Source organism: Methylophaga marina, assembly GCF_030296755.1.
GTDB classification, from domain to species: domain Bacteria; phylum Pseudomonadota; class Gammaproteobacteria; order Nitrosococcales; family Methylophagaceae; genus Methylophaga; species Methylophaga marina.
On record NZ_AP027741.1, the window covers coordinates 1,667,518 to 1,725,188 of the forward strand.

Here is a 57,671-nt window from a genome sequence, read left to right on the forward strand (position 1 = left end):
GTGAGTTTTTCTCGCAGACTAAATACCACAACAAAGAAGACAGGTATAAAGAATATCGCTAAAGCGGTAGCAGTGAAGACACCACCAAAAACACCGGTTCCTATAGCGTTCTGACTACCAGAACCTGCACCGGTGGCGATCATGAGGGGTAACACACCCAACATGAAAGCAAGTGATGTCATGATGATAGGACGCAGCCGCATTCTGACCGCTTCCATCGTGGCATCAATTAATGACATGCCGTCTTCGTACAGTGCTTTTGCAAACTCAACAATAAGAATCGCATTTTTGGATGCGAGACCAATCGTGGTTAGCAGGCCTACCTGAAAGTACACATCATTTGATAAGCCGCGCGCCATGGTGAATAGCACCGCTCCGATAATACCTAATGGTATAACCATCAGTACTGAGAACGGCACCGACCAACTCTCATAGAGGGCTGCCAGGCATAAGAACACAACCATAATAGAGATAGCATAGAGCAGCGGTGCCTGATCGCCGGATTCACGCTCCTGATAGGACTGTCCGGTCCATTCATACGCAAAGCCGGAGGGAAGCTTGGCGACTAACTCTTCCATGGCTTTCATCGCATCACCTGAACTGACACCTGGCGCGCCTTCACCTTGAATATTCACTGAAGAGACACCGTTGTAGCGCTCAAGTCTCGGTGAGCCATATATCCAACGCCCTTCAGACAGAGAACCCAGTGATACCATTTCATTATCATCATTACGAACATACCATTTTGAGACATCTTCAGGCATCATCCGATAAGGTGCATCGCCTTGTACATAGACTTTTTTGACACGACCATTATCAATAAAGTCGTTAACATAGGTAGATGCCCAAGCGGTATTAAAGGTTTGGTTAATTTGATTTAAGTCCACTCCAAATGCCGCGGCTTTGGTATGGTCCACATCAATCTTGAATTGCGGTGTATCTTCCTGACCATTCGGTCTGACACCGGTTAGGCGTGGATCCTGTGCGGCCATACCCAGTAGTTGATTTCTGGCATTCATCAACGCAGCATGGCCTTGGCCACCCACATCTTTTAGCTGTAAATCAAAACCACTGGCATTACCCAGTTCGGTGATAGATGGGGGAATGATGGGGAAAATCATGGCATTCTTAATGGACGCAAAATATTGAAAGGCGCGTCCAGCGACCCCTTGCACACTCAACTCCTGACCGGGACGTTCATCCCAAGGTTTCATATCGGTGAAGGCCATACCATTATTCTGGCCACGACCAGCAAAACTGAAGCCGATGATCGAGAAAACGGAGTTCACACTGTCTTTCTCTTGATCTAGGTAATAGTCTTCAATTTTATTCATCACTTCAGCTGAGCGTTGTTTTGATGCATTGGCTGGTAATGTCATTAAAGTAAACATCGTGCCCTGATCTTCTTCAGGTAAGAAAGAGGTCGGAAGCTTGGTGAATAAAACCGCCAATACACCTACGATCAATAAATAGATCACCATATATCTGCCAGTACGGTGAATCATGTGACCGACAGAACTTTGGTATTTATTTGTTGCCCGGTTGAAGTTGCGGTTAAACCAACCGAAGAACCCTTTTTTATCATTGTGTTCGTCATCGCCTGCTCTGAGTAATGTGGCACAGAGGGCTGGTGTCAGTGTTAGTGCGACGAGTACCGATAAGGCCATGGCAGAGACGATCGCTACCGAGAACTGTCGGTAAATAACACCGGTCGAACCACCAAAAAAGGCCATTGGTATAAATACTGCTGAGAGTACCAAGACAATACCGACTAAAGCACTGGTGATCTGATCCATCGACTTTCGGGTCGCTTCACGAGGGGATAGCCCATCCTCATGCATTACCCGTTCTACGTTTTCTACCACAACGATGGCGTCATCAACCAACAAACCAATCGCTAACACCATGGCAAACATCGTCAATGTATTGATACTGAAACCGAAGGCGAACAGCACAGCAAATGTACCTAACAAAACAATTGGCACGGCAATAGTCGGAATCAACGTGGCCCGGATATTCTGCAAGAATAAATACATCACCAGGAACACTAAAACGATCGCTTCGATTAAGGTGTGAATAACATTTTCTATAGAGATTCTGACCGAAGGTGTCGTATCGTAGGGATAAACCACTTGTAGGCTGTTTGGAAAATAAGGCGATAATTCGTCAATACGCTCACGAATTTTTTGGGCTGTTTCCAGCGCATTTGCGCCTGAAGCTAAGTTAATACCAATACCGGCAGCGGGTTGTCTATTATATTCAGTTTCAAATTGGTAATTCTCACCACCCAATTCAATACGAGCCACATCAGACAGTTTGATACGTGATCCATCCTCATTCACTCGCAAGATGATTTGGCCGAATTGTTCCGGTGTTTCCAGTTGAGTCTGCACAATAATACTGGCATTAAACTCTTGCCCTTTTACGGCAGGTGCACCGCCAAGTTCACCGGCGGCGATCTGCACATTTTGGGCACTGATTGCACTGGTTACATCAGTCGTCGTCAGTTTGTAATGTGCTAATTTATCGGGGTTAAGCCAGATGCGCATGGCATATTGTGATCCAAAGACCTGAATTTGACCCACACCATTTATACGACTCAATGGATCTTTAATATTAGCCGAAACATAGTCAGCAATATCGTATTTATCCATGCTGCCATCATCAGAATAAAAACCAAGCACCATCAAAAACGCCGCACTTGACTTAGTGACTTCAATACCCTGGTTTTGCACGGCTTGGGGCAGCAACGGCATGGCAGATTGGAGTTTGTTCTGAACCTGTACTTGGGCAATATCGGCATCGGTTCCGGGATTAAAGGTGACCGTTAAGGAGCCTGCACCTGAGGAGTCACTGGTGCCTGACATATAGAGAACGTTATCAATCCCCGTTAGGTTTTGTTCGATCACCTGAATAACGGTGTCCTCAACCGTTTTAGCAGAAGCACCAGGATAGGCAGTACTGATTTCTACTGAGGGTGGGGCGACCGTCGGATATTGGGATATCGGTAATTGAACAATGGAAATTATCCCTGCCAACATAATAATGATGGAGATTACCCAGGCAAAAACAGGGCGATCAATAAAAAATCTAGCCATGATTACGCTCCGTTACCTGCCGTTTGTAAGGTATTGTTATCAATCTTCACTGGTGCATCTGGTGCGACTTTTTGCAGGCCTTCAACAATGATTTGATCGCCGGCAATGAGTCCTGACTTCACAATCCAGTCGTCATCAATAGCCCTGTCCAGTTCCAGTTGACGTAGCTCTACTTTATTTTCTTTGTTGACCACCAAAGCCGTGGCATTACCTTCACGGTCAAACGTGATGCCTTTTTGTGGTGCCAGGATGACGTTGTCCAGCTTCCCTTCTTCAATCGTGGCTTTCACGAACATGCCGGGCAAGAGCAGCTTATCTGGGTTTGGCATAATGGCCCTCAATACCACATCACCTGTAGTTGGGTCTACATTGGCCTCGGCAAATTGTAAGGTGCCAGTTTCTGAGTAAGGACTGCCATCTTCCAGTGTCAGAGTGACTTTAGGGGCTTTCTCTTTGTTTATCTGACGGGCAATGATTCGCTTACGTAAATCCAGTAGGTGTTTCGATGGCTGTGAAATATCAATGTATATTGGGTCGAGCTGGTTGATGGTGGTCAATACAGCAGCTTGTTGTGCGGTTACCAAGGCACCTTCAGTGAAGTTAGACTTACCTATCTGACCTGATATGGGAGCATAGACATGAGTGTAGTTCAAATTGGTCTCTGCCGTCTTTAATGTGGCTTCCTGCACTTTGATATCCGCTTCTGTTTGCTGATAAGTGGCTAAGGCATCATCGTAATCTTGCTGACTGATGGCATTATCAGCAAGCAGATTTTTGTATCTGGCTTCTTTAGACTTCGCTGTCTGGAAAGCAGCCTTGGCTCGCATTAATTGTGCTTTAGCATTGGCCACCTCAGCTTGATATAAAGCGGCATCAATTTGATATAGCTGCTGACCTTCTTTTACTTGAGCGCCTTCTTCAAAAAGACGTTTCTCGATAATCCCATTCACCTGTGGGCGGACTTCAGCTTGTCTGAAAGCTGTAGTCCGAGCAGGTAATACACTGCGTAATGTTACTTTTTGTGGTGCCAGCGTGACCACATCCACATGACTGGTTTGCTTCTGGCCTGCCTGGCCAGCTTGCTGTTGTTGGTCAGACTGACATGCTGTTAATACAAGCAATACAGACAATGTTATGACACGAAGAAAAGAAGGTGAGATTTTCATTAATAACTCCATTATTGAGTCTCAATTTTTGACGTTGATATGGCATTCCATGAAGCATCCAACATGGTATTCAGATCATCCGGGGATATTTTGATAGTGCCTCGAAGCTGTTGCCCTGCAAGGTTGACATAGGGCTCTATACCAAAGCTGCTCAGTACGTCATTGGGTAAATTTTTCAAGATGCCTTGTTTACGACCTTGTTCATATAAGTCAGAAAGTGGCTGTAATTGACGCCAAGTGTCTTCATAAAGATCATCCAGTACGTTTTCAGGCAGGTGATCGAATTGAGGCTTACACAAAGTCATGCACTTATTATTTAGAAAAAATTGCCATAGCCGTATACATAGCTCCCGATACTGTTGCTCTAGTGGCAGAGTGGTATCGTGACTCTCAAAAATAGCGTCTGCGACTGTGCTAATGATGTTGCTGTGTAAACTGACGATTAACTCATCTTTGTCTTTGAAATACAGGTACACAGTACCTGCCGCAACCCCGGCTTCTGCGGCAAGCTGCTTTATAGAAAAACCATGGAATCCTTTTGTAGCTAATAGCTTTAGCGTTGCCGATAAGATGGCTTGATGTTTATCCTTTGATGAGGATGCACACATGAGTTTTACCCATAAAATGAATGAACGTTCATTCATTTTATGGGTAAAACCCTTTTTAGTAAAGTGTCATTTTGTGATGCTTATCTAACTATTCAGATTTGACCGCGTTACGGAGATTTTGTAAACGCGCAATATCAGCATCGAGCTCTAATGCTAATAGAGCACGTTGATAGGCCAGATCAGAGTGCTTTTCAACACACTCTGCAAAGCAGTCAGGGGAGATTTGTTTTAAAGCGAGTAATGATTTTTGTAGGCGTAGATGAATTTCCAGCATACCAGCACCATCTCTACTGATGGGGAGGAATATATCGTCAAATAAACTATCGAGTTTGACTTCCGGCATGCGTACATAAGGGTAGGCAATATTGTCATTTGAATCGTCAAGTTTTTTATGATCACACCAGAGTGATAGTACTCTCACAGCACGACTCAATATATCGATGGCTGTTCCAGGATCATTAACAGCAGGAGACAGGGCTCTTGATGCAATCTCAGCTAATACGGTGAATCCAAAGCGGGGGTCCTGATCAAATGATCTCAAGTCATTAATGGACAGGGCTTTGATGACGGTTTCATCAATTGAATCAGACTGTTTACCATCATAATAAGCGACAGCTTCACCGGGATGAACAAAATGCCCAGGCTCGATGTATAAACAAATTTCAGTTTCATTAGACTCGGCACAACGATTTAATCCGCCTAAATCGATGTGTTCAATATATCCCACCTTGTTAATATAAACTGCATTCTTGCCTTTCTTAGGTGGATTTTCTTTATCTAAGCGTTTTGCACCAAGACATGGATAGTCAATACGCTGTTTCATGGCTTGGGTGAGAGCATCTTCCACACGATTCGTGGTTTCACTCAACCGGCCTAACAATGATAGGTGTTCAATCCAACGTAGTATAGTGACAACGATGAGGATGATAACGCCGATAGTGACGGTGAAGAGAATCAAACGTCCATTTTCACCATATACATCAGTGCTTAACGCGATAATACCGACCAAACTATATAAAAAAGAACCAATGAAGGTGGCCAGCACATTTTGTGTGGTTGAGTCCTGCCTGACCAATTGCGTTGCTCGTGGTGTCGCACTTGAACTTGCAGCGGTATAGGCAGAGACCATGACACTGAGGGAAAAGGTGGTCACGGCAAGCATGCTGGAAGCCAGAATATTGAGAATGCCACGGACGGCTTCCGAACCAATTTCAAAGGGTAGTGGACTCTCAATTAAAGACTGCACAGGAATGGCAATGAGTGCCGTTACGATGGCGAGTACAGCGAATAGTGATGCCCTCAACCATAAAGTTCTCGTTAGTTGAGTTAACAACCATCGCCATTTCGAAATCATTGTTTGTCCTTATATCAGCTTCATTTCAGCATAATGAAGCAATTACCCTTAGGCAACTCTGCAGGCAAAAAAACCGATGTCTAAGCATCGGTTTTTTTCAGGGCTTAATTCGTTTCTATGGTGAGAAAGATGAACCACAACCACAAGTTGTTGTGGCATTGGGGTTACGTATAACAAATTGAGAGCCTTCAATACCGTCTGTGTAATCAATCTCTGCGCCAACCAAGTATTGATAACTGGCTGGATCAATAAGCAAAGTGACACCGCTTTTTTCAACTTGTGTATCACCATCGCTGACATCTTCTTCGAAGGTAAAACCATATTGAAAGCCTGAGCAACCGCCGCCAGTAATGAATACACGTAATTTGAGTTGTTCATTACCTTCTTCAGCAATAAGATCGCTGACTTTTGCTGCCGCTGCCTCAGTAAAGATAATTGGGCTGGGCATTTCGCTTGTCATGTCATCACTCCGATAAATGGTTAATTAATAGCCATTATCCAATTCTGACTAAATTAGTCAAGATTTAGCTTTTTTGCTCAAGATGGAATGACTCATTTTCATCAAATACTTCATGCTCAACGTTCAGTATGTCTTCTTCTTCGTCCTGAGCACGAATTAAGTGACCGTTCACTTCACTACCCATTGCCATCTCAATCATGCGGTAATAAAGGTTGCCATTGATACGCGCCTTTGGTGCAAGCTCAACATGTTCGGAGGCAAAAACATTGCCATTTATTTCGCCATTGATAATCAGATTAGGCACGCGAACCTCGCCTTCAATCTTACCTTGGTCACTGATGGTGAGTAGTGAGGAATCTTCGTTGGCGATAATCGAACCTTGAATACTGCCGTCAATGCGTAAACCACCACTGAAATGAATATCACCTTTTATGTGAGTATCACGACCAATTAATGTATCGATACGTGTGGTTGTTTTTTTCTTTTTTGGTTTATCTTTTTTAAACATGATCAACCTCGTTTATGGCAGGGGCGGCGTGACTTCCCAGTTAAAAGTACGTGTAGTGAGTGTTTTTTTACCTTGTTTTAACTCAATTTTCAGGCTTTTGGGTTGTTCATTCTGTTCTATGTTCAATGTGCCTTCAAGCACTTGCACGTGTTTTAACTTTAACCCATGTGTGTTGATTAAGCGGGGGGGCTTTATCGTCATTGAATTGAAGCGCTACCAAGACATCACCCTTAATGGCTTTGGAAATTTTTTTCCCTTGAGTAATCACAATTCGGTAGAAATACTGGCTTGGATTATCCGGATTTGGCCTCAGGTGAAGTTCACGAATCTGAAGTTCACTACTGGCATTACCCTGGGTAATATTCTGGTAGAACAATAATTCTTTATTCAACTCGATAACTTGATTTTGTAGTTTTTCCAAGTTCGATTGAAGCTGCGAATCAGTGGCATCCTGCATAGCCTGCATTCTTGAAATGTCATTGACCTGAGCGGTGAGCAACTTATTTTGTTCGAGTAAATTCTGGTTTTCTGCGTGTAGCTGTTCGTTTTGTTCTTTCAATGCAGTGATTTGAGCATTTTGCTCATTCTGCCATTGCGTGGTCCAGTACCACAGTAATGCTGCTGATATTGCCAAAGTTATTAGCAATATCAACAAGGTACGATAAGGACGTCTATGATGAATTACATAGGGTTTATCAATCATCAGGGCATCATCGCAATAACATTAATCCCTGTTTTTTCATCAAGGCCAAACATGATATTCATATTATGGATTGCCTGGCCTGAAGCACCTTTCACCAGGTTGTCGATGACTGAAAGTACCACCACCGTATCACTATTTTGTGGCTGGTGAACGGCGATACGACACACATTACTACCTTGTACACTACGTGTTTCCGGCATTGAGCCGTGAGGCATGACATCAACGAATGGTTCATTCGCGTAACGATCTTCAAATATTTTTTGTATATCCACATCCTGTGTCGTTAGACGACCATATAACGTGGCATGAATACCTCTGACCATTGGCGCTAGATGAGGAATAAACGTCAAATCCACTTTACGCTGACAATGCTCTGACAATACCTCGCGAATTTCAGGTAAGTGACGATGGCCATTGACACCATAAGCCTTAAAGCTGCCACTGGTTTCTGCCATTAACATGGGAATGGCTGCTTTTCTGCCAGCACCACTGACACCGGTTTTGGCATCGGCAATTAAATGCATCGGGTCAATTAACCCTGCTTCCAGTAATGGTAAAAAGCCTAGTTCAGTAGCAGTAGGATAGCAGCCGGGCACAGCGACTAATTGTGCATTTCTAATCTTGTCACGATTTAACTCTGGTAAACCATAAACAGCCTGTTCAAATAACTCAGGACAAGTGTGCTTGGTGTTGTACCACTGTTCCCAAACAGCCACATCATTTAATCTGAAGTCTGCAGACAGGTCGATAACTCGGGTATGTCGTTTGATTAGTTCGGGTACCAGAGCCATTGCCACTGTATGTGGTGTAGCAAAAAACACGACATCGCATTGAGCAAGAATATCAGGATCCGGTTCTGAAAAAGCGATATCAACGTGACCACGTAAGTTAGGAAAGAGATCGCTGACCGGCATGCCCGCTTCACTTCGCGAGGTGATAACCTCAAGTGATACGTCCGGGTGATTCGCAAGTAATCTGAGTAGTTCAACACCTGTATATCCGGTGCCACCAACAATGCCGACTTTGATCATAAGTTACTCTGTCGTCCGATAATAAAGACCAACATGATAAAAGAGCCCAAGCCAAAGCGAAAGTCTGTATCACCGATTATTGATTGAAAAGTTGTTCCAGACGGCTCTTTTGTTGGATGTATATAGCCGTTGGGTACGGATGGTTATCAGTAAATTGCAGCTGATTGATATAAACAGGATAGTTCTGGTTATTTTTTCTTAAGCTTTGAATAAATTGGCGTACTTGATCAAATAATGCCTCATCGTCTGCAAGCCCTTCGAACCATTTTTTACCACACATGATAGTGCAGGCAGCATCTAAAGCTGGGCTGGCCATATTCACTTGTACCGGTAAAAATCCTTGTGATGTCGATTGTTGGGCGATGGCATTGATTTTCCAGCCTTGCTGACTGTGACTCAGCAAATAGAAGCGGATATGTTCAAATTTATTCACGGTTTTAATGTGTGAGATAAACACATTGAGGTGACTCATAAGTGTGGATTCACTGAGATGCTGAACCTGTTGTCGAATAAGGTTGGCATATTCATCTATGAGGTAATACACCACGGTATTTTGTTTAAGATAGAGAAAAATACTGACCTGTTTTGTTGACTGATACTTTAACAGGGTATTGAGAAGTTGATCCTTATCGAGATAGCTATCCAAAGCCTGAGCAGTGAAGATTGTTGTATTATCAGCAAGGTGTTGCCAAAAACTCTGTGATAACGGACGTCTGACATATTCAACTTGCTCATCGTGCCATTGAAGTTGATAGGGACGGTCAGCCAGGTTAAGCAAAAACTTACCCTGATCCGGGTGCTGTTGATAATGTCGGCAGACTTGAGTCAGTAAAGCTTCCAAGCGCTGGTTTATGGCTTTTTCAAATCCAGGTGTTGGGCACCAGCTACTGATCTTCGGTGTCTTTGCTGGCCGCCACAATAATAGACTGGTTAACAAATCAAGAATGGCTGTTTGGCCCTGATAGAAGCCACTATAGATTTGACCATGGCTGGAAATGAATAAACAATCAACACTTAATATTAAACTCTCTTTAAAAGAGCTGTAGTTGAGCGGATCATTCTGTTTGCTGGAAAGCTGAAGCCCTTGTTGCGAGAGCTTATTACTTGGTTGCTGCTCCAAGTTAGGAAAGACGAGTACCTGTTCAATGCTTTCTATTTCAGTCACCGTAGTACGAACTGTTGGAATATCTAAATCCGACATACCCTGACTGATTAGGTGCTTGCTCATTTCGATAACGGCAGAGGTCGTATACTTTTGATGTTGATCTGTCACACTCAGCCAATTGGTTTTAGCAAGCAACTGGTGATTAATAGCCCAGCTTATGACATCGATGAGTTGAGGATGCTGATATAAACCTGTTCTGGCATTGTCAGAGAGTGGCGACTGACTGAGTAACCAGTCCTGCTGCTCTTTGAACCGGTATAAAAATAACCTGTTCTCACTCGGTTCTGGACGCAAAGCTCGTGGCAACATGGGGATTTGATTGCCTGTCGGTTGAAAACGTAAACGGTATAACTGATTTAAATACGCCGTCTCATTATGGGTATCCAATTGCTCAGATTGGCAATAATGCTGCAAAGCCTGTAGCAAGGATTGAACAACAGTAGCTAAGTTTTCAAACCAGGCCTGACTATTGTTGATATTCAGGCGACGAGTATCCAGCTTTTGTAATTGTGTCGCTGGCCATTGCCACTGGCTGGTCAATTGTTTTACACATTCTCTACGCCAAAGGTGTGGAGGATGTTTGACCTCTATGGAGAGTGCTTCCTGACTTTCTATGTAAACTATTTCTCTAGCTATTTGTTTATTGGCGTCAGTAGCATAGATCTCAATCAGTGCCAATTTCAGGGCTTGGATATCAAGTGCGGTGAAAGCCTGCTCACCACGGTAAATCGTCTGTTTTAACAGGTGAGATAACGTCGGCAATGATCTGCCTGGTTCTAGCAATAGAGCAATATAGAGTAGATCAAGTGTCGCATGACCTATCAGTAGAAATTGCTGACATGCTTCGAAAGATTTTTTAAATACGGCATTTTTATCAATAGATTCAGCTGGGCCAAAATCAACGAGATTATATTGTTTAAATTTAGCCTGGGTTTTGAACTCATCAACAATGAGATGATGATCAGTCTGTTCTTCATGCGTTAACAACCACCAGTATGGTTCACAACCTGCCAGCACTATACCTTGCGTATAGAATTCTTCCTTTTGCCAGTCCGTTAGCGCAGTATCGTTGGTCAATGCTTTCTCGGTGATTAATTGCGCATTCAGTATCAATCCGTTCTCTGCACACCACTCAGTGATGGCGTCTAACTTTTTTGCAGTTGATGTCGTTGTTCGATACTTAATAAATCAGAGCAAAGTAACCATAATTCGAATTCGGTTTTGTCTGAGTAGCTGAAGTAGTGATGAGGATGGAGAAGATAAAGACCACGCAATGGATAACGACGCAGAGCGCGTGCACGATGACTAAAGCTACGGTTCAGTTGTTGTGCTTGGCTTATCGTATCCTGAGAAGGACGGTAATCAAGTAAGCCGGCTGGCACATCATCACTAATATACCCTGGCAATAGCTTGGAGTTGATATGTAGAAATAATGGCAGTAATTGGAAAATTAACGCCTGCCGAGCAGGCGCCAATTCGATTAAGTGTTGGAAGCGCTGATAATTTAGCGATTGGAATAAACGATAAGCCTCAACGCGATCCACAAAAAGTCCACGTGTATTTAGTGTCTAAAATGACGCATGCCAGTAAATACCATGGCAATACCATGTTCATTGGCAGCGGCAATGACTTCGTCATCACGCATTGAGCCGCCCGGTTGAATCACCGCTTTAATACCGGCAGCAGCGGCGGCATCAAGCCCGTCTCTAAACGGGAAGAATGCGTCAGACGCCATCACGGCACCCGGCACAGTCAGACCTGCATCTTCCGCTTTAATACCCGCAATGCGGCTGCTGACAACACGGCTCATTTGACCGGCGCCGATGCCCACTGTTTGCTGGTTTTTAACATAAACAATCGCATTTGATTTCACAAACTTAGCCACACGCCAAGCAAATAATAAGTCGGCCATTTGCTCTTCGGTTGGCGCCTGTTCTGTGACTACTTTCAGGTCAGCTTTTTGTACTAGCGCTTCATCACGATCCTGAACTAATAAACCGCCATTAACCCGTTTGTAATCCAGACCCGTTTCAGTATTGCTGACAAACTCACCACACGCTAATAAACGCACATTGGCTTTTTGCGCCACAATGGCTTGTGCTTCATCCGTGATAGATGGTGCAATGATGACCTCAACAAACTGACGGTCAATAATGGCTTTTGCTGTATCGGCATCTAATGGACGGTTAAATGCAATGATGCCACCGAATGCTGAAGTAGGATCTGTTTCGTAGGCTAAATCATAAGCTTTAAGTAAGCTATCAGATACCGCCACACCGCAAGGGTTGGCATGTTTAACAATCACACAGGCCGGTGCTTCTGGGAATGCTTTGACACATTCAAGCGCAGCATCAGTGTCGGCAATGTTGTTATATGACAGTTCTTTACCCTGCAACTGTGTGGCTGCACTGATGGTGCCTGAAGCAGGATTTGCTTCAGTGTAGAAAGCGGCATTTTGATGCGGGTTTTCACCGTAACGCATATCTTGTTTTTTCACGAACTGGCTATTAAAGGTGCGTGAGAAAGTGGCTTTTTCATCACCCGTTAATTTACCCAGATAGTTAGCGATAGCACCATCATAATGGGCTGTGTGTTCGAATGTTTTAACCGCTAAATCGAAACGGGTTGCATCATCTACTCCACCATTGGTTTCGATTTGTGCCACAACGTTGGCGTAATCTGCAGGATCAATCAATACCGTCACATCAGCATGGTTTTTAGCGGCTGCACGTAACATGGTTGGGCCACCGATATCGATATTTTCAATGGCCATCGGTAAGGTACAGTCATCACGCGCAATGGTGGCTTCAAACGGATAAAGATTGACCACAACCAGATCAATCGGCGCGATATCATGCTCTGTCATGATGGCATCATCTTTGCCACGACGACCGAGTAATCCCCCATGAATTTTAGGGTGTAATGTTTTGATGCGGCCATCCATCATTTCAGGAAAGCCAGTATGTGAAGACACTTCTTTTACAGGCAGACCTGCTTCAGCTAATAATTTTGCTGTACCGCCAGTAGATAGCAGTTCTACACCTAACTTGTTTAATTGCTGGGCAAGTTCAAGCACACCTGTTTTGTCAGATACGCTCAATAAAGCACGTTTGATTTGATTCATTGAAAATCACTTCCAGGAGATAAAAAATCGATTTATAAGCCGTATTGCTTGAGTTTTTTACGTAATGTGCCACGGTTAATACCGAGAATTTCCGCTGCACGGCTTTGGTTACCATTGGTATGTTCTAGTGTTGCTTTAAGCAGAGGCACTTCGACTTCCGTCATTAACATTTCATACAAATTGGCCGCAGGATGGCCTTCGAGTTGCTCAAAATAATCGGCCAGAGCACGTGATACACACACACTAAGTGGCGCCGTTGTCTGCTCAGCCGCGACAGCTAGCTCTGCGCATGTTGTTTTATCTTTGGCTAGCGGTTGAGTCATGCGGCTTGTATATCCTGTTGTTCTTGTAGTTGATCAAAAAACTGACGTGTAAAGTCTACTTGTTGCTGCGGCGATTCGAGTAAATTCATTTCCTGACGGAAGGCATTTCCATTACGTAAACCTTTGCTATACCAAGCAATATGTTTGCGTGCCATTCTCACACCTGAATAATCACCATAAAATTCGTACAGGTTTTCTAGATGCTCAATCAAGATCTGACGAATCTCTGCAAGAGAAGGAGATGATAACAGTTTGTTATGCTCAAGGTAATGGAGAATTTGTCTAAAAATCCATGGGTTACCCTGTGCCGCCCGGCCAATCATTAAACCATCGACACCTGTTTTATTGAGGACTTCAGCGGCTTTAAGTGGGGAATCGATATCACCGTTGGCAATAATGGGGATTGAAGTGATCGAGGCTTTTATTTCTGCAATCGTGTCGTATTCGGCTTCGCCTTTGTAGGCATCAGCCCGTGTTCTGCCATGAATGGCTAAGGCTTGTATGCCTGATTGTTCCGCAATTCGAGCAATGGTTAATCCATTGCGGTTATCTCTGTCCCAGCCGGTGCGAATTTTTAGTGTGACAGGGACATCTACGGCATTCACTACTGACTCAAGAATGTTGGCAACGAGGGATTCATCTTGTAACAAGGCCGAGCCCGCCATGACATTACAGACTTTTTTGCAGGGCAACCCATATTGATATCGATAATATGCGCACCTTGATCCACATTATGCTTTGCAGCTTCAGCCATCATGACCGGATCGGCACCAGCGATCTGCACACTTCGGGGTTCAGGCTCACCAGCATGATTCGCTCTTAATAAGGATTTTTTACTGGCCCACAAGGCTTTGTTAGCTGTAATCATTTCTGATACAGCCATGCCAGCGCCCAAGCGACGACAAAGCTGGCGGAAGGGACGATCTGTTACACCTGCCATGGGAGCCAGAAATAAATTATTGGGTAAGAGATATGGCCCGATGGCGATGGTTTTACCGAGCATGACGTGTGCCGTTTAATCGAATCCAATCTTCTTTGATAACTGCTGGCTGCATATCAAACCAGGCTTGATAGCTTTCAGATACTTCCTCTGCTTGTACTTGTAAGATGCCTGACAAGACAATCTCTGCATTGGGCTTGGTGAGGTTAGCAAACAGTGGTGCCAGGGTTTGCAAGGGACCAGCAAGAATGTTGGCCAGCAATAAATCACACGGTTCATCCGGACAATCGCCGGGTAAATAGGCTTCGATTTCGACGCCATTTCGCGCCGCATTGGCACGTGTCGCTTCAAGCGCCTGAGGATCGGTATCGACACCAATGACTCGCTCAGCACCCAGCAGTGCTGCCGCAATCGCTAAAATGCCACTACCACAACCATAATCAATGACGTATTTACCTTTAAGATCGGCCTGATCTAACCAGTTCAAACATAAAGCGGTAGTGGGGTGTGTACCTGTACCGAACGCCAAACCAGGATCGAGCATAATATTAACCGCATCAGCTGCGGGGGGTATGCCAGCTAGGACATATCCACAAACGCTCGCCAAACTGGATAGGATGAAAGTTATCCATCCACTCTCTTTCCCAGTCTTTGTCTTCAACAGCTTCTACCCGATAAGACGGCGGATCGGTTATCAGTGTTGATAACATATTGCCGACGTCATCTGGATTCGTTTCAGCGTCAAATAACGCCACAATCCGAGTGGCTGTCCACAGTGGGGTCGTCCCTAGATCTGGTTCATAGATAGGTTGATCCGCATCATCTTCAAATGTGACAGCGACTGCACCACACTCTGAAAATGCATCAGACAAGGCATCTGCCTTGTCTGATGTGGTGTTACAAATAAACTGAATCCAGGCCATAGTGATTACAGACCCAGTTTCTTTTCGAGGTAATGAATATTGGTACCACCCGTTTGGAAGTGGGTGTCATCCATGATGTCACGTTGTAATTCAACGTTGGTTTTAATGCCTTCAATACCAATTTCTTTTAACGCTGTTTGCATACGGGCAATCGCGATATCACGCGTTTTACCATAGGCGATCATTTTACCAATCAGCGAGTCATAATTAGGTGGAACACGATAACCACTGTAAATATGAGAGTCCATACGGATGCCGGCACCGCCTGGTGCATGATACGAGGTTATTTGTCCCGGGCTAGGCATAAATGTACGAGGATCTTCTGCATTGATACGACATTCAATGGCATGACCGCGCATGACAATGTCTTCTTGTTTAATAGAGAGTGGCTCACCTGCCGCAATACGGATTTGCTGTACCAGTAAGTCAACATCCGTTACGCGTTCAGTGACCGGATGTTCTACCTGGATGCGGGTATTCATCTCGATGAAATAGAATTCACCATCCTGGTAGAGAAACTCAAAGGTACCTGCACCACGGTAACCAATACGTACACAGGCTTCCGCACAGATCTTACCCATGCGGTCACGCATTTCTGGGGTGATACCAGGAGCAGGTGCTTCCTCGACCACTTTTTGATGGCGACGTTGCATTGAGCAGTCACGTTCACCTAAGTGGATAGCATTACCATGTTGATCGGCAAGTACCTGAAATTCAATATGGCGAGGGTTTTCCAGGAATTTCTCCATATAAACCATACCATTACCAAAGGCCGCTTTCGCTTCACTACGAGTTAATGCAATGGCGTTAAGTAAATGTGCTTCGCTGTGAACTTCACGCATACCGCGACCACCGCCACCGCCAGCGGCTTTGATTATGATGGGATAGCCTATTTCACGAGCCAGACGTAAGTTGGTTTCATCGTCATTGCCAAGCGGACCATCAGAGCCTGGTACACAAGGCACGCCAGCTTCTTTCATGGCTTTGATTGCTGACACTTTATCGCCCATTAAACGGATAGTTTCAGCACGTGGACCAATAAAAATAAAGCCGCTTTCTTCAACACGCTCTGCAAAGTCAGCATTTTCAGATAAGAAGCCATAACCTGGATGGATAGCGGTGGCATCAGTGATTTCTGCAGCACTAATTAAAGCTGGAATGTTCAGGTAGCTTTCATTCGACGGGGCAGGGCCAATACATACTGTTTCATCAGCCAGTAAAACGTGTTTTAGGTCACGGTCAACAGTTGAGTGAACCGCCACTGTTTTAATGCCGAGTTCCCAACAGGCCCGCAAAATACGCAAGGCGATCTCGCCTCGGTTAGCAATAACAATTTTATCGATCATAATTTGGTTTAATCCACAATTCAGAGTGAGCAATAGCTATTTAACGAATAGCCCGCGTTACTGTTATTCGATAATGACTAGTGGCTCATCAAACTCAACAGGATCACCATTTTCAACCAGAATAGCTTTTACTGTGCCACTGCGATCAGCTTCGATTTGATTGAACATTTTCATCGCTTCAATAATGCAGATGACATCGCCAGCCGAAACGGATTGTCCAACTTCAACAAAAGGCGCAGCTTCCGGAGAAGATGAGCGATAAAATGTACCAACCATAGGTGAACGCACGGCATTGGCTTCATTTACAGCGCTGCTTGTTTCTGCAACAGCTGGCGCGGCTGCAGGTGCTGCTGGTGCGGGAGCCGGAGCGGCATAGTGTGTCGGTGCTGGCGTGCTGTAAGAAATAGCAGCTGAATGTTGATTACGACTAATGCGTACAGACTCTTCACCTTCTGAAATTTCAATTTCAGATACGTCAGATTCCTGAATCAAATCAATCAGTTTTTTAATTTTACGAATGTCCATGCTAAAACCTTATATTTAGTCGTTATGAGTTTAGTTGTTTGATTGCGGCAGCCAAAGCTAATTCATAGCCTTGAGTGCCGAGCCCGCAAATCACACCGACTGCTATATCTGACAGGTAGGAGTGATGGCGGAATGTCTCGCGCGCGTGAATATTAGAAATGTGTACTTCGATGAAAGGAATTTTGACCGCAGATAAAGCATCACGTAAAGCCACGCTGGTGTGTGTGAATGCCGCTGGATTAATGATGATAAAGTCAGCCTTCCCTTGAACTGCATGAATTTTATTAATCAGTTCGTGTTCTGCATTGGATTGAAAAAAATCGAGTTGATGTGAAGCTGTTTTTGCGATGACATCCAGGCGTTGGTGAACATCGGCCAGCGTATCTGCACCATAATGTTCGGGCTCGCGTGTCCCAAGCAGATTGAGATTGGGGCCGTTAAGCACAACAATATTCGCCATTACGATCCTTCAATTAAGGGTCAAAGATAATAGGCGGAATTGTGCACCAGCAGACTGATGATGTCCAGTTTGTCGAAATAAAAAGCGGCTTTTTGTTGCTATTTTCGCCGAAAAGACGGCTTTCTGAGCATTTCTATGGTTGACTCGCCATTTGGCGAATATGGTCTAAAAAGGTGTCGGCTTTCACAAAGCCAACAAGTCGGTGTTGTGACAGTTCTTGGCCTGTTTTATCGAAAAACAGCATGGTGGGAGGTCCAAACACACGCAGTGCTTTGAGCATTTCTTGATGCACTTGTGTATTTTCTGTCATATCCAGTTGCAGTAATGTGTAGCCTTTCATTGCTGCAAGCACGTCAGGATCTTGGAATGTTGTTCTTTCCATGGTTTTGCATTCCGTACACCAGTCAGCATAAAAGTCCAGCATTATGGGTTGTGTTGTGGATGCGAGACGTTGGTTAAGCTCGTCGAGATCAGCAATTTGAGTAAAAGCAAGGTGCTGAGTTTCTGCTGATTTGCCTGAGCTACTGACTATGCCGTGGAGAGGTTGCCAAACGTTTTGACTACCACTTGCACCGCCTACCATAAGCAATGTGCCATATATAAAGAGTATTAAGCCCAGTCCTTTATTAAGCTTGTTGAAATCTGTTGCATCGATATCAAGTCGGTTAAATGCACCAAGATAGACAGCTGAAACGATCAATAAGCCTCCCCATAAGCTCATGGTCAGCCAGCCGGGAATGATCCGTTCCAGCATCCAGATAGCTAAACCGAGCAGCAGTACACCAAAAATTGATTTGATAAAAAGCATCCAGTTACCGGCTTTGGGTAGGAGCTTACCGGCAGAGGTACCAATAATCAGAAGCGGTATACCCATGCCGATACTGAGCGAGAACAAGGCGAGACCGCCGAGAACAGGATCAGCATGCTGTCCGATAAAAATTAAGGTTCCGGCCAACGGTGGAGCCAGGCAGGGACCAACAATCAAGCCTGACAATAAACCCATTATGGCCACGCCCATCAATTTGCCACCTTGTTGTTTGTGACTGAGTTGATGTAAGCGATGCTGTACTGAGTGAGGAAGTTGCAGTTCGTATAAACCAAACATGGATAAAGCGAGGATAACGAATAGCGCACTAAAGGCGCTGATAATCCATGGGTTTTGGAACATCGCTTGTAAATTTTCACCCAACAAGCCTGTCACGACACCAGCGATTGTATAAGTGACAGACATGGCCAACACATACACTAATGATAAGGTGAAGGCTCTGCGTGTAGTGATATGCTCTCCCTCACCGACAATGATGCTGGATAAGATTGGGATCATTGGGAAAATGCAGGGTGTAAATGCCAGTAGCAGACCCAGACCGATAAAACCAAGGATGATTTGCCCCAGATTTTCCTGCTCGAGTTTTTGAGCGATACGGTCTTGCTCGGTAAGTTGGCTGGCAGCAGGCGGGTTGATACCTTGAATATCTTGTTCTACAGCGCCACTTATGGCGGGTAAAGCCAGGTCAATTTGTTGTTCGGAAGGCGGATAACAGATGCCAAATTTTTCAGAGCACCCCTGGAAAAGGGCCTTCAAGGTGAAGGTCACGGCTTCCTCAGGTCGTTGCTTTATCGGAATAATGACAGATAGGGCGTCATGATAAACTTCGACCAGACCAAAGGTCTCATCCTGTTTGTTTTCTCCTGCAGGAAAACTGATGTTGCCAAGCTTTATCTTGTCATTGCCGATGACATCAAACTGTAGTTTATCGCGGTATAGGTAGTTACCTTCCAGCACCTTCCAATGCGCCAAAATACTGTTGGCATCATTCACTTCTGCTCGAAATTGAAACGCCTCTTCTACAAGCGGTGGTACATCGTCGTTGTTACTTAAACCTAGACCATCAAAAAGGCTGCTGCGCGCATGTGCATTAAAAACAGTTAACAGAAGTATAAAAAATAAAAATTTTTTCATCAGTCTCAAATGCTTGTCAGAAGGTTGTATAACTAGACAATCATAGCAGGCAATAGTTACATCAGTCTTGTTTGGGGTATGCCTTGTGTCACATTGCTGTAATAATTGCGCCGTTTTGGGTCGTTAAAAACGGAATCATCGTGGAAATCAAAGACATCCATAAAATTGAAAAACAGGCTTATAAAAAGAGTCATGGCGAATTAACCAGAATCGGCATGGCCCTTTTTTTATGGTGGCCGTATTAGGGTATAGCTTCATCACCAGTGGTGGTGTGCCTAATAATCTTTTTCTGGCGATAGCCACTGTTTTTGGCGCCTATATGGCCATGAATATTGGTGCTAATGACGTAGCCAATAATGTGGGCCCTGCGGTTGGTTCCAAAGCATTGACGATGACCGGCGCTATCATTATCGCGATGATCTTCGAGGCGAGTGGTGCCATCATTGCTGGTGGTGATGTGGTTTCTACGATTAAAAACGGCATCATCGATATCGATAAGTTTGGTCAGCAGAGTGACACCTTTATCTGGGCCATGATGGCAGCCTTATTAGCGGCTGCACTTTGGTTGAATATGGCGACTTTTGCTCGGGCACCCGTCTCCACCACACATTCCATTGTCGGTGGGGTAATGGGGGCCGGTATAGCTGCCGCTGGATTTGAGATAGTGAACTGGGGCACGATGGGCGCCATTGTAGGATCGTGGATCATATCCCCTGTGATCGGTGGTGTCGTTGCTGCTGCCTTCTTATTTGCCATCAAAAAAACCATTATTTTTCAAGAAAATAAAATAGCTGCATCACTGAAATGGGTGCCCGTTTATGTCTCGATAATGGCATGGGCTTTTGTGACGTATTTGGTGTTAAAAGGGCTGAAGCATATATGGCCGAAATTCTTAACCCTAATCAATGACTGGTTCTTCACCGTAGAAATCGTTGACAAACCAACTATGCTGCAAGCATCAACCATCGGCTTGATTGTGGCGATTATTTCATTTTTTCTAGTCAAAGCCTCGTTGCGCCGTCGTTTGCCGAAATTAAACAATGATCGTGAAAGCATCAATATCCTGTTTACTATTCCGCTGATTTTTGCCGCAGCCTTATTGAGCTTTGCGCATGGTGCGAATGACGTTGCGAATGCGATTGGCCCGCTTGCGGCTATCCATGATGCCGTAATGACAGGAGGCATTAATGCTAAAGCCGGTATACCTTTTTGGGTAATGGCCGTAGGTGCTTTTGGTATTGCACTTGGCTTGGGACTCTATGGCCCGAGATTGATTCGCACAGTAGGCGGCGAAATCACTGAGCTCGATCAAATGCGTGCCTTTTCAATCGCCATGGCTGCTGCCATCACAGTGATTATTGCCAGCCAGCTTGGCTTACCGGTCAGCTCTACACATATTGCTATTGGTGGTGTGTTTGGGGTCGGTTTTTTACGAGAATGGATGGACAAATCGAGTAGTTTAAAGCAGGAAATTGAGCGAGATAAACAAGAAATACAGGAAGAGAAGCGTTTATTGAGTGCCTTACGTAGCGAGCTCAATATGCTTTTGGATAAAAAACAAAAATCAGCCGCAGACTACCAGCGCATTACGCAGTTATACAGCTCGATTGATCGTGAAAAAGATACGCTGAAAAAAGCGAAGAAAGTGCTGAAGAAAGAAAAGAAAAGCTTATATGTCAAACGTGACATTGTCAGAAAAATTATTACAGCTTGGTTAATTACGGTGCCAGCGGCAGCTGTTTTATCGGCGTCATTATTTTATATGATCAAAGGAATTATGAATTAAAACAGGGATGTATGTTCTGACATAAAACTGTCATATAGCCACAGCTTCTGTTAAGAATCTGTGGCTTTTTTTGTTTTTTGATGGGTTTAATCCGTTGTTATGACAATAAAAATCACGCTTGTTACTAAAATGTCATAATTCAGCGGTAAGATAGTTATTAATTATCGAAGCAAATAGTTGGACGAATATTATGGCTACAAGCGTATTAGTGGTTGAAGATGATGCTGCCATCAGAGATATGTTGTCGTTTACCCTTAAGCAAGCAGGTCTGAGCTGTGTCTCAGTAGGTGATGCCGAGTCAGGTCTGGATGTCTTAAAAAATGATCAACCGGACATGATTTTATTGGATTGGATGTTACCCGGCATTGATGGCATAGAATTTATTCGTCGATTGCGTGCAAATGAGTTCCTGGCGAATATTCCAGTCATTATGCTTACCGCTAAAGGTGAAAGTGAAGATATGGTCAAAGGCCTGGCGGTAGGGGCTGATGATTACGTCAACAAACCTTTTTCTCCCCTGAGTTGATTGCTCGCATCAAAGCGGTCTTGCGTCGTTGCCTGCCACCTGAAAATGAAGATGCTCAGAAGTTACAGTTTGCGAATTTGGTACTGGATACAAAAAGTCACCGGGTGACGGTAGATGATGTGCGTGTTGAGTTAGGCCCAACTGAGTTTCGTTTACTGCACTTTTTTATGAAAAACCCTGAACGCGCGTATGGCCGATCACAGTTACTCGATTACGTTTGGGGCGATACGGTATACATTGAAGAACGCACAGTCGATGTCCATATTCGCCGGTTACGTAAAGCGCTGGAACCAACGGGGCATGACCAGTTTATCCAGACTGTCAGAGGTGTTGGCTATCGTTTTTCAGTCGATTAAGCGACCTGAATCATGCAATGGGATAATTGGCGACTGCTAACGCTTGTCAGTCTGGCAGGTTTTGTTGGACTTTTGTTTGGTCAAATGATGGCTTTTATGTTTGTGGCCTCTTTGGCTTATGCTTTGTGGCTGCAACATAATTGGTACAAGCTCTGGTATTGGTTGCAAAAACCTAAAAAGCGGCGCTCCCCCAGCGCGGAAGGCGTAATTGATGATGTGTGTCGTCAAATAGAACAAATGCGCCAACAAAACAGCAATCGTAAGAAAAAAATGACCGACTACCTCAAGCGGTTTCAGTCGGCTACCGCTGCCTTACCAGATGGTATTGTTGTGTTGGGAGAGTATGGCGAGGTGGATTGGGCTAATCAGGCCGCCCGGGAATTGTTGGGTGTGCGCTGGCCGCGCGATAATCATGTCAGGATTAATAATCTGATTCGCGAGCCTGCTTTTCAACAGCTTCTGGAAAATCATATTCATCTGGGCGGCACAGCAACAGTCAAATCACCCCTAAACGAAGATATTCAACTAGAGGTGAAATTAGTCAACTACATGGGATCAGGCCGATTATTGATTGCTCGTGATATCACCCAAACAATCAAGCTACAGCGAATGCGGCGTGACTTTGTTGCCAATGTATCGCATGAACTAAAAACCCCGTTAACCGTATTGCGTGGATACCTAGAAGCATTCACAGAGGACACGGATTCGGAGCAGTGGAAGATGGCCCTCCCTGCTATGCGCCAGCAAAGTGAGCGCATGCATATGATGATCAAAGATTTATTGGTCTTATCGCAACTGGAAACAGGGGAGAAGTCCTTACGTAGAGTGCCAACGGATGTAGAAAAATTACTGCATTCAATTATCGAAGATGCCAAAGCATTGGAACACTTTCATGACCATCAATTTAGCCTCAACCTAGAAACAGATAAATGGCTTGTATGTGATTTAGGCGAAGTACGCAGCGCAGTATCAAATCTGGTCTTCAATGCTGTGAAATACACGCCAGCAGGATGCGCAGTGACACTGAGTTGGTGTGAAACTGACAATGGCGTGTGCATTGAGGTGGCTGATGAAGGTGAAGGGATTGCTGCGCATCATCTGGAGCGATTAACAGAACGATTCTATCGTGTTGATAAAGGTCGAAGTAGTGACGCCGGTGGCACAGGACTTGGGCTTGCCATAGTAAAACATGTGCTTCAGCGGCACGGTGCGAAGCTCATCATCAACAGCGAGCTAGGTAAGGGGAGCAGTTTTAAGTGCTGTTTTCCTGAAACATCTGCGGTGGAGAAAATTCCGGTCTAAGTCACTGGCAAGCAAACAATATTGCCGTTGTAACACAGTTGTCATATTACTTTCATATGCTTGTCACACGAAAAACTCATACTACCTAGCGCTTACGTTAATAACGTTGCTTTTTTCTTTTAATCTTTGGGAGTTGAACACTATGTTCAAGAAAAACCTTGCTCTGCTAGGTGCTGCAATGACAATGGCTTTCTCGCCGCTGACATTTGCGGGCGATGTCGATCCTGCTTTACCTGACTATGAAAAAGTGAGTGGTATATCAGGCAGCTTGTCGAGTGTTGGTTCAGACACGTTAGCGAATCTGATGACCATGTGGGCTGAAGAGTTCAAACGTGAATATCCAAATGTCAGTATTCAAATTCAGGCTGCGGGTTCTTCAACTGCGCCTCCTGCATTGACTGAAGGCACATCTAACTTTGGTCCTATGAGCCGCAAAATGAAAGACAAAGAAGACGCGGCTTTTGAAGCAAAATATGGTTATAAAGCAACGCCAATTCGTGTGGCTATTGACGCGCTGGCTGTGTATGTACACAAAGATAACCCAATCGATGGTCTGACTATTCCTCAAGTGGATGCGATTTTCTCTGCAACACGTACATGTGGTTATTCAGAAGATATCACTAACTGGAGTCAGTTAGGTCAGGATTTAGGTAATATTCAGCTATATGGTCGTAACTCAGTTTCTGGTACTTACGGTTACTTTAAAGATAACGCCCTTTGTAAAGGTGACTACAAAAACAGTGTGAATGAACAACCAGGTTCGGCTTCTGTTGTTCAAGGCGTGACTAAATCACTGAACGGTATCGGTTACTCTGGTATCGGTTATAAAACGTCTGGCGTTAAAGCATTGGCATTAGCGAAAAAAGAAGGCGGTGAAATGATTCCGGCTACATTAGATAACGCAGCGAATGGTTCATACCCGCTTTCACGTTACCTGTATGTTTACATCAATAAAGCGCCTAACAAACCATTAGCGCCGATTGATCGTGAATTCGTTAAAATGATTCTGTCTAAAGTGGGTCAAAAAGTGGTCGTCAAAGATGGCTATATTCCACTTCCAGATGCTGTTGTTGAAAAAGAATTGCAAAAGCTGCAATAAAAACAAGCATTTGCTAAGACGAGAGAAGCGCCCCGTTTTTACGGGGCGTTTTTTCTAAATTTATCGCTAAATACACTCCAAATCAGTATGTTTAGCAATGAAGAAAGCAAAAAATAAACTTAAGTGGTATGGCTAGATGCAAGAACAAACCGTCGAGAATAGTGTATTACCAGCGCCTGGCTCCAAAGTAGCAAAGCGCCGCCGTGCCTGGCGTGAAACCAAAGACCGCGTAGCTAAATATGGCGTGGCGGTAGGTGGTATTTCGGTCATCCTCGCTATTGTGCTGATTTTCTTCTATCTACTTTATGTTGTGATGCCGTTATTCCAAGGTGCTAGCCTCAACACCGAAGCCACCTATCACAGCGATACTAAGCCGCCCGTGTTTTTATCTTTGAATGAATACAACACAGTCGCCATGGCAGTTAATGATGATGGTGGTGTCCGTTTTTTTGAAGCACAAAACGGCAATACGATGAACGAGGTCACCTTACCTCTGCAAGGAAAAGTAATCAGTAGTGTCAGTGCTGGTGCAGCCACTACCGGAGTGTTTAGTTATGGCTTTGCTGATGGCCATGCTTTAGTGTTCAAAGAGCGTTATAAGGTCACGTATCCAACCGGAACCCAGCGAGTGATTGTGCCTGAAATCACTTTTCCGCTCGGTGAAAAACATCTCCTCATAGATGATCAAGGTCAGGCAATTGATTTACTTTCCGTTCAGAGTTACGAAGATAAAACGACTTTTGCAGCTTACACTGAAGACAAACGCTTAGTTTTAAAACGTTTCGAAAAAGAAGCTAATTTTCTTGATGACACACAGTTCACTATCACGGAGAAAAAGCACGAGATTGTCGTAGAAGGCGCTAGTCAGTTGACTAACGTTAAGCTCGATATAGATCAACGTGAACTTTATTTGGTGGATGATAGAGGGTTTGTTTATTACTACGACGTACAAAACCTGGATAAGCCCCGATTGATTCAGAAAATCAAAGCCGTACCGACCGGGGTTGATATCACTAGCTTTGAATTTCTGACAGGTGGCATTTCAGTATTGATAGGACGTAGTGACGGTCAGATTGATCAATGGTTTCCTGTCAGGGATAAAGACAATAACTACACCTTACACAATGTGCGGAGTTTTGCTGAACAAAACAGTCCGATTATTGCCATCGCACCGGAACAGGCCCGAAAAGGTTTTGTCACGCTGGATGAAAGCGGCCACTTAGGCATTTACCACACCACGGCTCATCGTACGCTATTGGTTGAGCCATACGTTAATAATAATGCCGTTATTGCTTTATCACCACGGGCCAATGGGCTTATCAGCTTCACTGATAACGGTGATGTAAGGTTGCTGGATATTGATAACGAACACCCTGATATTTCATGGCATTCCTTATGGGAGAAAGTCTGGTATGAAAGCCGTGATAAACCAGAATATATTTGGCAATCCTCTTCGGCCAGTAATGACTTCGAACCTAAATTCAGTTTAACGCCGTTAACCTTTGGCACCATTAAGGCTGCTTTCTACGCGATGCTGGTGGCAGTGCCTCTCGCTATCATGGGCGCTATTTTCACTGCCTATTTCATGTCGCCCCGGATGCGCAGCTTTGTGAAACCTACCATTGAAATTATGGAGGCATTGCCAACCGTTATTTTAGGGTTTTTGGCGGGGCTCTGGTTGGCACCATTGGTTGAAGAACAATTACCGGGTGTCTTTACGTTACTGTTTATGTTGCCCGTCATGATTATTCTCACCGCCTGGGGCTGGACGAAACTTCCCAAGCGCTGGCGTGAGCGTATCCCGGATGGTTGGGAGCCTGCGATCTTAATTCCTATCGTGCTGCTGGTGGGGTATGTCTCGATGGCATCGAGTGGCGCAATTGAATTGTGGTTATTTGATGGCAATATGCCGCAGTTCCTGAATGAGATGGGCATTGATTATGACCAACGAAATTCATTAGTAGTGGGCCTCGTGATGGGGTTTGCAGTGATTCCAACCATCTTTTCGATTACAGAAGACGCTATTTTTGGCGTGCCGAAACATCTGACCATTGGTTCCTTAGCCTTGGGCGCCACGCCATGGCAAACCATGACGCGTGTGGTGCTGCTGACCGCCAGCCCTGGTATTTTCTCAGCGGTGATGATCGGTCTGGGGCGTGCTGTAGGTGAAACCATGATTGTGTTGATGGCCACCGGTAACACACCGATTATGGACTTTAATATTTTCGAGGGTTTCAGAGCGCTATCAGCCAATATTGCTGTAGAAATGCCCGAAGCAGAAGTCGCCAGCTCGCATTACCGGGTTCTGTTCCTGGCGGCATTAGTGTTGTTTTTAGCAACGTTTATTCTTAATACCGTTGCTGAAATTGTGCGTCAGCGTTTACGTAATAAATACAGTTCGCTGTAGTAGGAAATAGAATGAAACAACGTTCTTCAATGAAAATCTGGTTTGATAGCGGTAAGCCCTGGGTTTGGTTAAACGCCGGTGCTGTCAGTATCAGTCTGGTTATGGTAGTGGGGTTAATTGGCCTTATCGCCGTACGTGGATTAAGTCATTTCTGGCCTGCAGATATTGTTGAGCTGACTTATGTGGAACCCGGTGAAGAAAAAGTCATGCTGGTAGGGGAGCGGGTTGATCATGAAACTGTGCCTGCAGCGCGGTTAGCACTATCTGGTGTGCATTTACCCGAAGGCCAGGAAACCGCTAATCGTACTTTATTAAAAATCGGTAACCGTGACTTTTTTGGGCTCGACTTTCGCTGGATTAACGATCCCTGGATAGCTGATACACAAAAACCTGCGGGACTGATGTCGATAGAACGCCGCGAGTGGGGTAATTTCTATGGCTACCTTGTGAATGTAAAGCAACAAGGTGAGGTCGTCGCGGAGGGGGAACAAGCGTGGGATGAGTTTCAGACCCGACTGGCACGCAGCAATGCTTTATTTAGCAAGATAAAAGAGATTGAAAAATCGGAGATTGGCAAAATCAATCATGGTCTTGAAGAGCTACGGATTGATGAACGACGTCTGGAACTGAATGAGGTTGAAAAAGGTAGCGCGCCTTATTTAGAGATAGAAGAAGAGCGCCAACAGCTCAATGCACGCTATGCAAAAATCCGTGTGGAGCTGGATGAACTCTATTCAGGACTGAACCGGGATCAGATTACCGTCAGGATTGCTGATGGTCGTGAAGCAGACATTCCCATGGCAAAAATTGTTCAGGCCTATAAACCCAACGCCATGACAACACTGCAAAAATTGGGACAATATTTCCATAATGCCTGGGAGTTTGTGTCTGGTGAACCTCGTGAGGCTAATACGGAAGGTGGTATTTTTCCGGCTATTTTTGGCACCGTCATGATGGTGATGATTATGTCGGTATTAGTCACACCGTTTGGCGTCGTTGCCGCTGTTTATCTGAAGGAATATGCCAGACAGGGCGCAGTGGTTCGACTCATTCGTATTGCTGTGAATAATCTCGCCGGCGTGCCCTCCATTGTTTACGGTGTATTTGGTTTAGGCTTTTTTGTCTATTTTATCGGTGGCAGCGTGGATGAGCTTTTCTTCCAGGCAAAACTGCCTTCCCCCACATTTGGCTCGCCTGGCTTATTATGGGCGTCACTGACTTTAGCCATCTTGACTGTACCCGTGGTGATTGTGGCGACAGAAGAAGGCTTGTCACGTATTCCTAGAGCAATTCGTGAAGGCAGTCTGGCACTCGGTGCGACCAAAGCTGAGACCTTATGGCGAACGGTATTACCTATGGCTGCACCAGCCATGATGACAGGATTGATTTTAGCCGTAGCGCGAGCAGCAGGTGAAGTGGCACCATTAATGATGGTGGGCGTAGTCAAACTGGCGCCGTCATTAGCGATTGATAATATTGCGCCCTACCTGCATTTAGATCGTCAGTTCATGCATTTGGGGTTCCATATTTACGATGTGGGTTTCCAAAGCCCCAACGTTGAGGCCGCCAGACCGTTGGTGTATGCCACCGCCTTTTTATTGGTACTGATAATTGTTGTGCTGAACCTGGCAGCGATTGGCATTCGCAATCGTCTGCGAGAAACTTATAAAGCAAGTGAGAGTTAAACGATGGAAGCAGTGAAAGAACAGAAAAACGTATCACGAGGTATTGATATTGAATCGATGCAACGCGGTCCTCGTGTGACCTTGGACAATGAAACACTGTGCCTGGAAGTGAAAGATTTCAATCTGTTTTATGGTGATAAGCAGGCATTGCATAACATTAATATGCAGATTCCAAAGAACCGTGTCACCGCGTTTATCGGACCTAGTGGTTGTGGTAAGTCTACCTTGTTACGCTGTTTTAACCGTATGAATGACTTGATTGAATCTGTACGGATGGAGGGTAAGTTATTACTGGATGATATGGAAATTAATTCACCCTCAGTCAATGTCGCAGATTTGCGTCGTCAGGTAGGTATGGTGTTTCAAAAACCCAATCCATTCCCTAAATCGATTTATGAAAATGTGGCGTATGGCCTCAGACTGCAAGGCGTCAATGATCGCTCTACCCTGGATAAGGTAGTGGAAAAATCATTAAAAGGGGCAGCGCTTTGGGACGAAGTCAAAGATCGTCTGCATGAGTCAGCAATGGGCATGTCTGGTGGTCAGCAACAACGTTTGGTTATAGCCCGCGCGATTGCCATTGAGCCCGAGGTTTTATTATTGGACGAACCTGCGTCGGCACTGGATCCACTCTCCACCTTGAAGATCGAAGAGTTGATATACGAGCTCAAGGAGAAGTATACGATTGTGATCGTGACTCATAATATGCAGCAGGCAGCACGTGTTTCAGATTACACCGCATTTATGTATATGGGCGAATTAATTGAGTTTGGTGCCACGGATGAGCTCTTTACCAACCCAAGTAAAAAACAAACAGAAGATTATATTACCGGCCGTTATGGTTAATCGGCGCTGAGGAGAGAAGACATGGTTACAACTACTTCCCAACATATTTCGCAACAGTTCGAGAATGAGTTACAGGATATCCGTTCTCGCGTGTTAGCGATGGGCGGTCTAGTCGAGCAGCAAGTTCATAGTGCAATGGAAGCATTAATTAAAGGTGATGCCGATATCGCTCGTGAAGTGATTGCCAATGACGAAGACGTCAATTTAATGGAAGTGAGCATTGATGAAGAGTGCATTCAGATTATTGCACTTCGTCAGCCAACGGCAGGGGATTTACGCCTGGTATCAGGCATATTAAAAACCATTACCGATTTAGAACGTATTGGGGATGAGTCTGTACGTATTGCCAAAATGGCACTGAATCTGTCTGAAAAGGATCGTCCGAAACATAATTACCGCGAGCTGCAAGCGATGGGTAACCATGTGCGTGGCATGCTGCGTGATGCATTAGATGCCTTTGCGCGATTTGATGTCGATATGGCTTTGCGTGTCGCCAAAGAAGATCGCGAGGTCGATGCGGAATACGAGGCGATTCTTCGTCAGCTCATGACCTATATGATGGAAGATAATCGTGCCGTGACGCGTGTGATTGATATGATGTGGTCTGCGCGCTCGTTGGAGCGTATTGGCGATCACGCGAATAACATCTGTGAACACATCATTTATTTGGTAGAAGGTAAAGATGTACGTCACTTGAGTATTGAAAAAGCCGAACAAGTGATTAAAGGCCAAGTTATTGAATAAAAATCGATGGTTTTTATCGCTTTTTCAAAAGGCCCGGCTGCATTTGAGACCGGGCTTTTTTATGAAAAAAACGATTTAACATTGTCCACCAGCAATCAGCTAGTGCAGAATAAACCTAAAAATGAACTGACAGGTGCTATGCAAGAAACAAATCAAGATGTGCTGGCGGCCGTTGATCTGGGCTCCAACAGCTTTCATATGATCATTGCCCGAATGCGTGATGGTCACTTTCAAGTGGTGGATAGACTCCGGGAAATGGTTCAGCTTCGTGCTGGACTGGATAAACATCATTACCTTTCGCTCGAGGCACAGGAACGTGCCATCGCTTGTTTAGAACGCTTTGGTGAACGCATTAGAGACCTACCCTATGGCAGTGTCAGGGTCGTGGGTACCAACACCTTACGCATCGCTCACAATTCACGCCGCTTTTTACGTCAGGCGCGTCTCGCTCTGGGCCATCCCATAGAAATTATCACTGGTGAAGAAGAAGCGCGTCTGATTTATCTTGGCGTGGCTCATTCGCTGGCTTTTGATGATAGTCGCCGCTTAGTGATGGATATTGGTGGAGGAAGCACGGAGTTTATCATCGGTGATGGGTTTAAAGGCCTGATGCGAGAAAGTCTGGAAATGGGCTGTGTCAGCTTTTCACAAAAGTTTTTTGCTGATGGTAAAACCACAGCAACGCAAATGCAGCATGCCATGCTCGCGGCAGCGAGACGCATTCGCTACATTCAGCGCCCTTATCGTCAAGCAGGTTGGCAAGAAGCGATTGGTGCATCCGGTACGATTCGCACAGTCGCTAATATTTGTAAGGAACAAGGCTGGGCGGACGATGGCATCATTACATCCAAGGCTTTGGAAAAGATGGTGAATCATCTTATCGAAGCTGGCAGTGTTGAAGAGGCGAAATTACAAGGATTATCAGAAGAACGAAATAATGTGATTGCCGGCGGCTTATGTGTGTTGGCTGCAGCTTTTGAGCGGCTTGGTATTGAAAAAATGATCGTATCGGATGGCGCTCTCAGAGAAGGGCTATTATATGACTTGCTCGGTCGTATTCAGCATGATGATGAGCGTGACCGCACGGTGTTGGCATTGATGCGACGTTATCATGTCGATGAAGCCCATGCAGAACGCGTTGCGGTCATGGCAACACAGCTTTATGAACAAGTCGCCCATGACTGGGAACTGGATCATGATGAGTTATTGCACCGCCTACAATGGGCCTGCAAATTACATGAAGTCGGCTTAGCCATCTCTCACAATCAGTTTCATAAGCATTCGGCGTATCTAGTTGAGCATTCTGATTTACCTGGCTTCTCTCGTGAAGAGCAACATGCTTTATCCGTGATGGTAAGAGGACAGCGCCGCTCGTTTCCGAAGAAACATATCAATAAATTACCGGATGAAATGCAACTGACTACGCAACGCCTAACGGTGTTGTTGCGTTTGGCGATGGTGTTTAATCGTGGTCGATCAGAGCGAGCTGATACTTATATTAAATTGAAGCTGGATGGTAAAAAAATGGAACTGGTCTTGCCTGATGGCTGGTTGAAAGAGCATCCACTCACAGAAGCGGATTTAGAGCATGAAGTGGAACAGCTTAGAAAGGTTGATCTGAAATTAAGTGTGATAGCTTGAATTGAGTAAAAAAGGCGTCTCTGCTTAATGAGTTCAGAGACGCCTTATATAGCCTAGCTATTAAAAAGAGTAACTAAGTGCTGTATAGAACGAGCGGCCCATACCTGGAACAGTCACGCCCCACGCAACGCCGTCTGGAGACATGGTTCTGCCTTGGCCAGTATAAGCACCTGATAAAGGTTCGCTGTAGCCCTTATCCAGAACATTATCGATACCAAAATCAACACGTGCTTGCTTCCATTGGTAGCTAGTGCGCAGATTTAATAAGCCATAACCAGACGTTTCTTGCTCATTACGTTCATCATTCACACGATCCTTAGCGGCAACCACTTGCCATTCTGCCGAGTTGTGCCAAGCACCTTTTGCATGCTGCAGTGTGAATGTCGCATTGAGAGGCATGATGTTATAGAGATTATCACCGGTATCCCGGTTTTTACCCCTGACATAACTGAACACCGCTTGCCCGCTGATATGGCCAATCTTGTCATCGTGATAAAGATGTTTAGCTAAAGATAAATCAGCGCCATATAACTTAGCAGAGACATTGTCATACTGCAGGTAAACGAAGTCATCGCTAGTGCTCAGGTTTGATGCTGTACATACAGCCATCATCCCTGTTTGACCGCTACAGCGTTTAGCATCGATAAAGTCATCTACATAGCTGATGTAGGGGGTGAAAGTGATATTCCAGTCTTGCTTCTCAGCGTCATGCCAGTCCGCTGTGAAACTAATGGTATGTGCGACTTCGGGATCCAAGTCTAGATTACCGACATAACCATTGCCATCACCGGCTAAATTCACCATACGCATTGCCATACCGTTGGTTGACCAGGCGTAACGCTCGTAAAGATTCGGAGAACGTGTTTTCTGTGCATAACCAAATTCATAACTGGCGTTATCAGATGGGGTAAAGCGGCCTATCAATGTCAGATCGATATTGTTGTCAGTTTGGCTTTTATCTGCATTGTTGAAAGCAGTAGGGTCATAATTTGTCGAGTTATAACCTTGTACATCGTCGGCATCCATTTTCACTGTTTCATGACGTATGCCTGCTAATGTTGTCCATTTCGATGTCCAGTCCGCTTCCCATTCAGCAAAGACACCATAACGATCACGTTGACCATTGTTAATATTGATAAATGTGTTTGGGGACATCATCATGCCACCTGAAGCTTCCCAGTAGTCATCGAGACGGTAACGTTGGATATCAGCACCAATTCGGTAAAGATCACGCTCATTGGCATTGATCTCAGCTTTAACACTGAAGCCTCGGTTATCACCTTCCGTTTCCATTGGCATACCATAAGCTGGCGGTGCCATCCCTGATTGATATAGAAATTGTTTATCATCACCGAAATCCATTTTGTGATGGGTTTTTTCTCGGTAAAGTGAGGTTTCCAATGAACCCCAGTCAAATAAGCCGTTGTAAATGAAATTAATACTATTACTGCGGTTTTCCAGCATATCCATACGTTGATTAGGGAAACCTTGGTATGGGATATCCTGATGTGTGAGTTTGACTTGTAATAAGTGATTGTCGAGTTTAAAACCAAGGTTCAAAGCATGGTTACGTGTTTCATAAGCGGTTGAGCCGACTTCATCGCCGTCCAACCAACCTCTATCTGAGGCTGCCGGTCCAGCGGCCTTGAAGTTATTCGCCGCATCGTAATTATTGGCTTTGCTGGTTGAGCCAGTATAGTTCAGACTAAAATTATCCGTCGCCAAAGTGGCTGACAAGTTAGCACCCCGTGCATCACCGTTACTACGGTAGAAGGCGCCAATTTCTCCTTTTGACAAAACACTGTCAGCATCTTTAGCAAACTCCGGTTGTTTGCTTTTCGCAATGATGATGCCGCCAATACTATCACCACCAGCACTGACAGGAGTGATGCCTGAATAGACTTTTAACTCAGATAAATTGGTGGGTGAAATATAGGAAAGGGGGGATTCATGTGGTTAGCACAGGCCGAGATTAGGTCCATGCCATCCACTTTAATGCGAAGCCTGTCATCTGCTAAACCACGAATCACCGGCAGACTTGATACACCCCCAGCACCATAGAGTGATACGCCGGGAATACCTTTCAGTAGTGAGGCCGTATCACTTGACTGAGCACGTTTTGATTTAAGTGCTTCCAGATCAAGCCCTGCGCTCTCTTGAGGTAAGGGTTGAATAGCTTGCCCAGAAACGGTGACTTTTTCTAGTTCTTCAACATCATGGCTATGCTCAGCATAGGCAATCGAGGGTAGGACAAAACTCAGCATAATGCTAAGTGACAGGCTGGTACGTTTCATTTATCTTCTCTCTCAGACAACTCAACTTGAAATTGTATGAATTTAGCCCCGTTAAAAAGTGTGGTTTTTCAATGTGCGGTGTGTGAAATGACACAATTTAATGCGAAAACGACGTGATAATGTGAAAATGAATCAAAAATTTAAGAGACAGTTGTAAGCATGGCGGCCATTACTAGTTCCTATATCACGGCTTTTTTACTCGGGTTATTCAGCACCGTTCATTGTATTGCGATGTGTGGTTCGGTGATTGGCGCATTAACGTTGAGTTTGCCTAAAGAGGTCAGAGAGAGTCAGAGGCGAATGTTACCGTTCGTATTTAACTATAACCTTGGTCGAATCCTGAGCTACAGCTTTGCAGGTGTGATCGTCGGCTTATTGAGCTCACCTCTGACACAAATCAATGCACACTGGGTTCTGAGAGTGCTATCTGTCATTGTCATGATTTCAATGGGCTTGTATCTGGCCGGATGGTTTCCTAAGTTTGCCCGTGCTGAGCGTATGGGTGCGCCCTTATGGCGCAGGTTGCAACCAATAGGTCAAAAGCTATTGCCTGTACGCAAAGTCAGTCAAGCATTTTTCCTCGGCATGGTCTGGGGCTGGCTACCATGTGGTCTGGTCTACGCGGCATTAGCTGTAGCGGCAACAGCAGGTGATCCGGTGAAAGGGGGCTTGGTCATGTTGGCATTTGGGGCTGGCACATTGCCCGCGGTGATGGGCGCTGGATTATTTACCGGTATGTTAGCTGCCTTAGGACGTTCAGCAAACTTACGTAAAGCGGCAGGTTTACTGATCATTTTGATGGCAGTTGCGACGCTTTTCTGGCCAATGGAAAGTTTACATGAACACCATGCCATGCCCGACCATCAACATCAGATGCAGGGGTAAGCGTAATGAATGAAATTTTAGGCCAATCGCCTGATTTAACTCACATCTTGCGTACATTACCCATGATTGCTCTAAGTGATGCCAGTGTGTTAATCAGTGGTGAAACAGGCACCGGTAAAGAGTTAATCGCCTTGAGTCTGCATGAGCAAAGTCGTCGTAAAGATAATGCGCTTGTGACCATCAATTGTGCTGCACTACCTACAGAAGATATTGAGCTGGATTTGTTTGGTCGCAGTAATGAACAAGGTGAAGTCACGTTTCGTGGCCGTTTGCTCGCAGCAGAGGGCGGTACCGTTTTTCTCGATGAAGTAGATGCATTGCCACTATCAGTACAGGCAAAAGTCTTACGTTTTCTGGAAGCCGGTGAGTGTCAGTTACAGGGAAGCCATCGTTTGCACGTAGCTGACGTGCGTATACTCGCCGCGACCAGTGCCGATTTGCCAGCTGAAGTGAAGGCGGGCAGGTTCCGGGCTGACTTGTTTTATCGTTTACAGGTGGTACCGATTGAATTACCCGCCTTACGTGAGCGTTCAGAAGATATTCCTCTGCTGATGAAGCATTACCTGAAAGCTTATGCGGGTAATAATGCTGTGGTGCGTTTATCGAAAGAAGCCGAACAAAGTTTTTTACATTATCACTGGCCTGGTAATATCAGAGAGCTACAAAACCTGTGTCAGCGTCTTGCCTTATTGCATGCAGGCGAGTTGTTACAGCCGGGTGATTTACCCAGAGAGATGCGCCCTGAAGTGACCATACAACAGCATCAGTTTCAATTACCGCCCAGCGGCATTGATCTCGCCAAAGTGGAACTGGATTTAATTGAACAAGCGCTTGAGATGGCGGCTGGAAATCGTTCTAAAGCGGCCCGTTTACTAGGAATAAGTCGCGATACCCTATTATATCGGATGCAAAAATATAACCTGTCGCCTTAATGAGGTTGTTTGTCGGAACAAGCAATGCCAAAATCATCAGCAATTTGCAGTGAGAATTGGAGCCTTCTGAGTGAGACAGTATCTGGATTTATGCCAACGTATTATTGACGAAGGCGAGTGGGTGGAAAATGAGCGGACAGGTAAGCGTTGTCTGACCATCATTAATGCTGACCTGGAATATGATGTCGCTAATAACCAATTTCCACTCATCACTACCCGAAAAAGTTACTGGAAAGCGGCTATTGCAGAAATGCTGGGATACCTGCGCGGCTATGATAATGCAGCAGACTTCCGTGCCATTGGATGTCGTACATGGGATGCTAATGCCAACGATAATAAAGACTGGCTAAATAATCCTCACCGCAAAGGTGAAGATGATATGGGGCGGGTTTATGGCGTTCAGGGTCGTCGCTGGCAAAAGCCTGATGGGTCCACCTTAGATCAGTTACAAAAAATCGCCGATGATCTGAAACGCGGTATTGATGATCGAGGTGAAATCCTGACCTTTTATAATCCGGGTGAGTTTGATATGGGGTGTCTCAGACCGTGCATGCATACCCATACCTTTTCTATTTTAGGTGATACGCTGTATTTAACCTCTTACCAGCGTTCTTGTGATGTGCCGCTAGGGTTAAATTTTAATCAGGTGCAAGTGTTCTTTTTACTCAAAATTATGGCGCAGATTTCTGGTCTCAAGCCCGGCAAGGCCTATCATAAGATTGTGAATGCTCACATCTATGAAGATCAGCTGGAGTTAATGCGTGATGTGCAATTAAAACGTGAGCCTTATCCTTCGCCCAGCTTACACATTAACCCTGAGATTCGATCATTAAAGGATCTGGAAACGTGGGTGACCTTGGATGATTTTGAGGTAAAAGACTACCGCTATCATGAGGCTATTAAATATCCGTTTTCAGTTTAAAATAGCTGTGAAATAGGCTTAGGAGATGGGCATGAACAGACCATTGTTGCTCGTATGGCAAGATGAGTTTAGTCAGCAGGTGCCTATTATTGATGAGCAGCATCGTGCCATTCTAGCGACTATCAATTCATTACATTATTTTCTACAGCAAGGGCTGGAGTTTGAGTCCTTATTACCCACTGTTAAGCTTTTGATAAGTTATATCCTGTTTCATTATAAAACAGAAGAGGGCATATTAAATTCAACGGAATACCCAGAACTCAAAAACTATCAACAAGCTATGGATAATCTGATCACTGAATTTAAGGTTGAGTGTCATCACGCTAAACAGCAAAAGCAGCCAGAGCAAGTCCTTATTTTTCTAAAGAATTGGTGGAAAAACCATCTTGAAGAGCATAAAACGATCACACCCTATCTCCATGACTGGAGCGGTGAATATTGTCGTGTCGATAAACAAGAAGAGAGAGAGAAATGAAAAAACAAATGGCTAGGACATTAACGGAATACCCGGTATGGGATCGCATGGTCCGTTGGTTTCATTGGGTAAATGTATTGTCGGTGATTGCATTGATTGCAATCGGGGTCGCTATCTTGAACAGTAAAGCCCTTGGTGTAAGTACAGATGGCAAAATTCTGTTAAAGACGTGGCATGTCTATATTGGTTATGTGTTTGTAATTAATTTAGCTGTGCGTTTGTTTTGGACGTTTATCGGGAACCGGTTTAGTCGTTGGGCAGCCATTTTGCCAGTAGGGAAAAAGTATAAACAACAGCGGCAAATATACCTGGAGAGCATCAACGAGGGTAAGCCGGTGGGGTTTGCAGGACATAATCCTCTGGCACGTTTGATGGTGACCTTGTTATTTATCTTATTAACGGTCCAGGCGGTAACCGGTTTGGTACTGGGTGGCACTGATGTCTATATGCCGCCATTTGGAGAGAGTTTTAAGGCCTGGGTAGCAGAGAGTCCACAGACTGAAGCTTTGGTTGAGCCCTATTCAAAAGAAGGTGTTAACGAAGCCGCTTATCAACAAATGCGAGATTTCCGTTCACCCTTCAAAGAAATACATGAAATCGTATTCTGGTTACTGAGCCTGGCCATCATCTTACATATTCTGGGCGTCGTATATAGCGAGCTTCGGGAACGTAATGGTCTGGTTTCTGCGATGTTTACGGGCAAAAAAGTCTTTAAAGACACGCCAGTAGATTGGGACGAGGATTAGACATGACGAGAAGCGGTGCGTTGTTTGGCGCGCCGCTTTTGCTGCCAGCGTAATAAGCCAGTAATAAATAATATTAACGGCACAAAGCCACTGATAAAGACAATAATCCGCCCAGTCAGTCCAAAGACTTCACCGTTATGTAAAGGGTGTAACCAATTCAGGATTTTATCTCCGGCTTTATCAGCCAACCCATCACGGCTGGCGACAATCTGACCATTGTATGCATTCACCCAAACCTGAGTTCTCGGGAAGCGACGACTGGGTTCGCCCTGTTGATAGAAAACGACGCGCCAACTATTTTTTTGACTACCCGGCGACTCTACCCAGCGTAACTCAGCGTCGGGGAAAACTGTAAACGCTGACTTTACAGCGGCATCTGCTGAGATAACAGGCTTGTTCGCTTTTTCGTGAAGTGAACGAGTCAGATCGGGGCTTGAGGCTAATGGTGAAAAGGTGCGAATAATGTCATGTGTTTGTGTGGGTAGCGCCAACGCCGCTCCCGTTAAGCTCAGCATTAACAGCACAATAAAACCATAACTGCCTGACAAAATATGGAGATCAAACACTTTTTTGGCATAGCTGGAGCGCAGACGCCAAGCCAACACCTGGCGTAATTTTAGCCAGCCTGGCCACCATAGGACCATGCCAGAAATGAGTGATATCAGACTAATCAGGCCGATGGTGCCAATAAAGGTTTTGCCGTTTTTATCTAGTAACAGGGTGTAATGCAGATTGTAGATCCAGGTCATCGCAAACTCGCCCCAGAAGCGTTCACTGGTGACGTCTCGTGTGACAGGATCAAGGGTCACCATTAAAGGTGCAAACATCGAGTCGCGAGTTTCAACTGGTGTGTAATAACGCGCCATGATGGGCCAGCCTGGATGCAATGGTTGTTCAATACGCCAGGAATCCGTTCGTGTTGGAAATTGTTGATGTAACCGATCAAAGACAGCTTGTTGCTGACGGACAGGGGCTGTCGACACCGCTTCGATATCTGGGTTTAACCAGATATCGAATTGCAGATAAAACACCAAAATACTGCCTGTTAGACCTAATAAGACCAGTAATAAACCTATACTCAGTCCAAGATAGGTGTGAATGTCCAGCCACAGCTGTCGGGCTTTTCTCATGCGTAATTAAAAGTCATATTGAATAGAACCATATATTGAACGGCCATCACCGGGCGAATGCATTGATTCTGAGTTCATCCAAACATACTCATAATAGCGGTCAAAAATATTTTTAAGTTCGAGATCGAGTCTGACTTTTTCTGTCAGTGCATAGCTAGCTGATGCATTAACCAAAACGTATTGACCATACTTATTAGTATTGTTTTCCTGATTTAAATAAGCATCATCCTGCGCACTGACCCAAGAAGATAATTTAAGCTTTGGTGTGGCTTGATAGTCTGCGCCGGCATCAATCAAATAGTGTGGTACATGATCAATCTCATTGCCTTTATTAAGTGGTTTATCTGCACCCGCTTTAAGGATTTCAGAGTCTTGGAATGAGGCAGCGAACCAGAGGCCAAGCTTATTAGTGGCTTGTGCATTAAATTGAAAATCTATGCCTCGACGTTGCGTTTTACCGATATTCTCACTGTCATTGTTCGCGTCACCTAACTTGGTTTTAAACTCACCATCAGCGACTTGCTGCCAGACTGCAACGCGTCCATTCAGCCAGTCTGTAGGAGTGAATTTAAGTCCGACTTCCCAACCTTCGTTAATCGATGCATCGAGATCGTTTGATAATGTGTTTTGTTTATAGCTGGCGGCACCAGAAGCGACCTGAAAGGTTTTGCCCCAGTTGGTGTATACAGCATATTGATCATTAAAAGAATAAACGGCGCTCAGCTTAGGTTGATTGATATTACCGTAATCGTTGATATCGCGATGTGTGCCGTTGTCATTTAAGCTGCCACGCACCCTATCAACACGGAAAGCAGGGACAATTTTCAGTTTTTCAGTGGGTTTATAAATGGCCTGGATAAAGCCGCCATAAATATCAAAATCGAAATTCTGGTTACGTGTCTCTGATGTTCGGTTTCGGTCCAGGTCGACGATATAACGACGACTTTCATTATTTTGCCATTCAGCACTCAGGCCGCCCATCAGGCTGAACTCATGCGCCCAGCTCACATCCGGTCGCCAGGTTAAAGTCGTTAAAGCGCCTTTATGTTCTTCTTCGGTTAATCGTTCGTTATGGTTGCCGCCTGCTGCAAAGGTGACATAACGATCTTCATCTAACTCATTTAGATAGGCCTTGCTGGTCCAGAAAAGATTATCCGTGATATCAATATCCAGATGAGCGCTGAATTGGTTCATCATGCGATCACCACCATCTGCCTTGTTATGTGGTCGAGATTGTTCAGGATCATCATGTGCCTCAGCCCGTGTCAGGTAACCCGCTTCTTCACCTTCAGCTTTACCATGTCGCACAATCAAGCCAACTTGGGCACGCCCACTATTGGGTGTGTAAAACCATTTTCCGGAAAAAGTACTTTTTTCAATATCACTATGATGGCGGTAGCGGTTTGAGTTGAGATAACTGATCGCGTAATTCTGCGAGAAGCCATTGTTTTCTATACCACTGACAAACTGTACATTTCGTGTCGCATAGCTGCCATAAGTGACGCGGGCTTTATTATAGTTACCGCCTTGATGCGTATAGATGCCAGCATTACCAGCAATATTATGCAAACCGTAGCGTGGGTCATTCGTGCCTCGTACGACTTCGATACTTTCGATTTCTAGAGGTGTCAGCAATTCCAGATAAGGCATATTGCCGGAGTTCTGATTACTGGGAATACCATCGATGAGGAGTTTTACTGCATTAACTTCACCTTCACCATTAAAGCCACGAAAGGAAATTTTGCCAGACTCATTACCCATACCGAACTGCGTTAACATCACACCTGGCATTTGGTCAAAAAGCTGCCATGTGTAATTGACATTTTGATCTTCAATACGGTCTTGGTTCAGCACATCAACAGATGTCGACAGATTGCGCGAGGTCAATGGCCCCGTGCTATCTGATGATACAACCAGACTGCCCAAGCTCAGACTGGCATCATCAATTAACCTGTTTTCAGCAGCATAGACATTAATGGTTTGACTCAGTAATAAGCCTAGACCGGCTACTTTTATAGACTTCATGATAACTCTCTCATCCGGTTTAACGTAAACCTATCAATCATAGAGAGCCTGAGTTTATTCTAATTAGGTCATTTCACTTGTTAATGAGGCAATTGACATAGTTAGACATGGCCAAGCTGTGCAAGTGAGGTTACATCAGCATCGCCGACGATGATGTGGTCCAGTACTCGGATATCCACAAGGTCAAGTGCAGACTGGATGCGTTTCGTTATGTGAATATCAGCCTGGCTGGGCTCAGCAATACCTGAGGGATGATTATGAGCAAGAATAACCGCTGCAGCATTATGTTGGAGTGCTGACTTGACGACTTCACGTGGATACACACTGGCCCCATCAATCGTGCCACGAAATAATTCGTCAAACTGTAGAAAACGATGCTGATTATCCAGGTAGAGGCAGGCAAAAACCTCATGCGGGTAGGCACGTAAACGCTGTTTTATATAACGCATGGTAGTGTCTGCATCGGTAAATGCATCGCCATGTTTCAGGCTGGATTCTAAATGACGACGGCCCATCTCCAGAACGGCTTGTAATTGCACATATTTTGCCTGGCCAAGTCCATGGCCCTGACAAAACTCTTGCTGATCCGCTTCCAGTAAGCGCCGCAACGATCCAAATTCATGGATGAGTTTGCGGGCTAAGTCGACAGCGGAAAATCCTTTTACACCCGTGCGCAGAAAAATCGCCAGCAGCTCTGCATCAGACAATGCCTTAGCACCTGATAATAAAAGCTTTTCTCGAGGGCGATCATCGGCAGGCCAATCCTTGATTGCCATGATTCACTTCCTTGTTGTTGTTCCTTCCCACACTATATTTGCAGTTATTAGTAAAAACAATCACTTGTATGTACTAATCAGCTAAAAAATAGTATCCTGTGCGCCCTTTGACTTTAGCAGAAACTATGGCTGGCAAACTTTATATCAGAACATTCGGCTGTCAGATGAATGAGTACGATTCATCAAAAATGGCAGAAGTCCTGGCGGCATCTCATCAATTAGAACCCACAGATATCCCTGAAGAAGCGGATGTATTGTTACTCAATACCTGTTCGATTCGCGAAAAAGCACAGGAAAAAGTGTTTCACCAACTCGGTCGCTGGAAACGCTGGAAAGACTCGCGTCCTAATCTGGTTATCGGTGTGGGTGGCTGTGTGGCCAGTCAGGAAGGTGAAGCCATTCGTCAACGCGCGCCGTATGTGGATTTGATTTTTGGACCGCAAACATTGCACCGTCTTCCGGCGATGCTGGAAGAAGTCAAAATCAGCCGCAAACCTAGCATTGATATCTCATTTCCTGAGATTGAGAAGTTCGATAACTTACCCGCCCCGAAAGCAGAAGGACCGACCGCCTTTGTTTCGGTGATGGAAGGCTGCAGTAAATACTGCACATTCTGCGTGGTGCCTTATACCCGTGGTGAAGAAGTCAGTCGTCCGGTTGGTCCTATTCTGCGTGAAATTCGTCAGTTGGCAGCGCAAGGTGTACGCGAAGTCAATCTGTTAGGCCAGAATGTTAACGCTTATCAAGGTGTTATCGAAGGTGATGAAACTGCGGATTTAGCGTTACTGATTCATTACGTGGCAGCCATTGATGGTATTGAACGGATTCGTTTTACCACGTCTCATCCTGTTGAATTTTCTGACAGCTTGATTGAAGCGTTTGCCGAAGTACCTGAGTTGGTGAATCACCTGCATTTACCCGTGCAATCTGGCTCCGATCGTATTCTGACGATGATGAAGCGCGGTCATACTGCATTGGAATATAAAAGTAAGATTCGCCGATTACTGGAAGTCAGACCGAACTTAAGTATGTCGAGTGACTTTATTGTCGGTTTCCCCAATGAAACAGAAGAAGACTTTCAGGCGACCATGGATTTAATCAACGAGATTAAATTCGACCACTCATTCAGCTTTGTTTATAGCGCTCGCCCTGGGACACCGGCTGCGGCATTTGTGGACTCTGTCTCTGAAGAAGAAAAGAAACGCCGTTTGCAAATTATGCAGGATCGTTTGCGTGAGCTGGAAGATGAACATGCGAAAGCGATGGTGGGCACAACACAACGTATTCTAGTCGAGCGCGAAGCACATCGTGGTGGTGGCGATATGGCAGGTCGTACCGAGAATAACCGAGTGGTAAATTTCCCCGGTGACAGCAGTCTTATCGGTCAGTTTGTCGATGTGTATATCGAAGAAGCCTTCTCGAACTCCTTGCGCGGCGAATTAGTCGCTGATAGCGTTGCACTTTAAGCTCATCGGAATTATATAGTGACTCAAACCTCTCAAGCGCTCGATAGCATCAGCTTCGAGCTAAGCCCAGCAGATAATCCTCGCCTTGCCAACCTCTGTGGTCATTTGGATGAACATATTCGAATGATGGAGCGTGGCTTTGGGGTGGAAATCAATAATCGTGGTGTTAACTTTCAGATTATCGGTCCGGCAGACACGCTGACCTTAATTCAGGAAGTGATTCACGACTTGTACGCCGAAACCGCACAGTCAGTGTTAGCGCCTGAACAAATTCACATGGCGATTCGTAAAAGCGGTGGTGAAGATATATCCGCGGCGACAGAACCAGACAAAGAAGTGGTGATTAAAACAAAACGAGGCTTGATTAAAGCCCGTGGCGAAAATCAGCAAGCGTATTTACGCCGGGTCATGACCCACGATATAAACTTTGGTGTGGGGCCCGCTGGTACGGGTAAAACCTACCTTGCTGTGGCTTGTGCCGTGGAGGCTTTGGAGCGTGATTTTTGTCGTCGGATTGTACTGGTCAGACCCGCAGTAGAAGCGGGCGAGCGTCTCGGTTTTTTACCGGGTGATCTAGCGCAGAAAGTCGATCCTTATCTCAGACCATTGTTTGATGCTTTATATGAAATGCTTGGGTTTGAGCGCGTGGCTAAATTAATGGAACGTAATGTCATTGAAGTGGCACCACTGGCTTATATGCGTGGTAGAACACTGAATGAATCTTTCATTATTCTGGATGAAGCGCAAAATACCACCACCGAACAAATGAAGATGTTCCTGACTCGTATGGGCTATAACTCTACTGCCGTTATTACAGGTGATATCACTCAGGTAGATTTACCCGGTTCAACACGCTCTGGTTTACGTCATGCTATTGAAGTATTGAAGGATGTGGACGGCATCGGCTTTACTTTCTTCCAGGCAAAAGACGTTGTTCGACATTCGCTGGTACAAAAAGTCATCTTGGCATACGATAAGGCTGATAAAAAAGCATGAGCGTTGTCGTGGATTTTCAGTGTGTTTATGAAGGCGAAAAGCCAGATGAATCACTGTTTACTCAATGGGCTGAAGCGGCACTATCCGGAGTCAATGAAGACTGTGAGTTGAGTATACGCTTAGTCGATGAATCAGAAAGTGCTGAACTGAACAGTCAGTATCGTGGCAAAAATGGGCCAACCAATGTCTTGTCTTTTCCTTTTGATGCACCCATTAAGTTAGAGCCTCGTTTATTGGGTGATTTAGTGATTTGCGTACCTGTAGTCAGAAAAGAAGCGCAGGAACAAGGCAAGGCAGAGTTACATCACTGGGCACACATGGTGATCCATGGATGTTTACATTTATTAGGTTATGATCATATTGAATCGGATGAAGCGGAACAGATGGAAACATTGGAAATAAATATTCTGCATCAATTAGATATAGCTAATCCCTATGAATGGCAGGGAGTGGATTTATGAGTGAAGGACGACCGAGTCGCTTAGCAAATCAATCCTGGGTGCGAAAGCTCAGTAATTTATTTCTGGAGCCACAAGATCAGGAACAACTGATTGAATTAATTCGTTCAGCATCTGAACGACATATTCTGGACTCAGAAGCGCTATCCATTGTTGAAGGCGCACTAAGCGTGTCACAAATGCAAGCTCGCGATATAATGATTCCTCGCTCACAGGTAGTCATGGTGTCACGTGATGCACCGCCTGAAGAAACCCTGAAACTGGTCACCGAAACGGCGCATTCTCGCTTTCCTGTGATGGATGATGACCGTGATGACGTGATTGGTATCTTGCTTGCCAAAGACCTATTAACCGCTGTGGTGAACAGCGGTGATTTCAATTTTGACCTGCGAGAGATATTACGTCCCGCTGTATTTATTCCTGAAAGCAAACGTTTGAATGTGTTGTTACGTGAGTTTAGGGCTCGCCGTAATCATATGGCCATTGTTGTAGATGAGTATGGTGGTGTGGCAGGTATCGTCACGATTGAGAATGTACTGGAACAAATCGTCGGTGAAATCGAAGATGAGCATGATATCGATGATGATGCGCCGATTCTGCAAAGAAATGAAAACACCTACACCATCAAAGCGTTAACGATGGTCGAAGATTTCAACGAGTTTTTGAAACCGATTGGAGTGATGAAGATTTTGATACCGTTGGCGGTTATGTCGTTAATCAGTTCGGTCACCTGCCTGAACGAGGGGAAGAAATCACGATTGATCGCTTCCAGTTCACCATTTTGCGTGCCGACAATCGTCGTTTATATCTGATGAAAATGGTGATTTTACCACCTGAAGAAGAGCCAGAAGCTGATACCGAATAATGCAAAAAAGTAATAGGCTGACAATGCAGGGTTGGAAAGGAAATATCGTTGCATTCATGGGTGGCGCTATTTTGCCGCTGGCTTTTTCCCCTTTTAACCTATATCCCATTGCCATTCTCAGCCTGATTTTGCTTTTCGCCAGTTGGGATAATACGACACCGAAACAAGCCGCATGGCGCGGATGGTTATTTGGTCTTGGTATGTTTGGTGTGGGTGTGTCCTGGGTGTATGTCGCCATTCATGTTTTTGGCCATACCAGCTGGATTTTAGCAGGCATGCTGACTTTTCTGTTTGTCGCTATCCTGGCTTCTTATCTGGCGTTATTTGGCTGGCTAGTCAAAAAATGCACTTCTCATACATTCACTCTCTTTGATATCGCACTGCTGTTACCCACCATATGGTTTGGCTTTGAATTATTTAAAGCCTGGTTTTTGAGTGGTTTTCCCTGGTTAGAGCTTGGCGTGAGCCAGATCGAAGGGCCATTAGCAGGTTGGGTACCGGTCGTGGGAGTGAATGCTGTGTCTTTCCTGGTGGCCCTGACGGCGAGCAGTTTGTTTATTGTGTTTAAACATAAAAAGCCATTATTCATTATGCCTGTTATCGTCATCTGGGTGGGAGGACAAGGGCTACAGTCTGTTGATTGGACTCAGCCTTCAGGCGAAGCTATTAACACTACGATCGTGCAGGGTAATGTGCCACAGGATGTAAAGTGGAGTCCTGAACAACTTGTCAGCACGCTTGCGCTCTATCAGAAGTTAACTGAGCAACATTGGGACAGCCAACTGGTGGTCTGGCCTGAAAATGCCGTTCCCGCTTTTTATCATCAGCTGAAAGATTTTTATATCGTCCCACTCATTAAGGAAGCGAAACAACATAATACGGATATTTTATTAGGCTTGCCTTTTGAAGATGAAAACGGGCAAGACTATTACAACAGTATGATGGTGGCTGGTGAGGATGCTGGTTTCTACCATAAGCGTCATTTGGTGCCGTTTGGAGATTATGTGCCTTTTGCCTGGTTGAGAGGCTTGATTGCTTTCTTTGATTTGCCGATGTCTGGCTTTGTACCAGGACCAGAGCAACAAAGCTTGTTAAAAGCCTCTGGGCAGCAAGTTGGCATCTCTATTTGTTATGAAGATGTATTTTCACTTGAAGTTTTGGATGCCTTGCCGGAAGCTTCTATTCTGGTGAATGCGACTAATAATGCCTGGTATGGGGATTCATTTGCGCCGCATCAGCATTTACAAATTTCACGAAGTCGTGCCCTGGAGACTGAGAGACCGTTGGTCCGAGCCACGACGAACGGTATTTCAGCATTTGTTGATTATAAAGGCCGTATTCAGTCACAAACGCCTCAGTTTGAGCAGGCAACGCTGACGACAAACATTCAACCAAGGCAGGGAGCAACGCCGTATGTCACTGCGAAGCGTTGGCCAATATTTATTCTGATAGTGCTTATCCTGGCTATTTGGTTTTATTATCGTCGTCAAGCGAGTTTGAGCTAAATATTATGCAGTTACTGACGATTCAGCGCATTCTAGGAATTTTACTGTCACTGTTCAGTATTACCATGCTGCCGCCGGTTTTGGTGTCCTGGTATTACCAGGATGGAGCCAGTAGTGCGTTTTTAACGGCGTTTGTTTTGCTGTTAATCATTGGATTATTGTTCTGGTTACCTGTTAGACACCATCGTAAAGAGCTAAAAATACGTGATGGTTTTATCGTGGTGGTGATGTTCTGGATTGCATTGGGCTTATCTGGGTCACTGCCTTTCTTTTTGACTGAAGTCCCAAAAATGTCGTTTACCGATGCTGTATTTGAGTCGATGTCTGGCTTAACTACAACTGGGGCAACAGTGCTAACAGGACTCGATACACTGCCCAAAGCCGTATTATTTTATCGTCAGTTTTTACAATGGCTAGGCGGCATGGGGATTGTCGTCTTGGCTGTCGCTATTTTGCCCTTATTGGGTGTGGGTGGTATGCAGCTCTATCGTGCTGAGACTCCGGGGCCGATGAAAGATGCGAAACTGACACCTCGCATCACCGAAACAGCCAAGGCGCTCTGGTATATCTATTTATCATTAACCATTGCTTGCGCCATTGCTTTCCGTTTAGGTGGCATGACTTGGTTTGACGCCATTTGTCATAGTTTCTCAACAGTGGCGATAGGTGGTTTCTCCACACATGATGCCAGTATTGGTTTCTTTGATAGCGCCACGATTGAAATGATTACCGTCGTTTTTATGTTGATCTCTGGTATGAACTTCTCGCTACATTTTCTGGCTTGGCGTCATCGTAGTATCAAACATTATTGGAAAGACTCAGAGTTACGAACTTATTTGGCCATTCTCGGTGTTATCTCGGTCGTGACATCCAGTTATCTGTATTTCAGTGGTACCTTTGATAATTTGTGGACTGCGGTCCATCAAGGTGTTTTCCAGACAGTATCTATTGGCACGACTGCTGGTTATACCACTACAGATTATTACCTATGGCCTGGTTTCTTACCTATCCTGTTATTGATGGCAAGTTATATCGGTGGCTGTGCTTTTTCTACGGGTGGCGGCATCAAAGTCATCCGTATTATGTTGCTGTTTAAGCAGGGCTACCGTGAAGTATTACGTCTGATTCACCCTAATGCGGTCTTTGCCATTAAGGTGAATGGTAAAGCCCTACCTGCGAAAGTGGTTGGCGCGGTATGGGGCTTTTTTGCTATGTATGTGTTCTGTTTCAGTATCATGCATTTGTTTTTAATGTCGACCGGACTCGATGTGGTCACGTCATTCTCGGCAGTAACTGCCTGTCTAAATAATCTGGGACCTGGTCTGGGTGAAGTTGGTGCCAACTTTGGTGATATCAATGCTCCATCTAAATGGGTTCTGGCCATGGCTATGTTATTGGGACGCCTGGAAATATTTACATTACTTGTCGTATTAACCCCTGCATTTTGGCGCCGTTAGCTTTGGATGTGCAGAAAAAATGGGATGCCATATATTCAAAGCAGGATGCTGAACTTGCAGCGTCAACGGTTTCACTGGTATTAGAGCAAAATCAACATTTATTGCCGATAACCGGGCTGGCACTGGATCTGGCTTGTGGCCTTGGGGCGAATAGTCTTTTTCTGAGTGAAAAAGGCTTGAAGGTTCACAGTTGGGATATCTCAGCCGTTGCTATTTATCAACTAGATAAAATGGCCTTAAAAAGAAATGCTGACATTCACACCCAACAGCGTGATGTTATCGCTAATCCGCCTGAAGCCAATCTTTATGATGTCATTGTGGTGTCTCATTTTTTGGACAGGGACCTGACGGCAAAGATCATATCGGCGCTCAAACCTGGAGGCATATTGTTTTACCAGACTTTCTGCCTTGATAAGGTCAATGATAGCGGACCTAGCAATCCCGCTTTTTTATTGGCAGATAATGAGTTGCTTAGACTATTTAACGCGCTTAAAGTAAGAGTTTACCGTGAGGAAGCCTTGATTGGACAATGTGATTTAGGTTGGCGAAATCAAGCCATGCTGGTGGCTGAGAAAGTATAAACATAATTTATTATAAATAAACTTGCCTGAAGTCGGGTTGATCTATAAAATAACGCGGTTCTAAAGCTCGTAACCTTATGGTTACAGCAAGATTTTTGCAAACACACATTAACGAGTACAGATATGAAAGCGGATATCCATCCAGATTACACCGAGATCAATGTTACCTGTAGCTGCGGTAACACCTTTAAAACTCGCTCTACACGCACTTCAGACTTGACTCTGGATGTGTGTTCAGAATGCCACCCGTTCTACACTGGCAAACAAAAAATGTTAGACACGGCGGGTCGTGTTGATAAATTCCGTCAGAAATACGGTAAATAATCTGTCGGAACCACAGAATGGTTTGAATTATGATTGACGTATTAGTAAAAGCTAGTACAAGTCACGACAGAATACGAAGCCTCTGCTTAATCGCAGGGGCTTTGTTGTTTCTGGGGCTTGGTGGTTGTGCAACAAACCCGGTAACCGGGGATCAAAACTTCGTCATGTTTGGCGAAGATTCTGAACTGCAAATGGGCAGAGAAAACCATCCCAAAATCATTGCAGAATATGGTCGCTACGATGACGAACAACTGCAACGTTATGTGCAGGGAGTTGGAGAAAAGCTGGCTGCTGTCAGTCACCGTACAGATCTGGTCTACCGATTTACGGTATTAGACTCTCCTGTTATTAATGCGTTTGCTTTGCCGGGGGTATATCTATATCACTCGTGGGCTGATGGCATACCTGAACTCTGAAGCAGAACTTGCGGCAGTACTTGGCCATGAAATTGGTCATGTCACAGCCAGACATGGTGTCAGACAACAGAGTGCGGCGCAGGCTGCCAATATTGGTTACACACTTGGGTCATTATTGATACCTGAGCTGCGCAACGCTGGTTCTCAAAATATATTCAACATGCTGGGCGGTGCATTATTGAGTGGGTATGGTCGCGAGCATGAGCTTGAGTCAGATCGCTTGGGTGCTGAATATCTGGCTAGAGCTGGCTATGATCCGAGCGCGATGATTGATGTGATTTCTGTGTTAAAAAACCAGGAAATATTTGCTGCTGCTGAAGCCAAGAAGCAAGGACGTGACTATCAAGGCTATCATGGCCTGTTTGCCAGTCATCCAGATAACGATACGCGTTTACAGGAAGTGGTGGCTGCTGCTGGTAAAAATAAACTAGCTGATGGCCGGATTGAGAAAGCGGCCTACTTGGAACATATTGCTGGCATGACATTTGGCGATAGTGAGGACCAAGGCATACGATCTGAGAATCATTTTTACCATCTATCTATGAACTTTGCCGTTGATTTTCCTGAGAAGTGGCATATCAACAATAACCCTGACAGTTTGCAAGCGATTGCTCCTGATGGCGAAGCGGTGATAGAGATGGGAGCGGCAGATTTGAATCGTCAGTTATCACCTGAGCAATTTATCAAGCAGCGGTTAAAAATCACGACGATCCGATCTGGCCAGGCTTTTGAAAGTCATGGATTATCAGGTTATACCGGTATTGCTTTAAGTCAGAATAAAACGATCAGGGTTGGGGTGGTATACCTGAATGACAAAGCCTTTATTTTCTTTGGCGGTACTGAAAGTAGCAATATGTTTAGCAGCTATGATCCGGCTTTTCTGACAACGATTAAAAGCTTACATCGTTTAAGAGATGATGAAGTGAAACTAGCCCAGGAATTAAAAATTCAAATTGTGAAGGTGGGTAAAAGTGATAACTATGCTGCGTGGGCAAAACAGAGCAGAATCAGTAATAGCCCAATCGAGCAATTGCGTTTACTCAATGGTGATTACCCGGACGGCGAATTACAGCCCGGGCAGTTAGTAAAACAAGTTCGGTAAATCAGAATAGTTCAATTACCGGTGACGAGCCGCTATCACCTTGTCCTGATAGCGGTGCCATCCGCTTCGGTACATACTCTTCTCTGAAGGTTTCGTATATTGCATCCGTTGCTTCTGGTCTGGCGAGCAAACCCGTGGCAGGATCAATTCTCACTGTCACCATACCCACTGGTGGTTCCAGAGGAGATTCTGGCATACCTTCCAGAGCGACCTTCATAAAGTCTATCCACATAGGCAGGGCAGCACGTCCACCCGTTTCATAACGCCCCAAGGAGCGTGGGTTATCAAATCCTACCCAGGCTACAGCGACCAGTTCCGGATGGAAACCATTAAACCAGGCATCTACCTGATCATTAGTTGTTCCTGTCTTTCCTGCGAGATCATTCCGTCCAAGACTCATCGCTTTACGCCCCGTGCCGTGTTTAACGACATCACGCAATAGACTGTTCATGATGTAATTATTCTGTGGTGTCATGATGCGTTGCGCGGCATGGAACTCATCATTATCATCATTAGAGGCATCCAATAAACAGGTTTCACACACGGTATCTGGCGTGGCCTGCATCACAATCTTTCCTGAAGCATCTTCAACGCGTTGAATAATGTAAGGTTCGACTCTATAGCCGCCATTAGCCAGTGATGAATAGGCACGAGCCATATCCCAAGGTGCTGCACTGCCACTACCTAATGCTAAAGATAGATTTTTGTGCATCATGCCCGGTTTAAATCCAAACCGCTCTGCATACTCAACAGCATAGTCTGCGCCGATATCACGCAGCAAGCGGATAGAAACCAGGTTGCGGGAATGAATTAAGGCTTCTCTTAAGCGCGTGGGACCAAAGAATTTGCCGCTGTAGTTTTGTGGGCGCCAGACATTCTCTAAGCCAGGATCATCAAATACGACTGGCGCATCATTGACGATGGTAGCGGCGGTGTAGCCTTTTTCCAGTGCGGCAGAATATATAAACGGCTTAAATCCAGAGCCAGGTTGACGACGAGATTGAGTCACCCGGTTAAACTTATTATTGAAGAAGTCAAAACCACCATTCAAAGCGGTGACAGCGCCATCATACGGTGCAATTGCTACCAGTGCGCCCTGTGCCTCGGGTAACTCAGCCAGCTCCCAGTTCGAACTGGTTAATTGTTCAACTCGAATAATGTCACCGGCCTTAATCGCATCGGTGATTTTCTTTGGCACAGCGCCTCGGCTATTGGTACTCAGTTTTTTCTGAGCCCATTTCACCGCATTGAGTGGTAAATGTGCGTAACCCCAGTTCCTGATGTATAACTCAGCTTTTTCGTCAGTGGTTTCAATCACAAGGGCTGTTTTTAGTGGACCAATATTGTCGTAGTCTTTCAGAATTTTATCGAGAGCTGCTCGATCTGATAGGTCCTCTGGTAAAGCTATATTGGTGACTGGACCGCGATAACCATGTCGACGATCGTAGTCTAACAGTGCAGTCTGTATGGCTTTATTAGCAGCTTGTTGATGCTTGGCACGAATTGTTGTGTAGACATTAAAGCCATTGGTATAGGCTTCTTCACCAAACTTGGCGATTAGGTCTGTACGTACCATTTCTGAAACGTAAGGGGCATATACTTTGATTTCCGGACCGTGATAGCTTGCCGTAACGGGTGCTTGTATAGCCTGATCGTAATCTTCTTTTTTGATAAAACCCACTTCCCACATACGGCGTAAAACATAATTGCGTCTGATAGTGGCTCGTTCTGGGTTTGCAATAGGGTTGTATGCTGAAGGTGCTTTGGGTAAACCGGCGATCATGGCCATTTCTGATAAAGATAATTTATCTAGTGGTTTGCCGTAATAGACATTAGCCGCTGCGCCAACACCGTAGGCGCGGTTGCCTAAATATATCTTATTCAGATAGAGCGATAAAATGTCTTCTTTGGATAAAACTTTCTCAATTTCAAGGGCGAGAATAATTTCATTTAATTTTCTTAAATACGTTTTTTCATTAGATAAGAAAAAATTGCGCGCAACCTGCATAGTAATCGTACTACCACCTTGCGATTTTTCCCCTGTCACTAACAAAGAATAAGCCGCGCGGATAATACCTTGATAATCAACACCAGGATGTTGGTAGAAGCGATCATCTTCCGCCGCTAGAAAAGCATCAGCAAGCGATTTCGGGATTTCATTGTACTCAACAGGGATACGTCTTTTTTCACCAAATTCGGCCATTAACAGGCCTTCAGAACTGAAAATCCGTAGCGGGATTTGTAACTGTGTTTCCTTGAGGGTATTGGTGTCTGGCAGTTTCGGCGCCAAAAAGAAATAGACAACGCCGACGGCGATAAGTGTCAACAACGCTAGAATTAAAATAAGCTTTGTAGTGAAACGAATAAATCGATGCATGTAGACTTGGCTGTTATGTAAGAAATGATGTGAAAGTATATATTGAGTCACAAATAATAACAGTGAGAGAGTTCAAATCACTAGTTTTATTGATATATTTAGGTTGACAACCCCAATAATCTTAATAAACTACTTTAAGTAAGAGTGCTAAGTGGGCTTATGCAATTGAATCAACGGGAATTGAGGCGATAAATGTTCGGACGAAAAAAATCCCCTTTGCTAGGAATAGATATCAGTTCTTCGGTAGTAAAGGTATTAGAACTGAGCAAAAAAGGTGAGAAGTACACTGTCGAGTCATATTCCGTTGAGCCATTGCCTGTTAATGCCGTGGTGGAAAGCCGCATTGAAAATAGAGATGAGGTCGCTGGAGCGATTAGACGAGCAGTCAAACGTTCCGGTACCAAAGCCAAAGAAGCCGCTGTTGCCGTGTCTGCGAATTCTGCCATTAGCAAAATCGTTTCTTTCCCTGCTTCATTATCAGAACGTGAGTTAGAAGAAAACGTATTAATGGAAGCAGAAAATTATATTCCTTATCCGCTGGATGAAGTACGTTTGGACTTTGAGATATTAGGTCCTTCAGCTGCTGATGTTGAGGCTGTGGATGTGTTGCTGGCTGCTTCCCGACGTGAAAATGTAGACGTACGTACCGAAGTCGTAGAAAAAGCGGGCTTAAAGCCAAGGCTGGTCGATGTTGAAGCGTACACCATGGAAAATGCTTTCGAGTTAATCGCGCGTCAATTACCACATCATGGACAGGGATTAACTGTTGCTGTAGCGGATGTGGGGGCCACCTTAACGACCTTACATGTTTTAGTCGATGGCAAGATTGTATTTACTCGGGAACAAACTTTTGGTGGCAGGATGTTAACCGAGGATATTGAGCGCCATTATGGTATGTCATACCAGGAGGCCGGACGTGCTAAAAAGGATGGCAGTTTACCCGACGACTATGGCCCAAAAGTGCTTGAGCCATTTAAACGTTCGATGGCCATGACCGTCACGAGAGCATTACAGTTTTTCTTTTCCGCGTCGACACAGTACCAGTCTATTGATCATATTATCTTGGCTGGAGGCTGCGCATCTATCAATGGTATCGATACGATGATTGAAGAAGAAACGGGTACTTCAACCTCTATTGCTAATCCCTTTGCTGAAATGATTCTTGGTTCACGAGTGAAGATTCAGGCATTGAGTAATGATGCTCCCTCGATGATGATTGCTTGCGGCTTGGCAATGAGGAGTTTTGACTGATGGCACATATCAATTTACTGCCATGGCGTGAAGAACGAAGAGAAGAGCGGCAGAAACAGTTTTATTTAGCGATGGGCGCGACTTTTTTGTTTGCAGCCCTTATTTTTTATCTTGTAATGAGTTATGCCGATAGCTTGATTAGCGAGCAAAATCAAAGAAATACCTTATTACAAACAGAAATCGCCAAGTTAGATATCAAGATCAAAGAAATTCAAGATCTGGAGCAACAGAAAAAACGCCTGCTAGCACGTATGCAGGTTATTCAAGATCTACAGGAAAGCCGTCCTAAAGTGGTTAAAGTCTTCGATTCCATTGCTCGAGTCGTGCCTGAAGGCATCCATTTGGAAAAAGTAGTACGGACAGGGAACACCATCACATTCAGTGGCACAGCAGAATCCAATGCCCGAGTATCTGTGTTCATGCGCCAACTAGATGAAAATCCGGAATACGGCGAATCTCGTTTACAAGTCATCAAACGCACATCCAGCAACAACAATGCAATTAGACAGTTTACGGTGGAAGTAAACGAATCAACTGATGCTACTCAGGAGGATAAATAATGGATCTCTCCTCTATCAATGAATTGGATTTTAATGAAAGTGGTGAGTGGCCAACGCCGATAAAAATTATTGCTGGTGTTTTGATATGCCTGTTGGTCTGGGCAGGAGGCTATTACTTCATATTGAAAGATAAGCAGGCAGAATTGACAAAGCTTGAACAGAAAGAAGTGGAGCTCAAACAAATTTTTGAGATTAAACAAGCTAAAGCTGTCAATCTTGAAGCTTACAAAGAGCAATTAGCTGAAATGCGCGTGATGTTCTCTTCCATGCTTGAGCAGTTACCTAAGAAAAGCGAAGTACCAGATTTACTCGTGGATATCACCCGAACAGGGTTGATAAACGGCTTGGAGTTTGAGTTATTCAAACCTGAAGGTGAAAGACCTGTAGATTTTTATGCTGAACTGCCGATACAAATGACGGTAACCGGTACCTATCATCAATTTGGCGAGTTTGTCAGTGGGGTAGCATCGTTACCACGAATTGTCACGCTTCATGACATCAGTATGGGGCCTATGAGTCAGGCAACAGGTAAGATGACAATGAATGTTACCGCCAAAACATATCGTTATTTTGATGATGATAAATAGAGTGACAATGAATATGAAAACAATTCACACATCATCAAAAGCCTTATTAAACGTAATCGGTACTCTATTAGTGATGTTGTCTTTGACTGCATGTGATCAGGATAAAGCTGACTTAACCGTGTATATCGCCGAGGTAAAAAGTCAACAGAAATCAGATATAGAACCGATACCTGTCATGAAGCCTTATGAAAAATTTGCTTATGCAGCGTCAAGTTTACGTGATCCGTTTATTCCTACTGTTATTGATGTACCACAACCTGCACCAGAACCTGTCATAGATAATGGTATTCGCCCTGATGAAAACAGACGAAAAGAAGTGTTAGAGTTTTTTGACTTATCTCAGTTGCAGTATGTTGGTACGTTAGAGCAAGAGCAGGTCTGGGCACTTGTTAGAGCACCTGACGGTGTTATTCACCGTGTGCAAACAGGCAATTACATGGGGCAGAATAACGGTAAGATTATGGAAATCAGCGACTCAAAGCTGATTCTCAAGGAAATCGTTCCTCAGGGCGGTGGTGGATATATTGAACGAGAGACTTCCGTTCCAGCGGTAGAGGTAAACTAGTCAATGAAAATGATGAGAGATCAAAAAGTCATGGATACACAGCAATCATTAGAAACCAAATCCAGCTGGAGCGTTAGATTGAAACATCATTTATTCTGGCTAACTGCTCTATTTGTAGCTAATACCGCTGCTGCGACAGATATAACTGCTGTGGATTTCAGTGCGTTGCCTGGTGATAAAGCGAAGATCCTGGTCCAGTTCTCGGATGATTTTCCTGAGCCACACAGCTTTTCAACTGATGACCCAGCTCGCATTGTGATTGATTTTGCTGGAGTAAAAAATGCACTCCCACAAAGAGTGAAACAGGTGAATGTTGGCGTCACCAAAAGCATTGCGGCTGTAGAAGCTGGTGACCGCACACGAATGGTTATCAACTTACTGCAAAAAGTGCCATACAGCATTACACGAAACAATCGTCAGATGACTATCAGTATCGATAGTGCCAATGTAGCGAAAAATAAAACATCTACCGGTTCTGCATTAAACAGCGTCAAGGATATTGATTTTCGACGTGGAGACGATGGACAGGCTCGTTTAGTGTTAAAGCTGGCCAATGACAACGCAACCATGGATGTGAAACAACAACGTGGAGATATTGTTGTCGATTTGAATAATGTGTCTTTGCCGGAAAATCTTCATCGCCGCCTAGATGTGATGGACTTTGCTACGCCCGTTCAATTCATCGATACAGAAAGTAAGGACGGCGGCACGCAGTTAACGCTGACTACAAAAGGCAAATATGAGCACCTTGCCTATCAATCTGAAAATACATTAGTGGTTGAAGTAAAACCTGTTGCCGATGACGAGTTGAAAAAAGGTGGGCGCAATGAGTTTGGTTATACTGGCGAAAAACTCTCACTCAACTTCCAGAATATTGAAGTGCGGGCTGT

49 protein-coding genes and 6 pseudogenes (2 of these 55 only partly in view) are annotated in these 57,671 nt (G+C 44.8%); 30 read left to right on the forward strand and 25 right to left on the reverse strand.

Going from position 1 to position 57,671, the window contains the following annotated elements:
• The 19 genes and pseudogenes from QUE24_RS08615 to dsbD all read right to left on the reverse strand — a co-directional run.
• Positions 1 to 3,098, reverse strand: partial view of an efflux RND transporter permease subunit gene (locus tag QUE24_RS08615; RefSeq protein ID WP_286303452.1) — the 5' portion only. The gene continues 37 nt to the left of window position 1, outside the view; the window shows 3,098 of its 3,135 coding nt (coding positions 1-3,098); its start codon is at positions 3,096 to 3,098; the stop codon falls past the left edge of the window.
• 2 nt (positions 3,099 to 3,100) lie between these two features.
• Entirely contained in the window at positions 3,101 to 4,264 is a 1,164-nt protein-coding gene (locus tag QUE24_RS08620; protein ID WP_286303453.1) for an efflux RND transporter periplasmic adaptor subunit, read from the reverse strand.
• Between the two features lie 11 nt (positions 4,265 to 4,275).
• Positions 4,276 to 4,908: a TetR/AcrR family transcriptional regulator gene (locus tag QUE24_RS08625; protein ID WP_286303454.1), complete on the reverse strand. Its 633-nt coding sequence runs from the start codon at positions 4,906 to 4,908 to the stop codon at positions 4,276 to 4,278.
• A 52-nt stretch (positions 4,909 to 4,960) separates the two neighbouring features.
• Positions 4,961 to 6,226: a DUF2254 domain-containing protein gene (locus QUE24_RS08630; RefSeq protein ID WP_286303455.1), complete on the reverse strand. Its 1,266-nt coding sequence runs from the start codon at positions 6,224 to 6,226 to the stop codon at positions 4,961 to 4,963.
• A gap of 115 nt (positions 6,227 to 6,341) precedes the next feature.
• Entirely contained in the window at positions 6,342 to 6,686 is a 345-nt protein-coding gene (gene erpA, locus QUE24_RS08635; protein WP_286303456.1) for an iron-sulfur cluster insertion protein ErpA, read from the reverse strand.
• A gap of 64 nt (positions 6,687 to 6,750) precedes the next feature.
• Complete coding sequence (locus tag QUE24_RS08640; protein ID WP_286303457.1) at positions 6,751 to 7,194, reverse strand: bactofilin family protein; 444 nt, start codon at positions 7,192 to 7,194, stop codon at positions 6,751 to 6,753.
• A gap of 12 nt (positions 7,195 to 7,206) precedes the next feature.
• A complete protein-coding gene (locus QUE24_RS08645) occupies positions 7,207 to 7,341 on the reverse strand; it encodes a hypothetical protein (RefSeq protein WP_286303458.1) in 135 nt (44 codons plus the stop codon).
• The gene (locus tag QUE24_RS08650; protein ID WP_286303459.1) at positions 7,328 to 7,897 is read right to left on the reverse strand and encodes a DUF6776 family protein; all 570 of its coding nucleotides are present in this window, start codon (positions 7,895 to 7,897) and stop codon (positions 7,328 to 7,330) included. Before QUE24_RS08650 ends, QUE24_RS08645 begins: the two co-directional genes overlap by 14 nt.
• Entirely contained in the window at positions 7,897 to 8,928 is a 1,032-nt protein-coding gene (gene argC / locus QUE24_RS08655; RefSeq protein ID WP_286303460.1) for an N-acetyl-gamma-glutamyl-phosphate reductase, read from the reverse strand. The genes QUE24_RS08650 and argC overlap by 1 nt, the downstream gene beginning before the upstream one ends.
• Positions 8,929 to 9,004: 76 nt before the next feature.
• The gene (locus tag QUE24_RS08660; RefSeq protein WP_286303461.1) at positions 9,005 to 11,206 is read right to left on the reverse strand and encodes a class I adenylate cyclase domain-containing protein; all 2,202 of its coding nucleotides are present in this window, start codon (positions 11,204 to 11,206) and stop codon (positions 9,005 to 9,007) included.
• A gap of 32 nt (positions 11,207 to 11,238) precedes the next feature.
• Positions 11,239 to 11,637: a hypothetical protein gene (locus QUE24_RS08665; RefSeq protein ID WP_286303462.1), complete on the reverse strand. Its 399-nt coding sequence runs from the start codon at positions 11,635 to 11,637 to the stop codon at positions 11,239 to 11,241.
• A gap of 17 nt (positions 11,638 to 11,654) precedes the next feature.
• A complete protein-coding gene (purH, locus tag QUE24_RS08670) occupies positions 11,655 to 13,217 on the reverse strand; it encodes a bifunctional phosphoribosylaminoimidazolecarboxamide formyltransferase/IMP cyclohydrolase (protein ID WP_286303463.1) in 1,563 nt (520 codons plus the stop codon).
• A gap of 32 nt (positions 13,218 to 13,249) precedes the next feature.
• Positions 13,250 to 13,540 carry a DNA-binding transcriptional regulator Fis gene (fis, locus tag QUE24_RS08675; protein ID WP_286303464.1) on the reverse strand — a complete coding sequence of 97 codons (291 nt, stop codon included), beginning with the start codon at positions 13,538 to 13,540 and terminating at the stop codon, positions 13,250 to 13,252.
• Positions 13,537 to 14,543, reverse strand: a pseudogene (gene dusB, locus QUE24_RS08680) (tRNA dihydrouridine synthase DusB). The gene fis and the pseudogene dusB overlap by 4 nt, the downstream one beginning before the upstream one ends.
• Positions 14,533 to 15,403 (reverse strand): annotated as a pseudogene (gene prmA / locus QUE24_RS08685) (50S ribosomal protein L11 methyltransferase). The pseudogenes dusB and prmA overlap by 11 nt, the downstream one beginning before the upstream one ends.
• 5 nt (positions 15,404 to 15,408) lie before the next feature.
• Positions 15,409 to 16,749: an acetyl-CoA carboxylase biotin carboxylase subunit gene (gene accC, locus QUE24_RS08690; RefSeq protein ID WP_286303465.1), complete on the reverse strand. Its 1,341-nt coding sequence runs from the start codon at positions 16,747 to 16,749 to the stop codon at positions 15,409 to 15,411.
• A 63-nt stretch (positions 16,750 to 16,812) separates the two neighbouring features.
• On the reverse strand, positions 16,813 to 17,274 hold the full coding sequence (accB, locus tag QUE24_RS08695; protein ID WP_286303466.1) for an acetyl-CoA carboxylase biotin carboxyl carrier protein: 462 nt from the start codon (positions 17,272 to 17,274) through the stop codon (positions 16,813 to 16,815).
• A gap of 22 nt (positions 17,275 to 17,296) precedes the next feature.
• Positions 17,297 to 17,734 (reverse strand): type II 3-dehydroquinate dehydratase, encoded by a 438-nt coding sequence (aroQ, locus tag QUE24_RS08700; RefSeq protein ID WP_286303467.1) that lies wholly within the window; start codon positions 17,732 to 17,734, stop codon positions 17,297 to 17,299.
• Between the two features lie 133 nt (positions 17,735 to 17,867).
• Entirely contained in the window at positions 17,868 to 19,694 is a 1,827-nt protein-coding gene (gene dsbD / locus QUE24_RS08705; protein WP_286303468.1) for a protein-disulfide reductase DsbD, read from the reverse strand.
• A gap of 140 nt (positions 19,695 to 19,834) precedes the next feature.
• On the opposite strand from dsbD, the pseudogene QUE24_RS08710 reads away from it, so the two are divergent.
• The 9 genes and pseudogenes from QUE24_RS08710 (at position 19,835) to ppx (ending at position 32,086) form a co-directional block, all read left to right on the forward strand.
• A pseudogene (locus QUE24_RS08710) lies at positions 19,835 to 21,480 on the forward strand (inorganic phosphate transporter).
• A gap of 190 nt (positions 21,481 to 21,670) precedes the next feature.
• Positions 21,671 to 22,362: pseudogene (gene phoB, locus QUE24_RS08715) on the forward strand (phosphate regulon transcriptional regulator PhoB).
• Positions 22,363 to 22,374: 12 nt separating this feature from the next.
• Positions 22,375 to 23,664 carry a phosphate regulon sensor histidine kinase PhoR gene (gene phoR / locus QUE24_RS08720; protein WP_286303469.1) on the forward strand — a complete coding sequence of 430 codons (1,290 nt, stop codon included), beginning with the start codon at positions 22,375 to 22,377 and terminating at the stop codon, positions 23,662 to 23,664.
• Between the two features lie 142 nt (positions 23,665 to 23,806).
• Positions 23,807 to 24,763 carry a PstS family phosphate ABC transporter substrate-binding protein gene (locus tag QUE24_RS08725; RefSeq protein ID WP_286303470.1) on the forward strand — a complete coding sequence of 319 codons (957 nt, stop codon included), beginning with the start codon at positions 23,807 to 23,809 and terminating at the stop codon, positions 24,761 to 24,763.
• 136 nt (positions 24,764 to 24,899) lie between these two features.
• On the forward strand, positions 24,900 to 27,170 hold the full coding sequence (locus QUE24_RS08730; protein WP_286303471.1) for an ABC transporter permease subunit: 2,271 nt from the start codon (positions 24,900 to 24,902) through the stop codon (positions 27,168 to 27,170).
• Positions 27,171 to 27,181: 11 nt separating this feature from the next.
• Positions 27,182 to 28,855, forward strand: a complete 1,674-nt coding sequence (pstA, locus tag QUE24_RS08735) for a phosphate ABC transporter permease PstA (protein ID WP_286303472.1) — start codon at positions 27,182 to 27,184, stop codon at positions 28,853 to 28,855.
• Positions 28,856 to 28,858: 3 nt separating this feature from the next.
• Positions 28,859 to 29,701 (forward strand): phosphate ABC transporter ATP-binding protein PstB, encoded by an 843-nt coding sequence (gene pstB / locus QUE24_RS08740; protein ID WP_286303473.1) that lies wholly within the window; start codon positions 28,859 to 28,861, stop codon positions 29,699 to 29,701.
• A gap of 21 nt (positions 29,702 to 29,722) precedes the next feature.
• On the forward strand, positions 29,723 to 30,445 hold the full coding sequence (gene phoU / locus QUE24_RS08745; RefSeq protein ID WP_286303474.1) for a phosphate signaling complex protein PhoU: 723 nt from the start codon (positions 29,723 to 29,725) through the stop codon (positions 30,443 to 30,445).
• 102 nt (positions 30,446 to 30,547) lie between these two features.
• Entirely contained in the window at positions 30,548 to 32,086 is a 1,539-nt protein-coding gene (gene ppx / locus QUE24_RS08750) for an exopolyphosphatase (protein WP_286303475.1), read from the forward strand.
• A 60-nt stretch (positions 32,087 to 32,146) separates the two neighbouring features.
• On the opposite strand, the gene QUE24_RS08755 is transcribed toward ppx, so the two are convergent.
• Both QUE24_RS08755 and QUE24_RS08760 read right to left on the reverse strand, forming a co-directional pair.
• Positions 32,147 to 33,883, reverse strand: coding sequence for a TonB-dependent receptor (locus QUE24_RS08755; protein WP_286303476.1), 1,737 nt, complete (start codon positions 33,881 to 33,883; stop codon positions 32,147 to 32,149).
• A gap of 107 nt (positions 33,884 to 33,990) precedes the next feature.
• Complete coding sequence (locus QUE24_RS08760) at positions 33,991 to 34,380, reverse strand: TonB-dependent receptor plug domain-containing protein (RefSeq protein ID WP_286303477.1); 390 nt, start codon at positions 34,378 to 34,380, stop codon at positions 33,991 to 33,993.
• A 159-nt stretch (positions 34,381 to 34,539) separates the two neighbouring features.
• Here QUE24_RS08760 and QUE24_RS08765 point away from each other — a divergent pair, with 159 nt between their 5' ends.
• From QUE24_RS08765 to QUE24_RS08785, 5 genes are all read left to right on the forward strand, one after another.
• Positions 34,540 to 35,265 (forward strand): sulfite exporter TauE/SafE family protein, encoded by a 726-nt coding sequence (locus QUE24_RS08765; protein WP_286303478.1) that lies wholly within the window; start codon positions 34,540 to 34,542, stop codon positions 35,263 to 35,265.
• 5 nt (positions 35,266 to 35,270) lie between these two features.
• Positions 35,271 to 36,197, forward strand: a complete 927-nt coding sequence (locus tag QUE24_RS08770; protein WP_286303479.1) for a sigma 54-interacting transcriptional regulator — start codon at positions 35,271 to 35,273, stop codon at positions 36,195 to 36,197.
• A 70-nt stretch (positions 36,198 to 36,267) separates the two neighbouring features.
• Positions 36,268 to 37,119, forward strand: a complete 852-nt coding sequence (locus QUE24_RS08775; protein ID WP_286303480.1) for a thymidylate synthase — start codon at positions 36,268 to 36,270, stop codon at positions 37,117 to 37,119.
• A 31-nt stretch (positions 37,120 to 37,150) separates the two neighbouring features.
• Entirely contained in the window at positions 37,151 to 37,594 is a 444-nt protein-coding gene (locus QUE24_RS08780; protein WP_286303481.1) for a hemerythrin domain-containing protein, read from the forward strand.
• Positions 37,591 to 38,340: a cytochrome b/b6 domain-containing protein gene (locus QUE24_RS08785; RefSeq protein ID WP_286303482.1), complete on the forward strand. Its 750-nt coding sequence runs from the start codon at positions 37,591 to 37,593 to the stop codon at positions 38,338 to 38,340. Before QUE24_RS08780 ends, QUE24_RS08785 begins: the two co-directional genes overlap by 4 nt.
• On the opposite strand, the gene QUE24_RS08790 is transcribed toward QUE24_RS08785, so the two are convergent.
• From QUE24_RS08790 to radC, 3 genes are all read right to left on the reverse strand, one after another.
• Positions 38,337 to 39,470 carry a PepSY-associated TM helix domain-containing protein gene (locus tag QUE24_RS08790; protein WP_286303483.1) on the reverse strand — a complete coding sequence of 378 codons (1,134 nt, stop codon included), beginning with the start codon at positions 39,468 to 39,470 and terminating at the stop codon, positions 38,337 to 38,339. The two genes, QUE24_RS08785 and QUE24_RS08790, sit on opposite strands and share 4 nt — an antisense overlap.
• A gap of 6 nt (positions 39,471 to 39,476) precedes the next feature.
• Positions 39,477 to 41,495 (reverse strand): TonB-dependent receptor, encoded by a 2,019-nt coding sequence (locus QUE24_RS08795; RefSeq protein ID WP_286303484.1) that lies wholly within the window; start codon positions 41,493 to 41,495, stop codon positions 39,477 to 39,479.
• 101 nt (positions 41,496 to 41,596) lie between these two features.
• Positions 41,597 to 42,271: a RadC family protein gene (gene radC / locus QUE24_RS08800; RefSeq protein WP_286303485.1), complete on the reverse strand. Its 675-nt coding sequence runs from the start codon at positions 42,269 to 42,271 to the stop codon at positions 41,597 to 41,599.
• A 125-nt stretch (positions 42,272 to 42,396) separates the two neighbouring features.
• On the opposite strand from radC, the gene miaB reads away from it, so the two are divergent.
• From miaB to QUE24_RS08850, 11 genes and pseudogenes are all read left to right on the forward strand, one after another.
• On the forward strand, positions 42,397 to 43,737 hold the full coding sequence (miaB, locus tag QUE24_RS08805; protein WP_286303486.1) for a tRNA (N6-isopentenyl adenosine(37)-C2)-methylthiotransferase MiaB: 1,341 nt from the start codon (positions 42,397 to 42,399) through the stop codon (positions 43,735 to 43,737).
• 18 nt (positions 43,738 to 43,755) lie between these two features.
• On the forward strand, positions 43,756 to 44,733 hold the full coding sequence (locus QUE24_RS08810) for a PhoH family protein (protein ID WP_286303487.1): 978 nt from the start codon (positions 43,756 to 43,758) through the stop codon (positions 44,731 to 44,733).
• On the forward strand, positions 44,730 to 45,194 hold the full coding sequence (ybeY, locus tag QUE24_RS08815) for an rRNA maturation RNase YbeY (RefSeq protein WP_286303488.1): 465 nt from the start codon (positions 44,730 to 44,732) through the stop codon (positions 45,192 to 45,194). Before QUE24_RS08810 ends, ybeY begins: the two co-directional genes overlap by 4 nt.
• A pseudogene (locus QUE24_RS15925) lies at positions 45,191 to 45,682 on the forward strand (CBS domain-containing protein); the annotation flags it as partial. The gene ybeY and the pseudogene QUE24_RS15925, both read left to right, overlap by 4 nt.
• A gap of 215 nt (positions 45,683 to 45,897) precedes the next feature.
• Positions 45,898 to 46,056: pseudogene (locus QUE24_RS15930) on the forward strand (transporter associated domain-containing protein); the annotation flags it as partial.
• Positions 46,056 to 47,561: an apolipoprotein N-acyltransferase gene (gene lnt, locus QUE24_RS08825; protein WP_286303489.1), complete on the forward strand. Its 1,506-nt coding sequence runs from the start codon at positions 46,056 to 46,058 to the stop codon at positions 47,559 to 47,561. The pseudogene QUE24_RS15930 and the gene lnt, both read left to right, overlap by 1 nt.
• Positions 47,562 to 47,566: 5 nt before the next feature.
• Positions 47,567 to 49,018, forward strand: a complete 1,452-nt coding sequence (locus QUE24_RS08830; protein WP_286303490.1) for a TrkH family potassium uptake protein — start codon at positions 47,567 to 47,569, stop codon at positions 49,016 to 49,018.
• Positions 49,019 to 49,026: 8 nt separating this feature from the next.
• Positions 49,027 to 49,599: a class I SAM-dependent methyltransferase gene (locus QUE24_RS08835; RefSeq protein WP_286303491.1), complete on the forward strand. Its 573-nt coding sequence runs from the start codon at positions 49,027 to 49,029 to the stop codon at positions 49,597 to 49,599.
• Between the two features lie 123 nt (positions 49,600 to 49,722).
• Positions 49,723 to 49,923, forward strand: a complete 201-nt coding sequence (gene rpmE, locus QUE24_RS08840) for a 50S ribosomal protein L31 (RefSeq protein ID WP_007143969.1) — start codon at positions 49,723 to 49,725, stop codon at positions 49,921 to 49,923.
• A 29-nt stretch (positions 49,924 to 49,952) separates the two neighbouring features.
• Positions 49,953 to 50,339 (forward strand): hypothetical protein, encoded by a 387-nt coding sequence (locus QUE24_RS08845; protein ID WP_286303492.1) that lies wholly within the window; start codon positions 49,953 to 49,955, stop codon positions 50,337 to 50,339.
• Entirely contained in the window at positions 50,320 to 51,441 is a 1,122-nt protein-coding gene (locus tag QUE24_RS08850; RefSeq protein WP_286303493.1) for a M48 family metalloprotease, read from the forward strand. The genes QUE24_RS08845 and QUE24_RS08850 overlap by 20 nt, the downstream gene beginning before the upstream one ends.
• Before the next feature lies 1 nt (position 51,442).
• Here the strand turns inward: QUE24_RS08850 and QUE24_RS08855 are convergent, their stop codons facing one another.
• A complete protein-coding gene (locus QUE24_RS08855; RefSeq protein WP_286303494.1) occupies positions 51,443 to 53,818 on the reverse strand; it encodes a penicillin-binding protein 1A in 2,376 nt (791 codons plus the stop codon).
• 192 nt (positions 53,819 to 54,010) lie between these two features.
• On the opposite strand from QUE24_RS08855, the gene QUE24_RS08860 reads away from it, so the two are divergent.
• The 5 genes in view from QUE24_RS08860 to QUE24_RS08880 are tightly spaced (at most 7 nt apart) and all read left to right on the forward strand, a layout consistent with a single transcriptional unit that may run on beyond the window.
• Positions 54,011 to 55,069 carry a pilus assembly protein PilM gene (locus tag QUE24_RS08860; RefSeq protein ID WP_286303495.1) on the forward strand — a complete coding sequence of 353 codons (1,059 nt, stop codon included), beginning with the start codon at positions 54,011 to 54,013 and terminating at the stop codon, positions 55,067 to 55,069.
• On the forward strand, positions 55,069 to 55,629 hold the full coding sequence (locus QUE24_RS08865) for a PilN domain-containing protein (protein WP_286303496.1): 561 nt from the start codon (positions 55,069 to 55,071) through the stop codon (positions 55,627 to 55,629). Before QUE24_RS08860 ends, QUE24_RS08865 begins: the two co-directional genes overlap by 1 nt.
• Positions 55,629 to 56,216, forward strand: coding sequence for a type IV pilus inner membrane component PilO (locus QUE24_RS08870; protein ID WP_286303497.1), 588 nt, complete (start codon positions 55,629 to 55,631; stop codon positions 56,214 to 56,216). The genes QUE24_RS08865 and QUE24_RS08870 overlap by 1 nt, the downstream gene beginning before the upstream one ends.
• Positions 56,217 to 56,223: 7 nt before the next feature.
• Positions 56,224 to 56,781, forward strand: a complete 558-nt coding sequence (locus QUE24_RS08875; RefSeq protein WP_286303498.1) for a pilus assembly protein PilP — start codon at positions 56,224 to 56,226, stop codon at positions 56,779 to 56,781.
• A gap of 3 nt (positions 56,782 to 56,784) precedes the next feature.
• A protein-coding gene (locus tag QUE24_RS08880; protein WP_286303499.1) for a type IV pilus secretin PilQ crosses the window boundary here: on the forward strand, positions 56,785 to 57,671 show its beginning. It continues 1,231 nt past the right edge of the window; only the first 887 of its 2,118 coding nucleotides appear in the window; its start codon is at positions 56,785 to 56,787; the stop codon falls past the right edge of the window.

Bases quoted from the DNA above. Each gene is read 5' to 3' on its own strand.
- QUE24_RS08620 (WP_286303453.1), bottom strand. From the start codon at position 4,264: ATGAAAATCTCACCTTCTTTTCTTCGTGTCATAACATTGTCTGTATTG.
- QUE24_RS08625 (WP_286303454.1), bottom strand. From the start codon at position 4,908: ATGAATGAACGTTCATTCATTTTATGGGTAAAACTCATGTGTGCATCC.
- QUE24_RS08630 (WP_286303455.1), bottom strand. From the start codon at position 6,226: ATGATTTCGAAATGGCGATGGTTGTTAACTCAACTAACGAGAACTTTA.
- erpA (WP_286303456.1), bottom strand. From the start codon at position 6,686: ATGACAAGCGAAATGCCCAGCCCAATTATCTTTACTGAGGCAGCGGCA.
- QUE24_RS08640 (WP_286303457.1), bottom strand. From the start codon at position 7,194: ATGTTTAAAAAAGATAAACCAAAAAAGAAAAAAACAACCACACGTATC.
- QUE24_RS08650 (WP_286303459.1), bottom strand. From the start codon at position 7,897: ATGATTGATAAACCCTATGTAATTCATCATAGACGTCCTTATCGTACC.
- argC (WP_286303460.1), bottom strand. From the start codon at position 8,928: ATGATCAAAGTCGGCATTGTTGGTGGCACCGGATATACAGGTGTTGAA.
- purH (WP_286303463.1), bottom strand. From the start codon at position 13,217: ATGAATCAAATCAAACGTGCTTTATTGAGCGTATCTGACAAAACAGGT.
- fis (WP_286303464.1), bottom strand. From the start codon at position 13,540: ATGACTCAACCGCTAGCCAAAGATAAAACAACATGCGCAGAGCTAGCT.
- accC (WP_286303465.1), bottom strand. From the start codon at position 16,749: ATGATCGATAAAATTGTTATTGCTAACCGAGGCGAGATCGCCTTGCGT.
- accB (WP_286303466.1), bottom strand. From the start codon at position 17,274: ATGGACATTCGTAAAATTAAAAAACTGATTGATTTGATTCAGGAATCT.
- aroQ (WP_286303467.1), bottom strand. From the start codon at position 17,734: ATGGCGAATATTGTTGTGCTTAACGGCCCCAATCTCAATCTGCTTGGG.
- dsbD (WP_286303468.1), bottom strand. From the start codon at position 19,694: ATGAAAAAATTTTTATTTTTTATACTTCTGTTAACTGTTTTTAATGCA.
- phoR (WP_286303469.1), top strand. From the start codon at position 22,375: ATGCAATGGGATAATTGGCGACTGCTAACGCTTGTCAGTCTGGCAGGT.
- QUE24_RS08725 (WP_286303470.1), top strand. From the start codon at position 23,807: ATGTTCAAGAAAAACCTTGCTCTGCTAGGTGCTGCAATGACAATGGCT.
- QUE24_RS08730 (WP_286303471.1), top strand. From the start codon at position 24,900: ATGCAAGAACAAACCGTCGAGAATAGTGTATTACCAGCGCCTGGCTCC.
- pstA (WP_286303472.1), top strand. From the start codon at position 27,182: ATGAAACAACGTTCTTCAATGAAAATCTGGTTTGATAGCGGTAAGCCC.
- pstB (WP_286303473.1), top strand. From the start codon at position 28,859: ATGGAAGCAGTGAAAGAACAGAAAAACGTATCACGAGGTATTGATATT.
- phoU (WP_286303474.1), top strand. From the start codon at position 29,723: ATGGTTACAACTACTTCCCAACATATTTCGCAACAGTTCGAGAATGAG.
- QUE24_RS08760 (WP_286303477.1), bottom strand. From the start codon at position 34,380: ATGAAACGTACCAGCCTGTCACTTAGCATTATGCTGAGTTTTGTCCTA.
- QUE24_RS08765 (WP_286303478.1), top strand. From the start codon at position 34,540: ATGGCGGCCATTACTAGTTCCTATATCACGGCTTTTTTACTCGGGTTA.
- QUE24_RS08770 (WP_286303479.1), top strand. From the start codon at position 35,271: ATGAATGAAATTTTAGGCCAATCGCCTGATTTAACTCACATCTTGCGT.
- QUE24_RS08780 (WP_286303481.1), top strand. From the start codon at position 37,151: ATGAACAGACCATTGTTGCTCGTATGGCAAGATGAGTTTAGTCAGCAG.
- QUE24_RS08785 (WP_286303482.1), top strand. From the start codon at position 37,591: ATGAAAAAACAAATGGCTAGGACATTAACGGAATACCCGGTATGGGAT.
- QUE24_RS08790 (WP_286303483.1), bottom strand. From the start codon at position 39,470: ATGAGAAAAGCCCGACAGCTGTGGCTGGACATTCACACCTATCTTGGA.
- QUE24_RS08795 (WP_286303484.1), bottom strand. From the start codon at position 41,495: ATGAAGTCTATAAAAGTAGCCGGTCTAGGCTTATTACTGAGTCAAACC.
- radC (WP_286303485.1), bottom strand. From the start codon at position 42,271: ATGGCAATCAAGGATTGGCCTGCCGATGATCGCCCTCGAGAAAAGCTT.
- miaB (WP_286303486.1), top strand. From the start codon at position 42,397: ATGGCTGGCAAACTTTATATCAGAACATTCGGCTGTCAGATGAATGAG.
- ybeY (WP_286303488.1), top strand. From the start codon at position 44,730: ATGAGCGTTGTCGTGGATTTTCAGTGTGTTTATGAAGGCGAAAAGCCA.
- lnt (WP_286303489.1), top strand. From the start codon at position 46,056: ATGCAAAAAAGTAATAGGCTGACAATGCAGGGTTGGAAAGGAAATATC.
- QUE24_RS08830 (WP_286303490.1), top strand. From the start codon at position 47,567: ATGCAGTTACTGACGATTCAGCGCATTCTAGGAATTTTACTGTCACTG.
- rpmE (WP_007143969.1), top strand. From the start codon at position 49,723: ATGAAAGCGGATATCCATCCAGATTACACCGAGATCAATGTTACCTGT.
- QUE24_RS08845 (WP_286303492.1), top strand. From the start codon at position 49,953: ATGATTGACGTATTAGTAAAAGCTAGTACAAGTCACGACAGAATACGA.
- QUE24_RS08850 (WP_286303493.1), top strand. From the start codon at position 50,320: ATGGCATACCTGAACTCTGAAGCAGAACTTGCGGCAGTACTTGGCCAT.
- QUE24_RS08855 (WP_286303494.1), bottom strand. From the start codon at position 53,818: ATGCATCGATTTATTCGTTTCACTACAAAGCTTATTTTAATTCTAGCG.
- QUE24_RS08860 (WP_286303495.1), top strand. From the start codon at position 54,011: ATGTTCGGACGAAAAAAATCCCCTTTGCTAGGAATAGATATCAGTTCT.
- QUE24_RS08865 (WP_286303496.1), top strand. From the start codon at position 55,069: ATGGCACATATCAATTTACTGCCATGGCGTGAAGAACGAAGAGAAGAG.
- QUE24_RS08870 (WP_286303497.1), top strand. From the start codon at position 55,629: ATGGATCTCTCCTCTATCAATGAATTGGATTTTAATGAAAGTGGTGAG.
- QUE24_RS08875 (WP_286303498.1), top strand. From the start codon at position 56,224: ATGAATATGAAAACAATTCACACATCATCAAAAGCCTTATTAAACGTA.